General features: G+C 68.6%; 37 protein-coding genes and 5 pseudogenes. 22 read left to right on the top strand and 20 right to left on the bottom strand.

Features of this window, described 5'->3' with window-relative positions; all coding sequences use genetic code 11:
• Positions 1 to 162 precede the first annotated feature (162 nt).
• The 3 genes and pseudogenes from PV410_RS41030 to PV410_RS41020 form a co-directional block, all read left to right on the top strand.
• Positions 163 to 1,288, top strand: a pseudogene (locus PV410_RS41030) (IS256 family transposase); the annotation flags it as partial.
• A 380-nt stretch (positions 1,289 to 1,668) separates the two neighbouring features.
• Entirely contained in the window at positions 1,669 to 2,109 is a 441-nt protein-coding gene (locus PV410_RS41025) for a CBS domain-containing protein (RefSeq protein ID WP_500331695.1), read from the top strand.
• 103 nt (positions 2,110 to 2,212) lie between these two features.
• The gene (locus tag PV410_RS41020; protein WP_500331693.1) at positions 2,213 to 2,416 is read left to right on the top strand and encodes a hypothetical protein; all 204 of its coding nucleotides are present in this window, start codon (positions 2,213 to 2,215) and stop codon (positions 2,414 to 2,416) included.
• 60 nt (positions 2,417 to 2,476) lie between these two features.
• Here PV410_RS41020 and PV410_RS41015 read toward each other — a convergent pair whose 3' ends face one another.
• The 6 genes from PV410_RS41015 to PV410_RS40990 form a co-directional block, all read right to left on the bottom strand.
• Positions 2,477 to 2,704 carry a hypothetical protein gene (locus PV410_RS41015; protein WP_500331691.1) on the bottom strand — a complete coding sequence of 76 codons (228 nt, stop codon included), beginning with the start codon at positions 2,702 to 2,704 and terminating at the stop codon, positions 2,477 to 2,479.
• Between the two features lie 937 nt (positions 2,705 to 3,641).
• Entirely contained in the window at positions 3,642 to 3,857 is a 216-nt protein-coding gene (locus PV410_RS41010; protein ID WP_500331689.1) for a hypothetical protein, read from the bottom strand.
• Between the two features lie 666 nt (positions 3,858 to 4,523).
• The gene (locus PV410_RS41005) at positions 4,524 to 4,712 is read right to left on the bottom strand and encodes a CDGSH iron-sulfur domain-containing protein (RefSeq protein WP_500331687.1); all 189 of its coding nucleotides are present in this window, start codon (positions 4,710 to 4,712) and stop codon (positions 4,524 to 4,526) included.
• Positions 4,713 to 4,862: 150 nt separating this feature from the next.
• The gene (locus PV410_RS41000; RefSeq protein ID WP_500331685.1) at positions 4,863 to 5,357 is read right to left on the bottom strand and encodes a DUF6328 family protein; all 495 of its coding nucleotides are present in this window, start codon (positions 5,355 to 5,357) and stop codon (positions 4,863 to 4,865) included.
• Positions 5,358 to 5,934: 577 nt separating this feature from the next.
• The gene (locus PV410_RS40995) at positions 5,935 to 6,300 is read right to left on the bottom strand and encodes a hypothetical protein (RefSeq protein WP_500331683.1); all 366 of its coding nucleotides are present in this window, start codon (positions 6,298 to 6,300) and stop codon (positions 5,935 to 5,937) included.
• 153 nt (positions 6,301 to 6,453) lie between these two features.
• Positions 6,454 to 6,849 carry a DUF2267 domain-containing protein gene (locus tag PV410_RS40990; RefSeq protein WP_500331681.1) on the bottom strand — a complete coding sequence of 132 codons (396 nt, stop codon included), beginning with the start codon at positions 6,847 to 6,849 and terminating at the stop codon, positions 6,454 to 6,456.
• A 576-nt stretch (positions 6,850 to 7,425) separates the two neighbouring features.
• On the opposite strand from PV410_RS40990, the pseudogene PV410_RS40985 reads away from it, so the two are divergent.
• The 4 genes and pseudogenes from PV410_RS40985 (at position 7,426) to PV410_RS40970 (ending at position 11,265) form a co-directional block, all read left to right on the top strand.
• Positions 7,426 to 7,941: pseudogene (locus PV410_RS40985) on the top strand (cysteine hydrolase family protein).
• Positions 7,942 to 8,292: 351 nt separating this feature from the next.
• Positions 8,293 to 9,486, top strand: a complete 1,194-nt coding sequence (locus PV410_RS40980) for a PP2C family protein-serine/threonine phosphatase (RefSeq protein WP_500331679.1) — start codon at positions 8,293 to 8,295, stop codon at positions 9,484 to 9,486.
• Positions 9,487 to 9,695: 209 nt separating this feature from the next.
• Complete coding sequence (locus PV410_RS40975) at positions 9,696 to 10,769, top strand: GvpL/GvpF family gas vesicle protein (protein ID WP_500331698.1); 1,074 nt, start codon at positions 9,696 to 9,698, stop codon at positions 10,767 to 10,769.
• Positions 10,770 to 11,061: 292 nt separating this feature from the next.
• Positions 11,062 to 11,265: a hypothetical protein gene (locus PV410_RS40970; RefSeq protein WP_500331677.1), complete on the top strand. Its 204-nt coding sequence runs from the start codon at positions 11,062 to 11,064 to the stop codon at positions 11,263 to 11,265.
• Positions 11,266 to 11,974: 709 nt separating this feature from the next.
• On the opposite strand, the gene PV410_RS40965 is transcribed toward PV410_RS40970, so the two are convergent.
• Positions 11,975 to 12,415 (bottom strand): HEAT repeat domain-containing protein, encoded by a 441-nt coding sequence (locus PV410_RS40965; RefSeq protein ID WP_500331696.1) that lies wholly within the window; start codon positions 12,413 to 12,415, stop codon positions 11,975 to 11,977.
• Between the two features lie 5 nt (positions 12,416 to 12,420).
• A pseudogene (locus PV410_RS40960) lies at positions 12,421 to 13,608 on the bottom strand (IS256 family transposase).
• Positions 13,609 to 14,953: 1,345 nt separating this feature from the next.
• Between PV410_RS40960 and PV410_RS40955 the strand changes: the two are divergent.
• The 4 genes from PV410_RS40955 to PV410_RS40940 all read left to right on the top strand — a co-directional run bounded on the left by PV410_RS40955 (position 14,954) and on the right by PV410_RS40940 (position 17,154).
• Positions 14,954 to 15,148 (top strand): hypothetical protein, encoded by a 195-nt coding sequence (locus tag PV410_RS40955; RefSeq protein ID WP_500331675.1) that lies wholly within the window; start codon positions 14,954 to 14,956, stop codon positions 15,146 to 15,148.
• 162 nt (positions 15,149 to 15,310) lie between these two features.
• On the top strand, positions 15,311 to 15,532 hold the full coding sequence (locus PV410_RS40950; protein ID WP_500331674.1) for a hypothetical protein: 222 nt from the start codon (positions 15,311 to 15,313) through the stop codon (positions 15,530 to 15,532).
• Positions 15,533 to 15,779: 247 nt separating this feature from the next.
• Positions 15,780 to 16,367, top strand: coding sequence for a hemerythrin domain-containing protein (locus tag PV410_RS40945; protein ID WP_500331672.1), 588 nt, complete (start codon positions 15,780 to 15,782; stop codon positions 16,365 to 16,367).
• Between the two features lie 412 nt (positions 16,368 to 16,779).
• On the top strand, positions 16,780 to 17,154 hold the full coding sequence (locus PV410_RS40940; RefSeq protein WP_500331670.1) for a fic family toxin-antitoxin system, toxin component: 375 nt from the start codon (positions 16,780 to 16,782) through the stop codon (positions 17,152 to 17,154).
• A 249-nt stretch (positions 17,155 to 17,403) separates the two neighbouring features.
• On the opposite strand, the gene PV410_RS40935 is transcribed toward PV410_RS40940, so the two are convergent.
• Positions 17,404 to 18,291 carry a helix-turn-helix transcriptional regulator gene (locus tag PV410_RS40935; RefSeq protein WP_500331669.1) on the bottom strand — a complete coding sequence of 296 codons (888 nt, stop codon included), beginning with the start codon at positions 18,289 to 18,291 and terminating at the stop codon, positions 17,404 to 17,406.
• 132 nt (positions 18,292 to 18,423) lie between these two features.
• Here PV410_RS40935 and PV410_RS40930 point away from each other — a divergent pair, with 132 nt between their 5' ends.
• The 3 genes and pseudogenes from PV410_RS40930 to PV410_RS40920 all read left to right on the top strand — a co-directional run.
• Complete coding sequence (locus tag PV410_RS40930) at positions 18,424 to 19,347, top strand: SDR family NAD(P)-dependent oxidoreductase (protein ID WP_500331667.1); 924 nt, start codon at positions 18,424 to 18,426, stop codon at positions 19,345 to 19,347.
• Between the two features lie 54 nt (positions 19,348 to 19,401).
• Positions 19,402 to 20,274 (top strand): NAD(P)-dependent oxidoreductase, encoded by an 873-nt coding sequence (locus PV410_RS40925; protein ID WP_500331665.1) that lies wholly within the window; start codon positions 19,402 to 19,404, stop codon positions 20,272 to 20,274.
• A 527-nt stretch (positions 20,275 to 20,801) separates the two neighbouring features.
• Positions 20,802 to 21,012, top strand: a pseudogene (locus tag PV410_RS40920) (IS110 family transposase); the annotation flags it as partial.
• A gap of 130 nt (positions 21,013 to 21,142) precedes the next feature.
• Here PV410_RS40920 and PV410_RS40915 read toward each other — a convergent pair.
• The 3 genes from PV410_RS40915 to PV410_RS40905 all read right to left on the bottom strand — a co-directional run bounded on the left by PV410_RS40915 (position 21,143) and on the right by PV410_RS40905 (position 24,546).
• Positions 21,143 to 22,330 (bottom strand): serine/threonine-protein kinase, encoded by a 1,188-nt coding sequence (locus tag PV410_RS40915; protein ID WP_500331664.1) that lies wholly within the window; start codon positions 22,328 to 22,330, stop codon positions 21,143 to 21,145.
• A 454-nt stretch (positions 22,331 to 22,784) separates the two neighbouring features.
• Positions 22,785 to 23,231 (bottom strand): cupin domain-containing protein, encoded by a 447-nt coding sequence (locus tag PV410_RS40910; protein ID WP_500331662.1) that lies wholly within the window; start codon positions 23,229 to 23,231, stop codon positions 22,785 to 22,787.
• Between the two features lie 847 nt (positions 23,232 to 24,078).
• Positions 24,079 to 24,546, bottom strand: a complete 468-nt coding sequence (locus tag PV410_RS40905) for a peptidoglycan-binding domain-containing protein (protein WP_500331660.1) — start codon at positions 24,544 to 24,546, stop codon at positions 24,079 to 24,081.
• A gap of 189 nt (positions 24,547 to 24,735) precedes the next feature.
• Here PV410_RS40905 and PV410_RS40900 point away from each other — a divergent pair, with 189 nt between their 5' ends.
• Positions 24,736 to 25,704, top strand: a complete 969-nt coding sequence (locus PV410_RS40900) for an ArsR/SmtB family transcription factor (RefSeq protein ID WP_500331659.1) — start codon at positions 24,736 to 24,738, stop codon at positions 25,702 to 25,704.
• A gap of 352 nt (positions 25,705 to 26,056) precedes the next feature.
• Here PV410_RS40900 and PV410_RS40895 read toward each other — a convergent pair.
• The 3 genes and pseudogenes from PV410_RS40895 to PV410_RS40885 form a co-directional block, all read right to left on the bottom strand.
• Positions 26,057 to 26,149, bottom strand: a pseudogene (locus tag PV410_RS40895) (PAQR family membrane homeostasis protein TrhA); the annotation flags it as partial.
• A gap of 206 nt (positions 26,150 to 26,355) precedes the next feature.
• Positions 26,356 to 26,580, bottom strand: coding sequence for a hypothetical protein (locus tag PV410_RS40890; protein ID WP_500331657.1), 225 nt, complete (start codon positions 26,578 to 26,580; stop codon positions 26,356 to 26,358).
• A 102-nt stretch (positions 26,581 to 26,682) separates the two neighbouring features.
• Entirely contained in the window at positions 26,683 to 27,930 is a 1,248-nt protein-coding gene (locus tag PV410_RS40885; protein ID WP_500331655.1) for a YncE family protein, read from the bottom strand.
• A 258-nt stretch (positions 27,931 to 28,188) separates the two neighbouring features.
• On the opposite strand from PV410_RS40885, the gene PV410_RS40880 reads away from it, so the two are divergent.
• Complete coding sequence (locus PV410_RS40880) at positions 28,189 to 28,836, top strand: TetR/AcrR family transcriptional regulator (RefSeq protein ID WP_500331654.1); 648 nt, start codon at positions 28,189 to 28,191, stop codon at positions 28,834 to 28,836.
• A 630-nt stretch (positions 28,837 to 29,466) separates the two neighbouring features.
• Here PV410_RS40880 and PV410_RS40875 read toward each other — a convergent pair.
• Entirely contained in the window at positions 29,467 to 29,889 is a 423-nt protein-coding gene (locus tag PV410_RS40875; protein ID WP_500331652.1) for a TspO/MBR family protein, read from the bottom strand.
• A gap of 496 nt (positions 29,890 to 30,385) precedes the next feature.
• Between PV410_RS40875 and PV410_RS40870 the strand changes: the two genes are divergently transcribed.
• A complete protein-coding gene (locus tag PV410_RS40870) occupies positions 30,386 to 30,967 on the top strand; it encodes a dihydrofolate reductase family protein (protein WP_500331651.1) in 582 nt (193 codons plus the stop codon).
• 442 nt (positions 30,968 to 31,409) lie between these two features.
• Here the strand turns inward: PV410_RS40870 and PV410_RS40865 are convergent, their stop codons facing one another.
• A complete protein-coding gene (locus PV410_RS40865) occupies positions 31,410 to 31,961 on the bottom strand; it encodes a LuxR C-terminal-related transcriptional regulator (RefSeq protein ID WP_500331649.1) in 552 nt (183 codons plus the stop codon).
• A 289-nt stretch (positions 31,962 to 32,250) separates the two neighbouring features.
• Here PV410_RS40865 and PV410_RS40860 point away from each other — a divergent pair, with 289 nt between their 5' ends.
• The 5 genes from PV410_RS40860 (at position 32,251) to PV410_RS40840 (ending at position 40,497) form a co-directional block, all read left to right on the top strand.
• Complete coding sequence (locus PV410_RS40860; protein ID WP_500331647.1) at positions 32,251 to 34,293, top strand: ATP-binding SpoIIE family protein phosphatase; 2,043 nt, start codon at positions 32,251 to 32,253, stop codon at positions 34,291 to 34,293.
• A 613-nt stretch (positions 34,294 to 34,906) separates the two neighbouring features.
• Positions 34,907 to 35,590, top strand: coding sequence for a response regulator transcription factor (locus tag PV410_RS40855; RefSeq protein WP_500331645.1), 684 nt, complete (start codon positions 34,907 to 34,909; stop codon positions 35,588 to 35,590).
• Complete coding sequence (locus tag PV410_RS40850; RefSeq protein WP_499516475.1) at positions 35,583 to 36,710, top strand: sensor histidine kinase; 1,128 nt, start codon at positions 35,583 to 35,585, stop codon at positions 36,708 to 36,710. Before PV410_RS40855 ends, PV410_RS40850 begins: the two co-directional genes overlap by 8 nt.
• 8 nt (positions 36,711 to 36,718) lie before the next feature.
• On the top strand, positions 36,719 to 37,789 hold the full coding sequence (locus PV410_RS40845; protein ID WP_500331642.1) for an endonuclease/exonuclease/phosphatase family protein: 1,071 nt from the start codon (positions 36,719 to 36,721) through the stop codon (positions 37,787 to 37,789).
• Positions 37,790 to 38,028: 239 nt separating this feature from the next.
• Complete coding sequence (locus tag PV410_RS40840) at positions 38,029 to 40,497, top strand: SpoIIE family protein phosphatase (protein WP_500331640.1); 2,469 nt, start codon at positions 38,029 to 38,031, stop codon at positions 40,495 to 40,497.
• 176 nt (positions 40,498 to 40,673) lie between these two features.
• Here the strand turns inward: PV410_RS40840 and PV410_RS40835 are convergent, their stop codons facing one another.
• The 3 genes from PV410_RS40835 to PV410_RS40825 form a co-directional block, all read right to left on the bottom strand.
• The gene (locus PV410_RS40835; RefSeq protein ID WP_500331638.1) at positions 40,674 to 42,944 is read right to left on the bottom strand and encodes a hypothetical protein; all 2,271 of its coding nucleotides are present in this window, start codon (positions 42,942 to 42,944) and stop codon (positions 40,674 to 40,676) included.
• 861 nt (positions 42,945 to 43,805) lie between these two features.
• A complete protein-coding gene (locus PV410_RS40830; RefSeq protein ID WP_500331636.1) occupies positions 43,806 to 43,949 on the bottom strand; it encodes a hypothetical protein in 144 nt (47 codons plus the stop codon).
• Positions 43,950 to 44,034: 85 nt separating this feature from the next.
• Positions 44,035 to 44,271 carry a GlsB/YeaQ/YmgE family stress response membrane protein gene (locus tag PV410_RS40825; protein WP_500331634.1) on the bottom strand — a complete coding sequence of 79 codons (237 nt, stop codon included), beginning with the start codon at positions 44,269 to 44,271 and terminating at the stop codon, positions 44,035 to 44,037.
• Positions 44,272 to 44,668 lie beyond the last annotated feature (397 nt).

The following is a 44,668-nucleotide window of genomic DNA, read 5'->3' as shown; positions in this document are numbered from 1 at the left end:
AGCACCAACTCGGCCTTCGGCCGTCCCGTCCTCGCCATCCGCCCATCATGACGAACCACCACCGACTTACGCAGCGAAACAACGACTCAGGACACTAGCCGCCACGTCGAAGCTCCCCGAGTACGTGCTCCAAGCCGCCGAGCGGCTGGACTCCGAGGGCAGTTGAGCCCGGGAGCAGCCCGGCGATCGTTACCCTGCACAGCCGCCAGCTCAGGTTGGAAAAGGCCCAGTGACGAAGGCGTCAACCATCGCAACGGGTATCGCCCGCGCGAGTGGGACACCAGGGCCGGCACGGTGGAGCTGGCCATCCCCAAGCTCCGCAGCGGCAGTTACTTCCCGCACTGGCTTCTGGAACGACGTCGCCGGGCCGAGCAGGCCCTGATCTTGGTGGTGGCCACCGCCTACCTGCTCTGGGTCTCTACCCGCCGGGTCGAGAAGCTTGCCGAGTCCCTTGGCGTGACACAGCTGAGCAAGTCCCAGGTCAGCGCGATGTCCAAGCACCTGGACGAACAGGTCAGCGCCTTCCGTAACCGGCCCCTGGACGACGGACCGTATGCGTTCGTCTGGGTCGACGCACTGACCCAGAAGGTCCGCGAAGGTGGCCGCGTCCTGAACGTTCACGCGCTGATCGCGGTCGACGTCAATGCCGACGGACACCGCGAGATCCTCGGGCTGGACGTCGCCACCGCCGAGGACGGCGCCGGCCGGCTGGCCTTCCTGCGCTCGCTCATCGCCCCCGGCCTGACCGGTGTCCAGCTCGTCGTCTCCGACGCCCACGCCGGGCCAGTCGACGCCATCGGAGCCGTCCTGCCTGGGCTTCGTGGCAGCGCTGCCGCACGCACTACGCCCGCAATCTGCTCTCCCAGGTCTCGAAATCGGCTCAGCCATGGGTGGCGACGCTGCTGCGGACGTCTTCGAACAGCCCGACGCCGACGCCGACGCCGTCCAGGCCCAGATGCAGCAAGTCCTGGACACTCTGGAAACCAAGTTTCCCAAGGCGGCCGAGCACCTGGATGCCGCCCGCCACGACCTGCTGGCCGTCACCGCCTTCCCGCGGGAGACCTGGCGGCAGATCTGGTCCAACAACCCGCAGGAACGACTGAACAAAGAGATCCGCCGACGCACTGACGTGGTCGGCATCTTCCCCGACCGCACCGCCATGATCCGCCTGGTCGGTGCTGTCCTGGCCGATGAGAACGACGAGTGGACCGAGGCCCGCCGCTACATGGGCCGCGACCTCCTCGCCAAAGCCCGCATCCGCCCGATCGAGTCAGGAAACGACGACACCGTCCTGCCAACCGAACTCACCGCATGGCCTCAAAGAAGAGATCACCGAGTTGCCGTCGATACACCACTCCAGCGGACGTGCCCTCTCGGCGCAAGGGTCCGGAAGCGTTGTCATCGAGCCGCCGTCGCCCGCCAGGGTGCATCCGGTGCCGCTGACGGTCTCATCCCTGGCGATCTCCCTGCAGATGCGAGCCGTAGGGACGAAGCCGATCCTGGAGAGAAGGGTGCCTTCGTACAGCGCGCCTCCGTTGAACGGCAGGTCTAGCAGGGGCTTGGAGCCACGGCAGAGAGCCGGAAACGATCGACGCGATGGCTCTGACCAGCCTCACGAGCATCCGCTGTCAACCGGACCCGAAAGCCAGAATCGCAGGGGAGAAGAGGATGACGGGCAACAAGCAGCTCACGGCCAGGGACATCATGTCCGGCGGAGTCCAGTGCGTCGGCGCGCATCAATCGCTTCAGGAAGCGGCAAGGATGATGCGCGATTTGAACGTCGGATGCCTGCCCATCTGCGGGGACGACAACAGGCTCGCGGGCCTGATCACCGACCGCGACATCGTGGTCCAGTGCGACGCAGAGGGCATCGACCCCGCAACGGTTCAGGCGGGAACTCTAGCCGGTGATCTGCAGTGGATCGACGCGAGCGCCGGCGCCGATGAGGCATTGCAGTTGATGGAACAGCATCAGATCAAGCGCCTGCCAGTCATCGACACGGAGCAGGGTCACCGACTGGTCGGCATGATCAGCGAGGCCGACCTCGCGCGCAATCTGACGGACGCCCAGATCGCGGAATTCGTGACCCGGGTGTACGTCAACGCCTGATCCGGTGGCGGGCTGCAACGCCCGCCCGGTGCGCGCGTCGGGGAGGACAGGGCTGCACATGTAGGCTGCGCGCCCTCTCCTCCGGTGGAGGCAGCCTGAGCGTATGGAGCGGCATCGGGTGGTCGTGTACCCGCCGCCTTCTGAGGCTGGCGGTCGGCGTGTGCGCCTGGACTGCCAGGACCTCGGCATCGCCTACGACCTTCGGGACCTGATGGAGTTCCTGCGGCGTGCTGGCCTCGATCCCGACTCGATCTATCTGGACGACGAGCTGTTCGACTGGCATAGCGCAGGCCCGACAGTATGGTGAGTCCCCCGCCTGACCCGGTTGCTGGGATCACGGGGCCGGGCAGGGGACCCTAAGGGGTGGCTACCCCCGTTCCGGCGGCTCCACCGCCTCCGGCCAAAGCGGCAGCCGCGCCGCCAGGTCGATGAGCGACACCCACTCGATTGCGGGGACCGCCCGCTCCAACACGAACCATTCGTCGGGCCGACCGCCGTCGAAGCCGGTTGCCGTCAGCACGCCGGCGGCAGCACTCGGCAGCATCCTCCCGGCCCAGGCGTGCCACCGGTATGCCACTGGCTCGGACACCTCCACCGTGATCGGTACTGTGCAGTCGCGGAGGGAATCGGGGAGCGCAGCCGGGTCCGGGGATTGGCGGTGGTGGACGGTCCGCGGCAGCTCAGCCGGACCTAACGGCCAGGTCGGCCGGATCTCCGCGTCTGCCAGGATCAGCGGCCATGACCCCGGTCTGGTGAAGTGGGAAGCAGCATGGCGGGACGCTACTTCCAAGGGCGCAGAATGTGCGTTACACGGAGGTGACGAGGCCGATCAGCGCATCATGCCATCGTCGGCCTCGCATGAAGAGCCCTCGCAGGTGGGTCCGGCGGGGGCTTCCTCAGGCCCGAAAAGCTACCGGCGCAGGTCGAGCTCTCGGACGAACCGAACAGCATCACGCCCAGTCGCGTGATCTTCAAGCGGGACGACGCATCCGAGTGACGACCTCGGAGCGCACGAGCTTTGAGCCCGCCAGCCGCTGCACAGTGCCTCAGCCGTCCCGTTCACCATGCCACCGTTCACTGGCGGGCGTTTTCGTCGCCTGCGATGGCGAGCAGGGCCTCCCGGGATCACGGGCGCATCTGCTGGTGCTCGTTCGCCGCCCGGGGTGCTTGCCTTCGGCGCCGTCGCGTAATCGGCGGTCCGCCAAGAGACGCCACGATCATCCTGGCGGTCCGTTGAGGGGTGTCGCTGCCAGGCCTGGGCGACGCCGTGCAGGTTCGCGGCCATGGCGCGACCTGACTTGTGGGACCAGTCGTGGCCGCGTTCGTCGTCGAGGTAGTCGGGGCCGGCCCCGGGGCCGAGGTGCCCGTACGTCCAGGCCTGGCCTGGGATGGTGTGCCCAGGTCCGTCAGCGCCCCGGAGATCTCGCTGATGGCGTGGTGTGCGCCGTCCTCGTCGCCCGTCACCACCACACCGGCCACCCGGTTGTAGGCGACCGGGCGGCCACGGTCGTCCGTCTCGGACATCATGGCGTTCATGCGCTCCAGCCCGCGCTGGGCGATCGACGAGGGCCTACCCACCATGTGGGGGAGGCGACGATGAGGATCTCCGAGGACAACAGCTTGCCGTGGACCTCGGGCCACGCGTCTCCGTCGCCTTGGTCGCTGGTCGCTCCCGGCTTGATGTCGAGGTCCACGGCGCGGACGCAGTCGATGTCCACGGCGCAGGCGGCGAGCTGGTCCGCTGCCACCCTTGCAAGGGCGTAGATGCTGGACGGCTGCGGCGACCGTTGAGGGTGCAGTTGATGACGAGAGCTTTCATGCGGCTCTACCTACCTCTGGTGCACGGGTACGTACCGGAAAAGTGCTGGTGTTACCCGCCCGGTCAGAGCCGCGCGTGAGCCGAATCGGGCGCCTCCGCCGGAAGCAGGCATGGCACCACGATTGCGACGGCGTCCGGTACCGCTGCGGCGATGGGCTGGTGAGGTACCTGCTGTGTTGGATCACGCTGAGTCTCAAGCCGATTCACCCAGACGTAATCGGCTCCAAGCGACATCACCCGGTTGCCCTATCAAGACGAAGTCTTCGGCGCCGATATCGCGGTAGTGCGCTGAGGAACCCGCTCGACAGACTCCACGCGTCCCGCGACCACGGGATGCGTCGCCCGTAGAAGCCGCGCCGGCCCCAGACGCGGCGTGGGCGCGTGGCCTGGACCAGAGCAATGTGCTGCTCCTCGTCGTACAGGAACTGTGCGCCCGCAGGCTGCTCACGTTGCCGCCACTGCGCGTGGGCCGACCATCGGAACCATCCGCCGAGCAATTGGCCCCCGAAACGCGGATCTCGGCCGACCATCCCCGCTGAGGCCGGATTGACCGGACGTCCCCGGTCAAGGGCAGGGCAACCGCCGTTCCGGGGACCTAATCCGCGGGAGCCGGGGCAGGCCGGGTGCGGCGGCGGTGGCTGGTGTCGCACCACGGGTACGTGCGGCTGCGGCGGCAGGCGCAGATGGCCACGACGAAGCGGTCGGAACGCACGACACGGCCGTCGTCCAGGACCACCTCGACGGGGCCTTTGATCAGGGTCGGTCCTTCCCGGGTGATCGTCACGCGCGTCGGCGCTGGTTCACCGTTCACGTTCGGCACGGACCACCACCAGCTCTTCCTTAGGTCCTGGCGCGGGTACCCTCACGTGCGGCGTAAGGGCTGATGCCGAGGTTGGGGGTCCGGCAGCCGGCCGCCGCCATTGGATCCGTCCGCTCACTTATGCCGGTGACCTGCGAAGCGAACCCGTGCCCAGCAGGGCAGGACAAACCAGCACATGAGGTACCAGGCCAGGACCGCGCCGACCAGGTATGGGACGAAGGGGTCGTGCGTGGCCACGCGCAGCACCAGCAAGAGCGCCGCTGTCATCGTGGCGAGGAGCAGGATCAGACCCACGAAGGTCACGCGGGAGGCCCATTGCACTGTCTGCGGCTTGATGTGCAGCCCCGACACCAGGCGGTGGAAGGCCACCGGCCCGACCAGGGCGCCGGTGGCCGAGGCCCCCAGGGCGACGGTGACGATGTAAATGGCCTTGTCCGCGTGCTGCAGCTGCGTGTAGCGGGGAGTGAACACCACCGTCAGCAGGAAACCGAAGAGGATCTGCACGCCGGTCTGGGCGACGCGCACCTCCTGGATCAGTTCGCCCCATTTGCGATCCGCGCGCTCTTCCTCGGTCTCATGGCGTCCGGAGGCATGGGCGTCAGCGGCCATGGCGTCTCTCTCACAGGCGGCTCGGCGGCATTGTCACCTTGCTGTCTACCGCCCTCCCAACTGGTGGCAGCGTGGGCGCGACGCAAGCCCGTCCGATCGGGCGAGCCGGGTGCCCTGAACGGACGGATCGCCGCACCAGCCTGCCAGCACCACAGAGGTCACGCTGCTCCTGGTGTGGAAGGGGCAGGTTGGTTCGATATGAAACAAAACGTAGCCCAGGAACTACACCAGGAGCGGGCGACGTGCCTCCTCTGGCGCCACGCTGATGACGTGGTCTGAGATGGACCCGTTAGGAGCGGGTCCTCGGCCACTCCGGGCTCGTGACGACGGCGCCGATCTGCGGGTAGCGCGCCGTCCGGTCACCGCGTTGACCGACCTTCGCAGCCGCGGCTGGACCCGACCGCTGCTGTGGACCAGGCGCTCGCCTGCCGTAACGCGTCCACCTCATGGTCGCCCGCGCAGGCCGGCCACCTGCCTGCCCGCCTGTCGCAGCGCCAGGCGGGGTCCCGGCCCGATGGGGCAGTGAGTGCCCCGCCTGGCACAGCCAGCGCCTCTCAGGATCCGGCGTGTGAGTCCGTTAGGACGCGGCGGGCCCGATATCGCCCTTCTCTGCCAGTTCTGACAGGAACTCATGGCAGCGAGCGGCGCGCTCGGAGTCTTCGCGCATCACGTCCTCGAAGAAGTCCGCGATCTCGTTCTCTCCAGCGCTCTTCGCGTCCCGTACGTACTGACCGTAGTCGTGGCCAGCCTTAAGCGAGTGGTACTGGACCGACACCAGGTCGTACGCCACGTCCTTGAATCCTGTCTCACCTGTCGCCATCGTTCTCCTCCGTTCCGTCAGGACACCCCACGCCTGCCCGTACGAAAACGGCACAAACGGGGCCGCCGTCCTGTGCCGGACGGTCGGCGGGGAAGGACTGGGGTGAGTGCCGGTGCTGGCCACGCCGCCAAGGCTACGGACAGTTCCCCGGCGTGAGGCGGTCTGCGGTGCGGCCGACCAGCCCCGCACGATCGGGTGCGCCGCGACGGGACACAGTCCGTGTGGGTTGCGCGTCGAAGGGGTGAATTGATGGGCGAGAGCCGACCGCGGCCACCGCTATGCGGTCGGCGCCAATTCGGCCCGGCCGAAAAGCAAGGCGTACCCGGTTGGCAGTTGTGCGAGAACGCGGTTGATGAGGTCGTCCCCGGTCAGGCGACTGAGAATCGCGAAAACGGTCCCGGCGTCCCAGCGTGCGGTGGCGGGCGTGCCGCCGGTGCGGGTGGCCAGGTCGCTGACGAAGTCGAAGGCGGTGAGCGGTTCGGTGCGGGGGAGCCGGGCGGTGAGCTCGAGCGCGGCCTCGACCGGAAGCCGGGCGGCCAGGGCGACGCGTTCTTCGCCGATCAGCTGCCGACCGAGTCCGGCCAGCACATCACGGACGGCCTGCTCGGCCCGTTCGCGGGTTGGGTAGGCACCCTCGTAGCGTACGTGCTCGACCATCGCGTCGAACGTCATCGCCGGTGTACGGAGGTCCGCTGGGGGCTGCGGGGACATCGGTGTGCCTTTCAGATAGCTGCGCGCGTGGACGCTCTCATTCGGCACGCCGACCAGCTGCGCCAGGACAGCAACGACCAGCGACGCGACGCTTGACCCAGCGGAAGGAATCGCAGCGGCCCGGCGTCCACCGGGCAGGCCCGAACGGTGGAACGGCGGTCGATGCGAACCGGCGGCGCGGCGCGCCGCCTGTCACCAAAGATCAGGTCCGCCGCCCCGCCATTCGACCAGCTCCCCTTCCAGAGGTCTCTGACCCGGGGCCTGAGCCCAGCCCGCCGCAGCAAGACGAGAATCTCCCTGGGCCCATGGGCCAGGGTGAGGATGCGCTCATCCAGCCGGACCCGGCGCCCGCCGCATTCCGAAGGCGGGATACACGATCACTCGGCATTCCACCCCTCCGGGCTGCGACGCAGTCTTGATGGCCGCATGCTGGAACAACGACCCTGTCCGGAGCTTTCTGCACTTCCCCCGCGTACGAGCCCAGCACGCCGCCGGGGAGTGACCGCCTGACACGGCAACCATCGAGGTCCGCAACGAATGCACGACAAGGAAACGACCGCGCTCGTCGTGATCGACATGATCAATACGTACGAACACGACACGCGCGCGCGACATCGGTGTGGACGTCATCTACGTCAACGACAATTTCGGACGCTGGCGCTCCCGCACGACGAGATCCTGGACATGGCGCTCGCCGGTCCGCACGCCGACCTGGTTGAACCGGTCAAGCCCGACGCCGACTCGCTGTTCGTCCTCAAGGCCCGGCATTCGATCTTCTTCCGAACTCCGCTGGTGTACCTCCTGGACCGGCAGAACGTCGGCCACCTCGTGCTGTGCGGGCAGGTCACCGAGCAGTGCGTGCTGTACTCGGCACTCGACGCGCACATCCGTGACCTTCCGACGATTGTCGCGAGTGACGCTGTCGCCCACATCCACCGCGACCTGGCGGACGCGGCGCTGCGCATGATGGAGCGCAACATGGGCACCCACCTCTGCGCGGCGGACGAGGTCCGGATGGGCGTCGAGACCGGTTCAGGGCTCCCGCTGCCCTGACCGGCCGCTCTTTCACGAACCCGAGGGCCTCTAGCGAGCAAACCCTCGCGGAGGCAGGAAGACCCGGACACCGCCTGGGCCGAACCTGATGCTGGGGGCTCCATCAGCTGCCCCCATCGAGGGCAGCGGGCGGGGCAGCTTCGCCCAGCCGTCGTGTTTGCTTTGGCGAAGCGGCCGCCGTGGGCCCTTCACACGACCAGGCGGGTGGACCGTTTGCACGGTACGCCGGCTCTCAGGGACCCTCCTCACCACTGGCGACGCGGCGAGCCAGGCGGATGGCAATGCGTCTGCTCTTCGGTCCTGAGGCGCACGATGGTGGGGGACGGATCGGCGAGCAAGGGTGGCGACTGGATGGCGCGGTCCGATGACGTGCTTCGGATGTTGGGTGGCCTGTTGCAGGCCGGTCACCTGGCGAGCATCGAGCAACTTCCCGGGCTGGTGGCCGAGCACGCGGCGAAGGCGGAGCTGGAGGATGCCCGCGTTTATGTGTCGGACCTGCGACAGGAGGTGCTCCGAGAGCTGACGGGCGTCGGGCTCGATGCCGGCCGGGACGGTGAGGAGCTGTGCATCGAAACGACGCTGCCGGGGCGTGCCTTCCGCCACACCCGCATCATGACCGCTCCGGGTGCCGGACCGGGTCGGCAGCGCCACTGGGTGCCGATCCTTGACGGCACGCATCGTCTGGGCGTCCTGCGGGTCGACGTAGCCCTCGGGGTGGGCCTTGATGCGGCCGAGTATCTCGCTTCTCTGGTGGGACTGCAGCTCGTCAGTAAACGGCTTTCGAGCGACTCGCATGCGCGTCTGGTGCGCGTCGAGTCCATGAACATCGCCGCCGAGATGCAGTGGGCGCTCATGCCCCCGCGGGCGTTTGCCGACGGCCGGGTGGTGGTCTGCGCCGAGATGGAGCCGGCCTACCGGGTCGGCGGGGACGCATTCGACTACGCACTGGCGGGCGACGTACTCCATCTGGCGGTCTTCGACGCCATGGGCCACGACAACGCCGCCGGGCTGACGTCACAACTCGCGATGGCCGCCTGCCGTAATCAGCGCCGTCACGGCGTCGGCCTTGCGGCGGCCAGTGCCGCCATCGAGGAGGTGCTCATCGAGCAGTTTGCGCATCAGCGGTACATCACGGGCGTGCTGGCCGACCTGGACCTTTCCACCGGCCGTTTCACGTGGGTCAACCGAGGTCACCCGCCGCCGGTGCTGATCCGTGGCGGACGCTGGGTGCACGTCCTTGACTGCCCGCCCTCGCACCCGATGGGCAGCGACCTGGGCCTGCCCGTCCAGACGTGCCACGAACATCTCCAACGCGGCGACCGCGTCCTGCTCTACACCGACGGCGTCACAGAAGCCCGCGACGCGCAAGGCAACGAATTCGGCCGGGGCCGGTTCACCGACTTCATCATCCGCCAGCAGGCCGATGGCATGCCGGCCCCGGAAACGTTGCGCCGACTCATGCACGCAGTCGTCGAGCACCATCGTGGAAGGCTCAAAGACGACGCCACCGTCCTCATCTGCGAATGGATCGGAGCTGCCCCGTAGCGGCACACGCTGGTTCAGCATGGCGAACTCTCACCCCCTGCACACATGGCCAGCGCCTGAAGAGCGCGAGCGACCCCGGCCGCTTTCAAAGGGTGCCATGAGGGGCTCGGCGTCCAAGCGAAAGTCAGGTGGCGGCCTGGAACTGAGGTGACGTGCGAGCCGACCCTTACTCGGTCAGGCAAGGCGGCTTGCTGGTCCGCGAGGCGCTGATGGGCGTCCAGCAGACCGCGGTAACGCGGCGGGCAACCAACTCGGCGTCGCCGGGCACCAGCGGGGGACTCGCGCAGTGCACGCACCCGTCCCCGGGTAGACGCCACCGTGGGTGGCCCGTCGGCAACGCGTTCGGATTATCACGGACCTTCCCGGCGAGCCGTCGTGCGGCCCCAGATACCTCACACCCAGCGGACGGCTCAATCGCCCAGACCAAGCCTTACCCGAGGGGAGTACGGACCGTTGAGTACCGCCCTGTTGCCCTTCACCGGACAGGACAAGGCCCTGAGGCACCTACGTGGGATTGCAGGCCGCCGCGTTCGGATCATCTACACCGCGGACCTGGCCGTAGCCGTCAGCAAAGTGCCGCGCATCGAATACACCCGCAAGGCACTCAGATGGCATCTGGAAACTTTTCCTGGCTGGGAGCTGCTCGCATACATCGCAGCACCGTAGACGCCCTGGCTCAGCACACCAGCGTGCTGCCGCTGAAGTTGGCCACCGTGCACCGGGACCAGGAACTATTGGCGGCGATGGTGGCAGCGCACCATCAGCACTTCACCGACGTGCTGACCTCGCTGGCTGGCCAGCAGGAGTGGGAGGTGACCGTCTACGCTCTGCCCGTCGAAGAGCCCCCCATACCGCCCTTGCCTCAGGCAACGCGCTCCGATCAAGCCTTCCTGCCAGTGCACGACCAGTCGTACGATGCTGGTCACCATCAGCGCGAGGCGCTGGCGGCAGCCGACCGGCTCCATAGGAAACTCACGGGACTGGCCACCGCCTGCCGCCGGCACCCCCAGTCCAGGGCACGCCTTACCGACGAACCCGGAACCACCATCAGCAGCACCGCCTACCTCGTACGCCGCGATCAAGCAGAAGCCCTTCACCCGCCTGGTCAAACACCAGGGACGACCTCGGCCTCGACGACGAGCGTGCGACTTCTCTTGCTTCGGCGGCGTGGCAGCGGCAGCGGGTCGGGGCTCCCTCTCCTCGGCCTCGCGGATCTTCGCGTCGACCGCGTCGATCTGCAGCTGCAGGTGGATTACCCGCAGCCGCTCAGCATCAGGTGGTAAGTCGCTCACATGTTCGACTGTGCGGTTGGTCAGCGTGTCGAGCCAGCGGGGTCAGCTCTCGGTGGCCGTCTCGTCAAGGAACGAATCATGCGGCGTGACGGAGCGGCCCCGCCGAAGGCCCCGGAGGAAGCGACGGGACCGCGCCTTCGTGCCCACCCGGCCAGCCGCGTGGACCACTCGCATGGCCAGGCAGACGTTTGGGCGACCCCGCCACGAGGGCTGCGTCCCCTCCGCATGGGCAGGGCCACACTTCCAGGATGCACCCGCGTTCCGCGCGAGACACGCTGGATATTTGCCCGTCAAGGAGCCGTCCGTCATCGTCCTTCCGCCCATGGACGGCCGCGGGGTAACGATCAACGGGGTCTACTTCGGAACTGCCCGCGACATGACAGAACTGGAGCAGTTCCTTTGGCTCGCTGGCTTCGATTTTGCATGGTTCGACATCGCCGACCCCGACGTGATCGAGTGGCGCGGTGGCGGCCCAGACGTGTGGTGACTGGCCCGCCCGGCCTTAATCGGCCCCCGTAGGGCCTAATCCGGCCGGACGGACAAGTTCAGACTACGACGGCAGCCGGCGCCTGCCACAAGCGCCAGCCCCCTGCTCGCTGTACCGTTCGCGCACTGCAGGCATCATGTGGCGTCGCGGGCACATGGTCCGTGCCCTGCGACTGTCGGCGCAGCGCGCGCCACACTGCGGTGATCAAGAAATGCGATGCCTGCAGCGTGAGTTGGCCCACAGGTCTGCGAGTTGCCGGTCGGGGGGCACCCGGCCTTCAGGCTAAGGATCGTTGCGGTCTCGGCAGCGAGGCGGTTCCAGTCGGTGAGGAACGGCCCGGGCCGGTCGGTTGGAGGCCAGGACGTCGGTCCGCCGACCGAGGACGTATGCCGGCACTGCAGTGGGGCAGGCCTGCACGGATCCGCCGCGGGCTGGTGGTAGCGCGGCGAGTGGCGGAGGAGCGGCACAGCCAAGCCGGCGCCGCTCCTTCGAGTGGCCACCGCTCCGGGCCGCCGCACCAGCCCAGACCGAACTGTTGACACGCTATGAGCACAGTCGAGAACGACCTCTTCCCGCCACCCGACCACGACGCCGTCGACATCGTCCTCACCGGCCCCGTCGACCAGGTCGCCTACGTCCGCGCATGGATTCAGGCTCGCGCCACCGACGGAAGCAGCATGCTGCTCTACCTGCCCGAGGAGAGCAATAGTCAAGAGTTGTGGTTGCGGCGTTCTGTGGTGGATGCGGTGATCTCGGCTGCCGCGCGTTCGGCTTCCTCTCGCACGTCCGTGTCGGGGTGGTTGAGGAAGGGCTCGATCAGTGGGCGAGCCTGCGGGTCGTGCGTTGCGCCGAAAATGTAGAGCGCATGAGGGAGGAGCTCGGGCTCCATCGTCGGCATGTCGGCGGCCAGCGGTTGGACGATGCCCAGCGGCAGGCTGTGGTGGTTGAAAGCTTCGCTGATCGAGTTGAGGGCAGACTCGCGGACCATGGCTACCGGTTCGTTGACCGCTAGGCTGACCAGGCGTCCGACGATCAGACGAGTCGAATCCGCGTCGAGTGCGGTGCCGCGCAGGAGGTCCCCCAGGACCGAGGCGGCGACGTCCCGCCGGTTCGGATCGCGGTCGGTCAGCGCTTCAAGTGCCGCAAACATGTCCTTCACGCGGCCACCTCGCACCGCTCCACCAGGATGCCGTTCTCGAAGCGCGCGCCGGCACGGACCAGGGGCACCAGGTGCGCGCCGGTGATCGCGCGCCATCGCGCTTGAGCGGACTCGACGAGTTTGAACACCATGGAGAGCGCCGCTGCCGGGCTGCCGGCACCGCGGGTGACCTTGGTGCGGAGCTTGACGGTGGAGAAGGTGGACTCGATGGGGTTGGTGGTCCGCGGGTGGATCCAGTGCTCGGCCGGGAAGTCGTAAAACGCCAGCAGCTCGTCCCGGTCGTCGGTGATCTTCGCGACGGCCTTGGGCCACTTGGCTCCGTAGGTGCGGGCGAACGCTTCGATCGCCCGCTCGGTGTGGGCGCGGTCCTCAGCGTTGTAGATCTCCTGTGAACCCAGCACCTTTGATGCCGTGCTGCTGGGAAAACCTCGGCCAATGCCCTCCACAGACCCATCGCGCCGTCGCCGACCACCAGCTCCGGGTCGCGCATGCCGCGTCGGCGGCAGTCGCGCAGCAGGTCGGCCCACGACTCCGTGGACTCCCGCAGCCCTTCGGCCAGTGCGATCAGCTCCTTCGTGCCGTCCAGGCGAACGCCGAGTAGGACCAGCACGCACGAGTGCGCCTGGCCGAGCCGGACCTTGGGGCGCACTCCGTCGGCCCACACGTAGACGAAGTCCCGGTCCGACAGGTCCCGCTGCTGGAAGGCGGCGTGGTCGTCGCTCCACTGCTTGGTCAGCCGGGTCACGGTCGCCGGCGAAAGGCCGGCTGTGCTGCCAAGAAGCTCCTCCAGGGCCGGGACGAAGTCTCCGGACGACAGGCGGTGCAGATAGAGCAGCGGCAGCACCTCGGAGATCTTCGGCGACTTGCGGCACCACGGCGGAAGAATCTTGGAGGAGAACCGCTTGCGCCCGCCGGTCTGCTCGTCGACACGCCGGTCGTTGATCCGCGGGGGCCCTCACCTCAGCCGGTCCGGCCGCGGTGACCACGGTCCGGGGCCGGTGGTGACCGTTGCGGACAACCAAGCGGCGGCCAGCCTCGTCGGTCTCGGCCGCCAACTCGGCAATGTACTGGTTGACTTCGGCTTCCAGTGCGGCGGCAAGCATCCGGCGTGCGCCCTGGCGGACGACCTCGTCGATCAAGGAGCCGGATTGGGTGGAGCCGTCCTCGGTGACTACGCTGAGCACGGGCGTGCCTTCCCGACCCGCGCTGCAACGCGGGCCTACTCGGAGACCTTCAAAGGATCATTCGGGAAGGTACGCCCTTCACGTGCCCTCCCGGAACCGATCCACAAGTCCTGAGCATTGCTCGCCCGAGGACGGCCTGGTCCGCTGTCGCATGCGGATCACCGCCCCGCAGGAGCTATAGGAGCTTCCCGGTCCCTGAGGTTTCGGTGATGCGTGCAAGGTAAGGCGTTAGGCCGACGCGCCGTAGGGACACCGGAGGGCCACTCCCAAAGCCCCTTCGCGCGCGCCGGCCATCGCTCGTTGGCGGCGGTAGGACGACACCCGACTCGCCCTGTCCCGCGTGCTCCCACCGGGTATGCTGCGCATCCTGGGCTGCGACCCGCCCTCTGACTCCGTCGCGCACACCGGGCGGGGTCGCGCTCCGACCCAACTCCGCCCCCAGAATGGCCTTCCCCGGTCCGGGAGCGCACGAGCGCGACCAGGTCTCGCGGAGCGTATGCGAGGCCAAGGACTTTCCCGTCGTAACGCACACGGCGTCCCCCGCTACCCGTCGGCGGGTACACGATCACACGGCAGTTCATGCGGCTAGCGTGACCCCAGCCACGAGCAGTCGCATGCTGGTAGCGCAGCCCCGTCCACGCGGGAGACGTCACAGGGAGGGGCCGCCCCTCACTCGGCTGCGGCGACTAGCTTGCGGCCCCCTGCAGGCCCGCGGAGGCTAGATGCAGCGCCGAGGGTTTGTCCACCTCACCCAAGACGTCCTTCGGCCGAGGGCCAGGCCCCTGCCGTGCGAGAGGCGGGGCCTGGCCTACATCTTCAGCGCTCGGCAACGAGCCTTTGCGGGCATTCTGGAAAAGCGAGCCTGCCCGACGTGCCTCCACACGCCCGCAAGACCGACCGGGAAGAAGGGGCCCCCACCGCCGCGGCTGCGCGGTGAGGGCCTCGCAATATCCCGGGAGCGGGCGCACCATTTAAGTGCGGCCTCGTCGCCGTCCTTCCCTGACTAGAGGCGGGGCCGCCCGCAAGTGTCCGCCCGACTGGTCGTGTGAACCATCCACGAGGCCCGGGCCCCAGCCGGGCGGGCTCAGCACTCGATAGAACCTCCAGCCTGCGGACCGCCCACCCACCTCCTACGAGCCCAGCCGACTCCATGGATCTTCGCGCTGCCCTCGGAAACCCCTACTTCGAGGGTTTCAGCCGGGCGATGCGAGGTAAGGCGATCTGCCGGAGCCGCCCGTTTCGCCCCCCGACCGGGCGGTTCCCCGAGGGCTCCCCTCTCTCGGCGGTCAGCGCCTTGCAGGCCGGGGTCTGCTCCACTCGGGCCCCGGTCGGTGAGGAGGACGTGATGGACGAGAACACCCGCGTGCATCTCCCCGGAAAGAAGGTCCCGGTGAGCGGCATCTATGAATGCACCTGGGGCCAAGGCCACCGCTTCGTCAGCACGGATGTGGAGGGCCACACCTTCCCATCGGTCCCGAAGGACTGCTCCGGCATCGGCTGGAATCTGCTAATCCCCGCCCACGCGGAGCGAAGCCCCTAGGTCCCCCAAGCAGCCCGCCCGGTTACGTGGTGAGGGCCGGGCGGGCGCCCTGCGCGGCCCCGTCGAACATGGACCCGTCTGACGCGTCGGCACTCATCCCCGGATGCAGAGCGGCTCATTGGGCCGGCGCTTCATTAGACGGAGGGGTTCGACAGCGATGCCATGATCCGGATCGACAGGTTTTGCGGGGGCCGGGCGCACCCGACCACCTACCGGATGAGTCTGTTCGTGCCGGACCCCGCGTGTGACCTGGCTACGATCGCCTTGATCATTGACCTTGTGGTGGGCCTCGCCTTAGGTCACTTGTCGCCCGGCCGCCATTCCGTGCTGAACCAGTCGATCGACTCCGCCATCGCTGCGAATTCGGGATACCGTTCGCGCTGATTCCGCTGGTGACGCCGACCAGTCGCAGCCGTGTCATGGGCCCGTTCGTCAACCGCCGCCTGCGACTGCGGCCGGGGGCACTGATCGCAGGACTGATCAGCAGGCTGAACGTGCTCCTGCTTATTCAGCCTGATCTCGGCAGAGGCCCGACGAGTGGGCGTTTCGTTTGGGGCAGCTCGTTGCGGTCAGGTGCTCCGTTGGGAGGCTCGAGAAGTGCACCAATGCTACGTGAGCGGGGTGGAGAGCCATGGGCGACGCGAAAAGCGAACGTCAACGAGCAGACGACCTGCCGGGTGGCAATGTCGTACGCATCCTATTGCAGCAGCACGCTCACATCCGGGACCTGTTCTCGAACGTGAAGAAAACGCGGGGCGATGAGAGGCAGCAGTGGTTCGACAAGCTCCGTGCCACACTCGCCGTCCACGAGACCGCCGAGGAGATGATCCTGCGGCCGGTTGCCAAACGCGCCGCCGGCGAGGCAGAGGTCGAGGCACGCAACCTCGAGGAAAAGTTCGCCAGCGAGACACTGGCCGAACTCGAGACGATGGATGTCGACAGCGACGAGTTCGACAAGAAGTTCGCCTACTTCGAACGAGCCGTCATCACGCATGCCGAACGGGAGGAACAGCAGGAGTTCCCCGCCGTGCTCGCCGGTTGTGACCGAGATCAATTGAGGACCATGGGCTACCACCTGCAGTCGGTCCTTTCCATGGCGCCCACACACCCGCATCCCAGGGTCGCCGGATCAACGACAGCGCAATGGGTGATGGGCCCGTTCGCCTCACTTTTGGACCGGGTCAAGGACGCGGTCGAAGCCGCCCGCAGCCGTCACTGAGGGCAGGGTCCGAGGTCCTGGCCGGAGGAGCGGGCCGGCTCGCCGTGGTGAGGTCGGCGGCCCGGGCTCCGACGCGCTGTGACCGCTCTGCCTCACTTGGTGAGAAGGTGGTGGGAAGGCAGTGAGTGATTTCCCCGGCTCCTTGCCCCGGACGCCTATGATCGGCGCGCCGCGTCCCTGCTTCGGCACCCCACCTGTTGGAGCCCGTGGCTGCGCTGCACAGGGCTTCGCTTGTGGACCATCTGAGTTCCGACTGGAGCGCCGCGGCCTGACTGTGGATGGGGCGGGCATAGCGGTCAACGCCAGGGATCATTGTCACCCAGGGTAATGCTCATTTCGCGGACGCCTGGGGCGATACCTTCGCCGAGCAATTCGGGCACCCCCGGGCCGATGGCAGCGCGGGGGCCGCTGCGTGATCGTCCACATTGACCGGGCGTGGCTGCTGGACCTCGCACATCGCAACATGCCCGGTGACCCCGAGATCACCGACTTCGGGTCGATGGCGGCCGCTGTGGCGCGCCACGCGGACAAGGTGATGGGCACCCCCGTCTACACGGAGGTGCACCACCGAGCAGCCGCGTTGATGCACCAGCTCATCCGGATACCGGCGCTGGAGTACGCCAACGAGTTGTTCGGGGCGGTGGTGGCGGCGGCCTACCTGACGGCGAGCGGGGCCATCGTGACCGTGGGCGCGAAGGAAGCGGCGGAACTCGCGACGCGGATCGACCGGGACGCGTTGGACGTGCGGGCGGTCGCAGAGGCCATCCGGGGATGGGTGGCGGCGTAGGCGGTCGTGCGCTCAGGCGTCGGAGACCCCGGCTCTGTGTGGGCCGGGTGCCGGTGGTGACGTCGTATGGACGCCCCGGGCACCCGACCTTTCCCGGAACGCCGCTGCGCCCCTGCCGCCCTCTCGCGGCCGAGGAGCTGGGTCGGCCCGCTGCGCTACCGGCCTACGGGCGGATGGCGGCGACGGTAGCCGCCGCGCACGTTCTTGGACCCGGCTCGGGCGACGGGGCTGCCGGACGCCTGCGGGAGCCTACGGCGCGGTGCGTCCGGGAGCGGGCTGGTCGGCGACGGCGCCTGTGCCTCCTACATGGTCCGGAGCGATCATGCTTGCGAGGAGGCGCAGGCGTTCCTCGGAAGTGCTGCCTGGCTGCGCGTGGTAGGTGATCAGCGTCTGACCGGCGCTCGGTATGAGCAGCTTTTCGTAGCGCAGTTCCAGCGGTCCGGCCTGGGGGTGGCGGAACAAGGTGGTGCCGCTGGTCTTGTATTTGACGTCCTGGCGGGCCCAGAGCGTGCGGAAGCGTTCGCTGCTCAGGGTGAGCTCGCCGACGATCTCGACGAGTCGCGGGTCGTGCATGTCGGCGCCGACGATGGAACGCAGGTAGGGGACGACGCGGGCGGTCATGTCGTCCCAGTCCTGATGGAGCTCTCGCATCTCGGGTTCCAGGAACGCGGCGAGGATGCCGTTGTGGCCGGGGGCGTTGAATGGCGAGAGCGCGATGGCGAGGTCGTTGGCGGAGAGTACGTCCATGTACATGCCGTGGACGTACGCCGGAGTGAGCGGCCAGGAGCGGATGAGGGTGCACAGGCCCTCGCTGACCTTCTCGGGCCTGCGGGGCCGTTTGCGCTGCGGGTTCTTCCGCGCGGCGATCTGCAGCAGGTACGCCGTGGCCTCCTCGTCCAGCCGCAGAGCGCGGGCGATGCTGCGCAGGACCTGCTCGGAGGGATTCTTGTCGCGGCCCTGTTCCAGACGGTTGTAGTAGTCGGAGCTGATTCCCGCGAGGAAGGCGACCTCCTCGCGGCGCAGCCCCGGGACGCGCCGGTTGCCTTGATCGGGAACGCCGGCCTCGTCGGGTGAGATGAGCTCCCTGCGGGCGCGCAGGTACCGGCCCAGTGCGTTGGCGTCTTCGATGGCTGGCATGTTTCCAGCGTACGAAGGCATTCCGATTTCCTGGGTGGCCCTGCCGGTCCCAGTCTCAGCCCGTCCTGGTCCGCCTGCCGGCGTTCGGTGCAGCCTGGCGGCACAGTCCGCGAACCAGGAGGAACGCATCACATGTCCCAGCTCTTCACCACCGAGTTCAACCGCGACAGCACCGCCTCTGAGGTGATCGAGGGCGTCGACCTGTCCGGCAGGCGGGTGGTCGTCACTGGTGCCAACTCGGGCATCGGGGTCGAGACCGCCCGCGCTCTGGCGGCCGCCGGTGCCGAGGTCACGCTCGCCGTGCGCCGTCCCGAGGCCGGCGAGCAGGCCGCGGCGGACCTGCGCCAGGTCACCGGGAACGACGCGATCCACGTCGCCCGCCTCGATGTGTCCGACCTGGAGTCGGTACGCGCGTTCACCGCCGCCTGGCAGGGGCCGCTGCATGTTCTGATCAACAACGCCGGAATCATGATGCCGCCGGAACTCGAGCGCGGCATCGCCGGCCACGAGCAGCAGTTCGCCACCAACTACCTGGGGCACTTCGCCCTGACCCTGGGGCTGCACGGCGCCCTCGCCGACGCGGAGGGTGCGCGCCTGGTCTCGGTGTCCTCCGGCGGCCACCTGTTCTCTCCCGTCGTCTTCGATGACGTCGACTTCCGCTTCCGCCCGTACGACGCGCTCACCGCCTACGGGCAGTCCAAGACGGCCGAGGTCCTGCTGGCCGTCGAGGCCCAGCGCCGCTGGGCCGGCGATGGCATCACGGCCAACGCCCTGCACCCCGGTGCGATCGCCACCAATCTGCAGCGCCACACCGGTGGCCTGCGGACACCCGAGCCGTACCGCAAGACGGTCGAGCAGGGCGCCGCGACCACCGTGTTCCTCGCCGCGTCGCCCCTGGTCGAAGGGGTCGGCGGCCGCTACTTCGAAGACGTCAACGAGGCGCCGGTGGTCGACGGCCGTCCCACGCAGCTCGGTGTTCCCGGCGTGGCCCGCTACGCGCTGGACCCGGCCAACGCCGAGCGCCTGTGGGAGCTGGCCGGCGACATCGTCCGCTGAGGGCAGGCGGTCCGGTCTCCGCTTCCTGACCCGCACCAACGAAGGATCACTGCAATGACGGCAATCTCGAAAGTCGGTTTCATCGGTCTAGGCGACCAGGGCGGCCCCATGGCGGAAGCCATCGGCGAGCACGGCTTCGAACTGCATGTATGGGCCCGGCGCCCCGCCTCCCTGTCCGCGGTGGAGAATGTCCCCCACACCGTTCACGGCACCGTGCCTGGGATCGGCGCGTCCGTCCAGATGATCGGGTTGTGCCTGCGCGATGACGCCGATCTCTGGGACGTTCTGGACGGCCAGGGCCTCCTGGCCGCTGTCGCTCCCGGGACGATCATCGTCAACCACGGCACCGGTGACCCCACTGAGGCCGTACGCATCGCCGAACACGTCGCCCGGGCCGGAGGGATCTACCTCGACGCACCCGTCAGCGGCGGCAGCCCGGGCGCCCGCGCCCGCGCCTTGACCACCTTCACCGGCGGGTCGCGGGGCGCCTTCGAGGCGGCCCGGCCGGTGTTCGCCACGTTCAGCGACACGGTCAAGCTGATGGGACCGGCCGGCGCGGGCCAGTTCACCAAGCTGTTCAACAACGCGCTGACCATCACCAACATGAAGAACGCCGAGGACGTCCTCGGCCTGGCCGCACAGGTCGGTCTGGACGTTCCGGCCCTCATCGAGGTGGTTTCCGCCAGTAGTGGCGGAAGTGCGGCGCTCCGCGCCCTCGGGGGCGACATCACGCCGGAACTGGCCGAACACGTACACACTCTCATGCACAAAGACATGCACCACTTCGCCGACGCCGTGCGCGCAGGTGGCGGTGACCCCTCCGAGGTGCTGGTACGCGGCCTCGCCGGCGCCGCGGGCCTGGTCGAAACGGCCCGCATGGTGGCACTTACCCGGAAGAACGCCCCAGCGGAGCGGGGTGACGCGTGATGCCAGGATCCCGGCGACAGCCGCGCCGCCGTCTTGACCACCCACGGCGAGCCCCGGAACCCTGCTCGATGTCGAGATCCCCTCGGTCGTCGAGCGGGACGCGCTTTTGGTTCGCATGACCGCAGCGACGCTGTGCGGCACCGATGCGCACGTCGTGAACGGCACCGCGGGTGACACGGGCGGCGCTCTCCCCCTCCTGTCCTCGGGCATGAGCTGGTCGGCCGAGTCGTCACCTTGGGTTACGGTCCGCGACCTGCCGTCGAAGTAGGTTTGGTGTGGTGGGGTTGAGGTCGCGCGGGGTGTCGCGGGGGTAGTGGGCGGGGTCCCGGTCCGGAACGGTGAGGTCGGCGAGGCGGCCGGTGGCAAGAGTGCCGCGCAGGTGCTCCTCGCCAAGCATCCGGGCGTTGTCGGGTAGCAGCGGGCGCCGAGCGTCTTCTCCCGTTGTCCTCTCCGCAGTCCTGCCAGCGGGCCGCCGGCCTTCCGGCCCGGCGTGACCGTTCCCTGCCGGAATGAGGCAGGGGGTGTCACCGGGCCCGGCGGATGCCGGTGATGCCGCCGTCATCGGGATTTCGCACGCGTCATGGCGCACACGCACCCGGCGCTCGCTGGGGCACTGACCGACACGGTCACGGCCGAACTGACCGTCCTGGCCGGCTTCGACCAGGCCCTGGTGGTCGACGCGACCCGCGCACCTCCCACCGTATCCGTGGCCTGCTCACCCGCTTTCACCCGTCCGTTGTACCGGCCCGGCACCCCGGGCGGCTTCACGCCCGGCACCGCCCTGACCCTCGACGCCCAACGTCACTCTGCCAAGCCGAAGCATCAGTACACCGTGCCAAAGGCACGTGCGGGAGTGGCGTCGTGCCCGTCAGTCGTCGTGACCGTGCTTCTTGTGGTCCTTGCCTTTGTGCTCCTCACCCTTGCCGCGAGGGCCGGGCGGAGTCCGGGAGGTTGGCGACGTGCCGCCGGCTGGCGGTGAGACTTCGGCAGAGGGTACGGGGGGCACAGTGGCAGCAGGGGAAGGAGACGACGTCGGCCCGGGTGACGAGGCGCCGTCGCCGTCGGAGCTCCAGGCCGCACCGACGGCTGCCGCAGCCCCGAACACGGCAAGCCCGGCGACACCGACCAGGATGCGAGTGCGCCGCGGCTGCGCGGCACCTCGCCCGTACAGGCGGGACGCGGCCGCGTCGGGCAGGGTCGCCGTGGGTGTCGGCTCGATGCCTGCCGGCGTCGCTGACCGCCGCTCGGGGTGCTGGCCTGCCGAGGCGGCAAGCCAGTCGGCGATCTGGTCGGCGGTGGGACGCCGGCCCGGGTCCTTGGCCAGTAGGGACAGGATGTAGTCCGCCAGCGCGCCCGACACCGCCGGGTTGAGCTGCCTGACGGGTACCGGCGCCGCGTCGACGTGCTGGTGGATCACCGCCAGCGGGGTCTCGCCGACGAACGGGGGCCGGCCGGTTGCCAGCTCGTACAGGACGCAGCCGAGGGCATAGACGTCCGAGGCGGGTTCGGCCGGGCGACCCAGCGCCCGCTCGGGGGCCAGGTAGCCGCTCGAGCCCATCACCCGGCCGGTGGCGGTGAGCGCCCGGGACGCCTCGTCGGCGAATCGGGCGATCCCGAAGTCGGCGATCTTCACGGTGCCCTCAACGGTCACCATCACATTGGCCGGTTTGATGTCGCGGTGGATGACGGCCTGCCGGTGCGCCGCAGCCAGCCCCGCCGCAGCCTGAGCACCGATGTCCGACGCCCGCACGGAGTCCACCGGGCTGTGCGCAGCGAGTTCCTGAGCGAGGCTGCGCCCGTTGACGAGCTCCATCACGAGGTACAACTGGCCGTCATGCGAGCCGAAGTCGTACACGCTGACGACGTGGGGATGGTTGAGACGGGCCGCTGTCCTGGCCTCCAGGCGGAACCGGCCGGCGGCCTCGGCATCAGCGTCGCCGAGCATCAGTTTCACCGCCACCGCTCTTCCGAGCACCTGATCGGCGGCCCGCCATACCTCTCCCATGCCCCCACGCCCCAGTGGCTCCTCCAGCCGATACCGCTCCGCCACCAGCACGCCCGCACCGCTCCTTGACCCACGACAACGTCTCGCACCACATCTACCCGTGAGTAGCATGTGCGGCGCGGCGCCATCCAGCGTACAAACCTGGCGCGAGTCCGCCGACCGCCCTGCCTGCCACGCAGAGGCGCCCGCACGGCGGTGCAGGCATGCGCTGACGGATGCGGCCGCCACACGCACGCGGAGAACCCCCGCATCTGCGCCGAACCGTTTCCACGCCGACGATCCGCAGGCGAGGCCGGCCCGACCGACACAATCGACCACCGGTCGAGTCGCTGGCGTCAGGCTCCTGAGTGCGTGATCCCGACAGAAGGGGGCGCCGGTGAGTGGCGTGGCGGCACTCCGCTGCCCCGCCGCCAGGCACGGTGACCCGACCGGCGTCCGCCGGGTGACCGAAGCGGCCGCCACGCACCACTTCGCGGTGGCGCCTTGAAATTCGTCGACTCGCGTGTCAGCCCGCGGAAGGGCGTGGAGCCCGTAGGTGTGCCCGTCCCTTCAGCTCCTCTTCGTCGACCAACGTGAGCATCGGCTGACCCGGCGCGCACACCATGATCACTACGAACTTGGTCGGCGCGTCCGTCAAGGCGTTACCGTCCTGGTAGTGGATCACATCACCACCTGGCTCCCAGAACGTCCCGCCGGCCTTGATCACACGCTCCGGCTCACCCTCGAGTTCGAACCGGATCGCGCCCTCCATCACGTAGCCGAATGACGGCCCCGAGTGGCGGTGCGGAGGGAGCCCGGGGTGACCGGGAGGCCATTCGACGAGGATGGTCATTCCCGAACCGCCTTCGGGGAAGAAGGGCGGAGTGACTTCCTGGAGCATCTTGACTTCGGGCGGCAGCGAGACCTCGTGGCTCTCGGCAGCGGGCGTGTGTACCGGGTTCTCCTCTGACATGTACGTCACCTCCGTAAGCCCGCCCGGAGTGGACGATCTTGCGTCGGCCACCGCCTTCCGGGCCGGTGCACTACTGGGCCACCCGTTCGGCGGCGAGCGACCTCGCCGGGTTCCGGGCTCACACATCGTGCTTTCACGATGAGGACGGGCTTCAGCCGCATCCGTGAGACGCCGTGCGCCTGTCCCGAGACCACCCTGCCTCCTGGGGGCGGCCGCCACAATCCGGGCGATGGCGGCATCAGACCCATCGCACCGTGTCACCGATGGGAACCTGACGGTGACGGCGGGTGTTGTCGTCGTCGCTCGTGCTGCTCTGCTGGTGGGCCCTGCCCAACGCCGTCCCCGCCATCCTGGGCCGGTCCGATCGCCGTCCGTCACCGCCGTCATCGCCGTCAAGAAGCGCAGAGACGCCCGGCAACGGGAGGAGACCGCCTGACGACGGACGAGAGCTACCACGCACGGCCGATCGTGGCCGCCCACCGGCGGTGCTGTGACGAGCTCGCCCCTCTGGGCGCGGCGCCGGCCCCGGTGTCGACCGGAGCCCTTCACCGTGCACGAGCCCGAAGGCCGCAGACTCCTGCGCACCACATCTCGGTGGTGCCGTCAACGAGTACCGCTGGCGCGGGTCCGCCCTCCGTTCGGCGACCTCGTGGTCGTCATCGGTGGGCATGCTGCCGCCGGACCGAAGCGCATACGGCGCGACCCTGAGTCCGCTGTCGTGGCGCCCCCGCACCCGCCGTCGCTGCTTCGGATGAGAGGGAGGAGCCCGCCTCGCTTCCTCAGGCGGGCCCCGGCATCGCCAGGCACGGGCCGGCGGTCGATCCCGCCGGCCCGCGGGAGGTTCAGTTCAGCAGAACGTCTGCTGCGCGTTGGCGAAGGTCTTGAACGCGGCCTGGGTTCCTGATCCCGCGACGCCGTCGATGGCACCGGTGTAGCCGTAGTGGGCCTTCAGCATCCGCTGCAGGGCGCTCACGGTGCCACTGCCGACGACTCCGTCGATGGCGCCGGAGTAGCCGTAGGCAGGCTTGAGGTAGCGCTGGAAGGCCTTCCAGCTCTCGGTGCCCAACTGGCCGTCGAGCGCACCGGTGTAGCCGTAGTTCCCGTACTTCAGCCAGCACTGCACGTACCTCGCTTGCGTGGTGCTCAGGCCGAGGTTGACCACTGCCAGCGGGGATACGCTGCGCGGGCTCGCGGCTGCCGGCGAGGCCGGTACGGGGGCGGCGATGCTGGGTCCAGCCCCGGCAAGCCCCCCGGCTGCGATTCCCGCCACAGCAGTGACGCTGAGGAGCGTCCTGGTCAAAACCTTCGATCGCATTCGTTCCCCTTCACGTTGTCGGTGATGCGGCGCAGCTGACGGCCGGTCAGGGCGCCACGCTTGAGCTCTCACTGCAACAGTCCGTCGTGCCGGAGGCTGCCGGGAACGAGTCTGTTGTGCAGGCAGATCCAGCCGCCACGCCATTCACGCCTGGCCAAAAGGGTCCCGGGCAGATCAGGATCGGTCAGCATGATGCGCTTGCAGTTCACCGCCGCCGATCTGCGCAACATCACTCTCATGACGCCCGCAGCGCTGGAAGGAGTCACATCCAGCGTGCGCCTGCTGCGCACCGGACTTGCCAGAGGGCAGGGAAAGCGGCCAGGCGTCGTCCAGTGGCACCGGGAGCACAGAGCCACAGCAGCCGCCCGGGCGGGGATCCTGCACGACTTGGTTCCCCGGCAGGGCAACTTTCCCGACTTTCTGCTGCACCTGTCTGACGACCTCGGATCGAGCGTCGCGCTGGCCGCCCTGACGCCTGCCGACCAGCTGGCAGCTGACATCGAGCAACTGCCGGCCTCCGCCGGCACCCAGCGCCGTCTGAGAGCACTGGCTGACGGTGCGCCGAGCGCACGTCAGAACCTGGCCAGGGACCTGCACAGGTACTTTGACACCTGCCTGTCCGATTGGTGGCCAAAGATCCAAGCTCAGGCTGCCGCCGACCGTGCGCTGAGGGCCGAGACGCTGCTGCGCGGCGGAACCGATGGGCTGCTGGCCACACTTGGCTCCTGTTGGCGCTGGGAAGCCCCCACGCTGCACATCCCCTGGGCGGGTTCGAGCGACATCGAGGTGCCCCTCTGCGGCCGGGGACTGGTTCTGGTCCCCTCCTACTTCGGCGGTCCGGCACTGATGTACCGACCCAAGGCCTCCACCGTTCTGGTGTATCCCATGCATGCGGGGGAACCTGCCATCGGCAGCGCGGACGCACTTGGCCCGCTGCTCGGCCGGACCCGCGCGGCTGTTCTGGCCGCCACCCGTCACCCGGCCAACACCACCACGATTGCCGAGCGGGTAGGCGTCTCGCTGCCGTCCGCGAGCCAGCACGCCGCGGTTCTGCGCAACGCCGGCCTGATCACCACCACACGCACCGGCAGCGCGGTCCTGCATACCCTCAGCCCTCTTGGGCAGGCACTGCTGCGCGGTGACAGCACCAGGCGTTGACTCCGTCGGTGCACGGTCGCGGACGACGCTGTTGCCGGACCGAGTGCCGGTGCTGAGTGTGCCTGCTGACCACACCGCCGACGCAGACCGCTGTGGATCGGGATCGACACAGTGCACAGCCCTTCACCACCGCCTGTCCGATATCAGCTGATCCGTCAGCGATCGGACGGCGCCCGCCGGAGGCCGAGCCCGGCCCGGCCCCGGACCGCGTGCCACCGGTTGGCCCCGACTCGGCCGCGCCCGGCCCGCCGGAACGGCGCCACGCTGCGTCGCGTCCCCACCGCGATGCTCACGGCCCGCGTGCAGGTGCACGACCTCCGCGCCGTGCTCATCGTGTGTCAGGCAGTGGTTTCAGCGGCGTGTAGGTGCCCGCAATAATCGCAAAGATGTTCGCGTGGTCCAGCCGCCATAGCACAGCCTCCCCGGGAGGGCCCCAGGTGCCGCGGCGGCCCCGCCCGCGGCAGGAGGGGAGTCCAGGGGGCGGGCGCGGTCGCCACCCTGACAACGACCGGCCCGTTCGCCTAGGAGTCCAGCCCCTGTGACCCCTATTCCGGGCGCCCGAATGAGCGACTGGGCCGAATCGAGCGATGGCCGCTCCTTGCGGGTGTTCAGGACGCGGAGATGCCGTCCTGAACGCGTCACGGGCGCGGCTCAGGAGTGGGCGAGCGCCCAGTTGAGGGCGTAGTCGGCGATCTCCTGCCAGCCTTCCTGGACGGCCATTACGTGGGAGCGGCCGGGGAATACCTTGACCTCGGTGGTGGTGCCCTCCGCCTTGTAGTGCCCGGCGTTGGACAGTTGCACCTTGGGGGGCATCAGGTGGTCGTACTCGCCGGAGAGGAAGAGCAGGGGCGCTCGGTCGGCGTTGCGGAAGTCCACGTACGTGTCGGTGTGCCCGGGGTGAAGGTTGGCCAGCGAGGCGCTCCATACGATGTTGCCCGGCCTTCGCGGGAGTGGACGCTCCCCGCCCCGCCGTCGAGGTCAGCCGGTCAGGCCGGTCCAGCCGGCGCGTATGTGGGCCAGTCTCACGCGCTGGGGATGGTCACCGACCGGGACCGAGACGATCTTCTGGCCGGTGGCGAAACCGATGGCGGTGACCTGGTCCGCGTCGCTTTCGGAGATGACGCAGGAGTTGCCGTCGCCGCTGACGGTGGCCCAGTAGGGCTTGGCTGCGGGGACGAGCGGGCCCTCGGCTAGAGTGGCGCGGTCGACGACGGTGGCGTAGTCGTCCATGGTTCCGGCGACGCATAGCTTGGTCCCGTCCGGGCTCATGGACAGGCCGTGGTGGCGGGAGTCGTTGACAAAGGTGGTGCGGTCGTCACTGGTGTCCGGGTTTTTGGGCAGGGCCTTGACCCGGGTGATCTTGTCGGTGGCGACATCGTACTCGGCGAGGCCGTTGAAGAACGAGACCTGGAAGTAGAGCTTGGAATCGTCCGGGGTGAGGGCGGCCGGGCGGACGGCGTCCGACAGATCGCTGCGGCCGGCGGCGTCGAGGCGGGTACGCATGTCGATCGTTTTGACGACCTGGAAGGTGGACGTGTCCGCGATCGTGATCTTCCGGTCGCCCTTGAGGAAGTCCTGCCAAGGGGCGTCGAAGTCGTTGTTGACCTCGCCGATCGACATGTTCCAGAGGTATCTGCCGTCCCTGCTGAAGATGTTCTCGTGCGGCTTGTCGCCGGTGGTGAACTTCCCGAGTTCCCGTCCGGTGTTGATGTCGAGGACGTGGACGGTGTTGGACGTGGACGCTGACACGGCCACACGGGTGCCGTCGGGGGAGACGGCCATGTGGTCCGAGCGGTAGCCCGATACCGGGAAGCGCCACTTGACGTCGCCGGTCGCGAGGTCGATGGAGACGACGTCGGCGAAGCTGGGGCGGGAGGCGACCAGGGCTGTGCCGTCGGGGGTGGCGTACATGTCGTCGACGAACTGGTCGTGGCCCTCGCCCACGGTCTCGCGGATGCCGAGGAAGTAGATCAATTTGATAGGGTTGAGATAGATCTCGGCCAGCCGCCGGTCCTTGTCGGGGATGACGTTGATGCGGCCGATCCTGGCGAAGTCGCCGCGGGCCTTGATGACGGTTGCGGTGCCGTCCCAGTTGTTGCCGACGAACATCACCTCCTGCAGGGCCGGGGTCGCCTGCGCGGAGACGGGGGCGGAGATGCAGGCCGCGGTGACGGCACCGACCGCGAGCAGGGCTCTTAGCCTGACGGGGCGGGACATGGGGTGCATGTGGGGGCTCCAGGGGGTTGGTTGCTGGTGGGAACTGAGGAGTTGAGCCCACCGGGCCGCCGACACCCGCGCGAGGAGGGCGGCGCACAGTGTTCGAGCCGGTTTTCCGGGGCGTGGCCGGGCGATGCGCCGCGCGGCAGCGCTGGTTTGAACTTCGAAACCGCCCAAGTTCAGAGTGCGTTACCGGATGGTAGGTAGCGATGAGTCCCGTTCACAACCCCGCGTGGGGGAAAATCTCCTCATCGCCGATCGGAGGGCATGGTGGCGGGCAGATTCACCCCGGCGGGAGGCCGGTACGGGGGCAAGGACGCGGCGCAGCGGCAGGCGGAGCGTCGCGCCCGTTTCCTGGAGGCGGGCCTGGAGATGTTCGGCGGCGAGCCGGGCTACCGGGGGACGCGGCTGGCCGCGCTGTGCAAGGAGGCGGGCCTGTCGAGCCGCCAGTTCTACGAGGAGTTCCAGAGCGTCGAGGACCTGCTCGCCGAACTACACCTGATCGTCAACGACGCCGCCCAAGAAGCCGTCTTCGGCGTCCTGCCCACGATTCAGCACCTCCCGCTGGCCCAGCGGATTACCCGGATGCTCCACGCCTACGTCAAGTGCGCGGCCTCCGACCGGCGGTACGCCAGGATCGCCTACGTGGAAGTCGTGGGTGTGAGCCCGCGCATCGACCTCCAGCGACTGGAGCGCCGCGCCCGCTGGATCGACCTCTTCCGCGCCATCACCGACGACGCCGTCGCCCGCGGCGAGATCCGCCCCCACGACTACGGCATCGCCGCCGCAGCTTTCATCGGCGCCGTCAACGGGCTTATGCACGACTGGGTCGTCGGCTGGGTCGACACCTCCCTGGAGGGCATCGCCGACGAACTCCTCCAACTCCTTCTGGGCCGCTACCAGATCGCCACCTGAGCGGCAGGCCCGCAACCCGGTAGGGGCGGCGGGTGCGCGGTGCCGTCCGGCGGGGACTCCGCCGGTGTCGGCTCCGGCCTGAGGTGATCGCGCACCCCGACACACCATGCGACCGCGCGGGACCACACCGCGCCTCGGGGCGCGCGGCGGCGCGCTGTGCCCCCGGTCGGATGATCACAGGTATTTCACCGCCTCCGAGGCGGCCACGCGGCTGGAGCGGAGGAAGTGGCCATCAGCCAGCCGAGCCTGCCTGCTCCAGCACGTGGCCTCGGCGCGACGATCAGCAACCTGTGGCGGACGACGCACATCCCGGAACCCATCGAGCCGACGACCGCGGCCTCACGCGAGCCCGGTAGGCGCCTGGTCTGCACTGTCGGTGGGCGACGTCGATGCGAAGTGCGCGGAACTCGGCGCGGCCGCGGCGAACTCGTCAACGGGCCGATGGACCGGCGCCGGGATACGCATACCGCTGGCTGCCGAGACCTTGACGGCTACCTGTGGGAGATCGCCCAGGTCCAGTGCGCCGCCGACGGACCACGGCTGACCCGTCGCGCGATCCACTACGTCGGTCGGTCCTGGCCAGAACGTGAATGGCGGCCGCGCAAGTGCCGTGAGTCGGCACTGCGGCCATCAGGAGCAGTGATTGAGCTGCGTGATCTTGGCGTTCAGGGCGGTGGCGAACCAGCGCCATGCGGCGTAAGGCAAGAGCGCCGTGGCCGCGCCCCGGTCGGTACGGGATGTGGTTCGAATGAGGTGCAGGGTGCTGACGTCCAGCAGCAGGGTGCCGACCAATCCGGCCCGGGGACTGCGGGCGGCAAAAAAGAGCCAACTCCAAGCCGCGCTCGACCCGGCGCTGAAGACCTCGACTGGATCGCCGCCCTGCGGCCCTGCTCCGGGCGAGCCGCCAGGAGAGCCGCTTGTCCTGCGCCTGTTTCTGGCAGTAAGCGTCAGGTTGCCGAGGGTAGGTGTGCTCGAGGCTAGAGTTGGTGAAGCCAGGCGTTGACCAGCAGCACTGCCAGTACCCCGAGTGCCCCGGCCGGCGGTATCGGCCACGACGGACCGCGTTCACCGGAAACGCCCCTGATGCGAGCGCGGTCGGCGATTGTGACAGTACGTAGTGCTCCGAGCGCGACCAGTACAAACGGTATCGCGAGAAGAGCGTGCACGGCCCAACCCCCCAGCAACGGGGGACCACCCCACGAGTGCCCGTGCCCCGGCGCGGTGCCCGACCACAGTGTGGCGGGTTCCGGCGCAGGGTGTGGTGAACGCGCCGACCGTTCGGAGCCGTCCTGTCACGGCTCCGCATCCGGGAGACCGCCCGCCCCCGTCGGCCTCCAGCATGGACGGCCAGGACCCGCAGACGGGGCATGCGGCGTGAAGTGGCAGGTTCGCCCATTCCGGCCGAAGCGCTCACGGGCCAAGTCCTGTGCTCTAGAGTGCAGTTGGATCGCGCGGCCGCCGTCTGCGATGGGCAGCACTCATTGCGGCCAGCGCACGACACCACCGGAGAACAAGGACACCCACCCGGACCACGGACAGGAGATCGAAGATGCGCCCGCTGATTTACACCGCGTTCGTCTCGCTGGACGGCGTCGTCGATTCTCCCGGCGGCGGCACTGCCGCAGAAGCGCACCGCAGTGGCGGCTGGACCTACAAGGACATCGAGTTTCTGCCGGAGGCATACGAACTCAAGGGGCGGGAAACCCAAGAGGCCACCGCGCTGATGTTCGGCCGGGCGAGCTACGAGGCGTTCGCGCCGGTGTGGCCGGGCATGGAGGACTTCGCCGCCCTCAAAGATCTGCCGAAGTACGTCGTCTCCACCACTCTCGGCCAGGACACCCTCGTCGACAACTGGGGCGACATCACCATTCTCCGCTCCCTCGAGGACGTCGCGAAGGTGAAGGAGACCGACGGCGGCCCCATCGTCGTGCACGGCAGTGCCACCCTGGCCCGCAATCTCTCCGACGCCGGCCTCATCGACCGCTATCACCTGCTTGTCTTCCCCGTGCTGCTGGGAGCCGGCAAGCGGATGTTCAGCGACACCGACAAGGACAAGCAGATGTTGAAGGTGCTCGAGTCCGAGACATACGCCAACGGCATCACGAAGATCGTCTATGACGTCGTTCACTGAGGTGTCCGTCAGTGCCCGCGAATCTCGGGGTCGGGTGATTGCCCGGGGTCGTCCAGAACGCGCAAGTCGATCTCGTGATCACGCTTGCGGATCACCGTCGTTCCCGGAGCCATGAGCTGGGATAGAACCACGCGGTGCCTGATGTGCAGAGACAGGCTGCCTGGTTGGGGTGCCCGTGCGGAAGTTCCATACCCACGTGTCCGAACGAGATCGCGGGACGCCGGCGCGCGAGCCGGTGTCCACCACCGGATCACAGCCCCTACTTCACGCCGCCGGCGGTCAGTCCGGCGATGATGCGCCACTGGAAGACGAGTACGGCCATGACAAGGGGGGCCGTGACCAGGACACCGGCCGCTGCCTTCATGCACGACCGCACCGCGATCAGCCGATCGGGATCCCTGTTCCACCAGACAAGCCCGTTGATCGGTAAGCGGATGGCTTCTCAGGAGCTGGGTGGGACCATCAGGCCGGATTCGTAGGCACGCACCACGAGCTGGGCACGATCGCCGCAGTGGAGCTTGGTCATGGCCCGGCTGAGACGGGACTTCGCGGTCATGGGACTGATCACCATGCGGTCGGCGATCTGGTCGCTGGACAGGCCCTGCGCGACCAGGGCCACGGCCTCGCGTTCGCGGTTGGTCAGCTCCTCCAGCCCCGCCCGGGTGCCGGTGCTGAGCGGCTGGGCGACGTAGCTGTCGATCAGCTTGCGGGTGATCGAGGGTGCGAGCAGGGCGTCACCGCGCGCGGCGACGCGTACGGCGTGGAGGAATTCCTCCGGCACGATGTCCTTGACGTCGAATCTGGCCGCGCCGGCGCGCAACGCGTCGAAGACGTACTCGTCCAAGCCGTAGTTGGTCAGGATGACGACGTGCACCCCAGCCAGCGTCGGGTCCGCGGCGATGCACCTGGTCGCCTCGATGCCGTCGAGTACCGGCATCCGGATGTCGACGAGGGCGATACCGGGGAGGTGTCGCCTGACCAGGGCCAGCCCCACTCATTTCTGCTGCGATCTGGAACAAAAGATCGTACAGAGTGCATGCGCAGGACAGTATCGCGAAGACGTCCTTGGCAACGCCGCACCGTGTCGATCACCGAACTGGCTGGCCTGGGCTTCGTCGACTTCCCCGCCTGAGGCGCTGTGTGTGCGATGGATGGCGTGTGTCCCGGCACGGCAGTCGTTCACCAATAGAACAATTCTCGCAAAGGGTAAATTGTTACCTGCAGGGGCAACGTCAGACGGGGACGTCGCAAGGTCCCGCTCCCGGCATGGGGAGGTGTAGGGCGTGCATCCCGTTCCACTGAGCAAAAGCTTCGTCTTCCTGCTGCTCAGCGTTGTGCTGATCTCGGGCCTGCGATTGGCGCTGGCTGCCGCCGAGGTGCACGTCATGGGTATCGCGGAGTACGCCGTCCTGATCCCGGTCGTGGCCAGTGCCCTGCTGCCGGTACGGCAGACCATGATCGTCGGACTCTTCAACCTGGCCGCCGCCATCGCGCTGTACGGGGTTCTCCTGCGGGACATGGGGCCCGCCAACCAAATCACGATCATCACGGCGCTGGCGGTGGGCCTGGTCATCAGCGTGGCCGTCTGCCGAATCCGTGTCGCGGGGGAGAGACGCTTCAGACGGCTCATGATCGCTCGCGAGCGGCTCGCGCTGCTCAGCGAGGCCAGCAGCCGGGTCGGAAGCACTCTCGACGCGGTGCGTACCGCCGAGGAACTGGCGGAGGTCGCGGTGCACCGCTTCGCGGACCACGCCACGGTGGACCTCTTCGCCAGTGTCCTCCAAGGCGAGGAACCCGTCCTGCGGCCCGGTACGGGCGACATCACCCTGTGCCGCACCGCGGCATCGGGATCGCCCGCGCCCCCGGGAGACCTGGGGCCGGGCGAGACCGTCACCTACCGGGAGCGGGCGGAAGCGACCCTCGGGCTGTTCACGGGCGAGCCCATGATGCTGGAGCTCACCGATACCGCCGGTGGCGCCTCCGTGCCTGCCGATCCCGGCGACGCGGGCACGAACGGGCCGCACTCCGCGCTGGCGATCCCCCTGCGCGCTCGGGGAGCGACCCTCGGCGCGGCGCTGTTCACACGCTCCCCGGGCCGGGCCCCCTTCGACGCCGACGACCTGCTCCTGGCACAGGAGATCGGGGCACGGGCCGCGGTATGCGTGGACAACGCCCGCCGCTACACCGGGGAGCACAACACCTCCCTGGCGCTGCAGCGGAGCCTCCTGCCCCCGGTGGTATCGAGGCAGCCGGCAGTGGAGGCGGCCACGCGCTATTTGCCCGCGGGTCTGTTCGCGGGAGTGGGCGGCGACTGGTATGACGTCATCCCGCTCTCGGGGGCCCGGGTCGCCTTGGTGGTGGGCGATGTGGTCGGGCACGGCGTTCACGCCTCCGCGAGTATGGGGCGGCTGCGTGCCGCCGTACGAACCCTTGCCGACATCGACCTGCCGCCCGACGAACTGCTCACCCACCTCGACGACGTCGTCACCCGGCACCGAGAAGTCGGCGGCGCGGGAGCGGTCGTCGGTGAGATCGTGGCGACCTGCCTCTACATGATTTACGACCCGGTCTCGCGCCGCTGCACGGCCGCCCGGGCCGGCCATCCACCGCCCGCCGTCTTGCGTCCCGGATCGGACGTCGAGTACCTCGACATCCCCGCCGGTCCTCCGCTGGGTGTGGGCGGACTTCCCTTCGAGACGGCCGAACTGGAGCTGCCCACAGGCACCCGGCTCGCCCTGTACACCGACGGCCTCATCGAATCCCCGGAACACAGCCTCGACCAGGGACTCGAACATCTCCAGAAAGCCTTGTCCGAGCCGATTGCCTCGCTGGAGGACCTGTGCGACCACGTCCTGCACACGGTGGCCGCAGAACAGTCCCGAGACGACGTCGCCCTGGTCATCGCCCGTACCCGCGAGCTCGACAGCACCCATGCTGCCGCATGGGACCTCACGGATGATCTCGCCGAGGTGGCCCACGCCCGGGACCTCGCCTCGTCCCGACTGGAGGGCTGGGAGCTGGGAGAGCTGGCATTCACCACGGAACTGATCATCAGCGAGCTGGTCACCAACGCCATCCGCTACGGCTCGGCTCCGGTCCAACTGCGGCTCATCCGCGAGGACACCTTGATCTGCGAGGTGTCCGACGCCTGCAACACCGCCCCCCACCTGCGCCGTGCCCGGATTTTCGACGAGGGCGGACGGGGGCTCTTCATCGTGGCGCAGCTCGCCGAGCGCTGGGGTACCCGGCAACGGCACGACGGCAAGACCATCTGGGCCGAAATTGCACTCCCGGACGGGCTCCACCGGACCCACGGTTGCGTCTAGAGTGCTGTGACCGCATTGGACCAGGTGAACACAGCCATGGTGGCTGTGCGGTTGCCCCTGGTCCATGAAGCGGGCTTACCCCAGTGTCCTTTGTCTTGCATGCACCGACCCCGTGAAGGTGCGTGCTGACCACACGATGCGCCCGGACGGACACCGCGGCGTGTTCCTTGTTCCTTGTGCCGAGGCGCCGGTGCGGCGGTACTTGAAAGGCGATCGCGTCGATCACCTGCCGCTGATCCGGCCATCGCCCGCCCGCTTCGGCGCCCGGTCTGGAGGCAACGGCTCGATCCGCACCCACTGCGCGTCAGTCAACGACACATCCGGACCAATGACCGGCTGATCCAAACGAAACTGCCTAGGCGTTTCTGTCGAACTTCTGGGGTCGGCCGCCGTGGGAGCCGCGCTTGTGGCGGTTGGCGATCCGGTCAGCCGGCGACCGCACCGAGCGTCGCGCCGGTGACGGCAAGGGCGGCGATCCTTCGAGTACGGCAGGACGTGCGGGCCGACGGGCCGTATACGAGCGGTGACGGGTTCACGGCCCGCGCCCTGGGGCGCGGGTACGACCGCGGTTTTCGATATGCCCACGATATGCGGCGGCTCGTAGCCTCGAACCATGCGGGTGCTGATCGTCGAGGACGAGCCGTATATGGCGGAGGCCATCCGTGATGGGCTGCGCCTCGCAGCGATCGCGGCGGATATCGCGGGCGACGGCGACACCGCCATGGGGCTGCTGAGCGTCAACGCGTACGACATCGCCGTCCTGGACCGGGACATCCCCGGACCCAGCGGGGACGAGGTCGCCAAGAGCATCGTGGCCTCCGGCAGTGGGATGCCGATCCTGATGCTCACCGCCGCCGATCGGCTCGACGACAAGGCCAGCGGGTTCGGACTCGGCGCCGACGACTATCTGACGAAGCCGTTCGACCTGCAGGAGCTCGTGCTCAGGCTCAGGGCGCTCGACCGGCGGCGGGCGCACCACAGGCCGCCGGTACGGGAGATCGCGGGCCTTCGGCTTGATCCGTTCCGTCGCGAGGTCTACCGCGACGGCCTGCATGTCGCGCTGACCAGGAAACAGTTCGCGGTGCTCGAAGTCCTCGCCGCCGCCGAGGGTGGGATCGTCAGCGCCGAGGAGCTGTTGGAACGGGCGTGGGATGAGAACGCCGACCCGTTCACCAATGCCGTACGCATCACGGTCTCGGCGCTGCGCAAGCGGCTCGGCGAGCCCTGGTTGATCACCACGGTGCCCGGTGCCGGGTACCGCATCGACACCCAGCCAGGAGGAGGCGACTGTGGATAGGCAGCCCGGGTTCAGCGTCCGGATCAAGCTCACACTCAGCTATGCGGGCTTCCTCATGGTGGCGGGCACTCTGCTGCTCGCGGCGGTCTGGATGTTCCTCCTGGCGTACGTCCCCGATCGTGCGATGCTCACGAACCAGGACCCCGACTCCCTCAACGGTGTCTTCCCGATCCGATCCCGGCTCCTGCACGAATTCGCTCCCAAGGCGGCATCGGTCATGGCGTTCCTGCTGATCTTCGGCCTCGTCGGAGGCTGGCTGCTCGCCGGCCGGATGCTCGCCCCCCTGACCCGCATCACGGACGCCACCCGCCTGGCCACGAAGGGCTCGCTGTCCCACCGGATCAGGCTGCCGGGACGCAAGGACGAGTTCCGTGAACTTGCCGACGCCTTCGACACGATGCTCGGCCAGCTCGAGGCGCACCTCGACGAGCAGCGGAGATTCGCGGCCAACGCCTCCCACGAACTGCGTACGCCGCTGGCCATCTCCCAGGCGCTCCTCGACGTGGCACGCAACGATCCGACGCAGGATCTCAGCGAGCTACTCGACCGGCTGCACACCGTCAACGCCCGGGCCATCGACCTCACAGAGGCGCTCCTCGTGCTCAGCCGGGCCGAACAGCGGTCCTTCACTCGGAAGCCGGTCGATCTGTCGCTGCTCGTGGACGAGGCCGCCGAGACACTGCTTCCGCTCGCCGAGAAGCGCGGTGTCGCCTTGGAGACCTCCGGTGACATCGCCACGGGCTTCGGTTCGCCGGCGCTGCTGCTGCAGCTGACGACGAACCTCGTGCACAACGCGATCGTCCACAACCTGCCCGAGAAGGGCTCCGTGGAGGTCGCGACCAGCGTGGGCCCCGAGAGCGTGCTGCTCACGGTCGAGAACACCGGCGAGAAGCTCTCCCCGCAGGTGGTCGCGACGCTCACCGAACCGTTCCAGCGCGCCACCGAGCGCACGCACAGCGATCACTCGGGGGTCGGCCTCGGGCTCGCCATCGTCAAGCGGATCACCGAGGTGCACGACGGCACCCTCACCATCACCCCGCGCCAGGACGGCGGGCTCCGCATCGCCGTCGAACTGCCCGCAGCATCGGCACATTTCAGCGACAGGACGTCTGATCAGTGAGTCAAGCAGTGCGAGAAGTCACCGACGCACCCCAGCAGCGCGGCGCGGGCCATGAGGACAACGGTCTGCATCCGCGGATCCGCAGGGCTGTCCGCACCCTCGCCGGTCCGGGCCCATGGAAGCGCGGCATCCTGCTCGCGACGCTTGCGGTGTTCCTCGGCCTGCTCATGGCGCTGCACTCCAAGATCACGGACTTCGGTGGCCTCGGCTCACTGGTGGAGACCTTCCTGCCATGGTGCGGCGTGTTCGTCCCGGTGCTGCTCGCCGCCGCGCTGTGGCGACGGTCCGCCACGGCCGTGGTGGCGCTGCTCCTTCCGGTCGTGGTGTGGGTGAGCCTCTTCGGCGGGGTGCTCACCGACAAGTCCCAGGCGGGCGCCGACCTCACCGTGGTCAGTCACAACGTCGGCGCCGAGAACCCCGACCCGGCCGGGACCGCACGCGCCCTCGCCGCCTCCGGTGCGGAACTGCTGGCGCTCGAGGAACTGACCGGCCAGGCCCGCGACACGTACGAGAAGGAGCTCGCGAAGACGTATCCGCACCACGCGGTCGAGGGCACGGTCGGACTGTGGAGCAAGCTGCCGCTGTCGGACATCCGGGCGGTCGACGTGCTGCGCGGCAATGTCGGACCGCTGGCGCGACAGCGACGGCCCGAGGACGTGCCCGTCGACCCGCCCCGTGCGCTGCGCGCCACGGTGGCCACGGACCAAGGGCCGCTCGCGGTGTACGTGGTGCACCTTGGGTCGGTGCGTGTGATGCCCAGGGGCGGCTTCTGGACGGACTCACGGGACGACGGCGTGGCGAAGCTCACCAAGGCCGTCGCCGCTGAGCGCAGCGAGCGGATGGTGGTGCTCGGCGACATGAACGGCACCTCGGACGACCGCACGTTCGCCGGCCTCACCTCGCAGCTGCGCTCGGCCCAGGAGGAGGCCGGAGACGGCTTCGGCTTCAGCTGGCCGGCGTCGTTCCCGATGGCGCGGATTGACCAGATCCTGGTCAGGGGTGTGGAGCCGAAGAGCTCCTGGGTGCTTCCGGAGACCGGCAGCGATCATCTTCCGGTGGCGGCCGGGATCAGCTGGTGAACTCACCCGCGGGCGCCGCCTGGCTACCACCTGGGTTGTTCGTGGCCGTCGGGGGGAAGCTGCTGCCGTTCCCCGTCTGTGGCGTCACGCCTCGGGGGAGGCCCTCGCCCCGGTCGGCTGACCTGTGGGCCGGCGGCTGCCCGGAGCGTTGGTCAGTGTGCGGGCCGGATGTACTGGCCCAACCTGCGGTATGTCGTGACCGGGGCCCGCGGAGCGGCAACCCTGCGCACACTGTGTATATGGGTGTTGTGACCGTCAGTGCGGAGCGTGAGGATCTGCTGGCAGCGGCCGTCGTCAAGGCCGTCCAGGGGACGAACGCGTACGCGGGGAGCGTCTTCCTCCGTTCTGGGGATCGCCGCTCGCTCGTGCTCGCCGCGACCTGCGGGGTGCCTCCGTCCCTGCTGGGCGGCTGGCGTCTGATCCCGGTGAACAGCCCCATCCCGGTTGCCGCGGCCTACCGCTGCGGGCGCACGATCCACCTGGCTGATGCCGACGAGACGGCGCGTAGGTATCCCCAGCTCGCGGTGGCCTTGCCGCACGCCTTCGGCTCCTGCTCGGTGCCGGTCAGGGCAGGCGGGGAGACCTTCGGGGCATTGGCGGTCGTCTGGGCCGCGCTGCCTGGCTGTGAAGGGCTGCCCAAGACGCAGCGTCGCCATCTGCGGACCGTCGCCAACCGGCTCGGTGCTGCCCTGGGCGCCCTCCACTGCCGTACCGGCGATCCCGTCGACTGCGGCCCACAGACGGTCCCTGCCCAGATCCCGGCTCCCTGCGCACCGGCTGTGCGGGTGGGGTTGTTCGACTGGGATCTCCTGACCGGCGCCTTTACCGGGGACGACGAGCTCTGTGCGATCGTCGGTGTGGACCCCTGCACCTTCGACGGACGGGCGGACACCTTCGCTGGCCGGCTCCATCCCGGCGACCTTGCCGCCTTCCGCGCCGCGGCCCGCGCGGCCGCCAGCGAGGGCAGGATCACGGCACGGCGTCTGCGCGTACGAGAGGCCCAGAGCGGCGCGCACAGCGGCGAGAGGTATCGCACGGTCGAGCTATGGGGCCGCATGCCGGAAACCGGCGACGAGCAGGCGGGCACCCACCTGGTTGGCGCGGTTCTCGACGCACAGATCGGCGGTGCGGCTGTCGCTGCGGTCGAGCGACTGCGGGACGGGCTGTTCTCCCTTGGCCCGAACGGCCGGGTCACCTACGCGAACACCAGCCTGGAGCGGCTGCTGGGCGTACGGCGCGAGGCGCTGCTCGGGCGGTGCCTGTGGGACGTGCTGCCGTGGCTGTCCGATCCCGATGTCGAGTACCGGCACCGGTCCGTGGTGATCTCGCAGATGCCAGCCTCTTTCATAGCCTGCCGGCCCCCGGACCAGTGGCTGTCCTTCTCCCTCCACCCGGATGCCGGCGGCGTGACCGGCACAGCCGCGCCGGTGGCACGGCCCGCCTCAGCCGAGCCGGCGCCCGCCACGCCGACCACCAAGGGACCTGGCGGCGGCGCACCGGCGCGTCTGGGCGTGATGTACCACGTCCTGCAGCTCGGGAGCGCGCTGACCGAAGCGGTCACCGCGCGTGAGGTGTGCGACGTCGTCGCCGACCAGCTCCTGCCGGCCTTCGGGGGCCAGCAGCTGGCGATCTACGTGGTCAGTGAGGGAACCATGCACCTGCTCTTCCACACCGGCCACCACGAGGACTTCCTGGACTGGCTGGAAGGCACGCCGCTGCACGCCCACCTACCCGCCACGGAGGTCCTCACCTCCGGCGTTCCTCTGTTCATCGGTTCGCAGCAGGACCTGTCGAGGGACTACCCGGGCATCCCCGTGGGAGAGGTGAGTTCCTGGGGATATCTGCCGCTGATCGCCTCCAACCACCCCGTCGGCACCTGCGTGCTGGGCTTCGACGAGACCCACCCGTTCACCACCAAGGACCGCAGCGTCCTGACCGCGCTCGCCGGCCTGATCGCCCAGGCCCTGGAACGGGCACGGCTGTACGACGCGGAGTTCGCCCTGGCCCGCGGCCTGCAGCAGGCGCTACTGCCGCACCGACTACCGGAACTCCCCGACCTGCACACCACCGTCCGCTACCTGCCCGGCACCAGCGGCATGGACATCGGCGGCGACTGGTACGACGTCATCCCTACCAGCAACGGAGTATCCCTGGTGATCGGGGACGTCGAAGGACACAGCATCGCCGCGGCGGCCACCATGGCCCAACTGCGCAGCGCTGTCCGGGCCTTCACAACGGTAGGTCACACACCAGGCGACATCTTGGCGGGCACCAACCGCACACTCATCGACCTCGACCCGGGGCAGCTCGCCAGCTGCTGCTACATCCGCCTCGAGCACGGCCACCGCCTGCAGGCCGCCCGCGCCGGCCACCCCCCGCCCCTGCTGCGCCGCCCCGACGGAACGACCGACGTGCTGGACCTGGAGGGCGGTCCCCTCCTCGGGGTGGACCACACCAGCGTCTACCCGCAAACCGTCATCGACTTCCCACCGGGCTCCATCCTCGCCCTCTACACCGACGGCCTGGTCGAGGAACGCGGCACTGATATCGATGTGGGGATCGACCGGCTGCGGACATGCCTGGCCCACGCCCCTGCGGCCTCCCTGGACGAACTTGCCGACCGGCTGCTCCATCACGCCACGCGTTCCCCCTATCGCGCCGACGACATCGCCCTACTCCTCACCGAATACAGCCCCAAGCTTGCTTGACAGTCGAATCAAGGTCATCTGTGTTGGTGAGGCCACCGCGAGTAGCTTGCGATGGCGACGTCTGGGCGATACCGGTGGCGCTGGCCATCGACGTCACGCCATGCTGCTTTCCACATTGTGCTTGTACCGGCGGTGGAGTCGCCGGCATCTGGCGAGTCATGCCATGGCCGGTTCGATCATGACGTGAGTGTGGCGAAGACGCCTGGGATCAACGCCGCGTTGGGGTGGCTCAAAGGTACGGTCAGAACCGGCTTGTCGACGCCCTTCTGGTAGATGCAGATCATGCCGTTCCTCAGCTGCGGAGCATTGATCGACTCCCAGGGCAGGGAGAGTCGCGGCTTGGCACACGCGATGCCGTTCGGGCTGACCTTCACGCTGCCGCCGATGGTGATGGTCTGACCACGGCGAACCTGGGCGACCAGTTCGGTGAGCAACCGGGGCTCCAGGTACTGCCTGGCCAGGTTCATCAGGAACGTCCACTCCTCGGGCTGGTCGGCTCGGCGGCCCGCCCTGGAGAAGTGCACGGCGACCTTCGGCCCGCCGTGGTACGGGTACCGCCCCACCTGGAAGTCCCACTTGTTCTCGTAGAACGTGGGGAACATGAAGCGTTTCTCGGCGATCTGGGTCGCCGAATAGCTGATCCACTCCACCTGGTCGAGCGCGATCGATTTCTTGCCGTAGGTGATCACCTGGGGGTCGGCGTGGAGGCTTGTCCAGCCGATTTTGGTGTCGAGGACCGGCGTCCGGCCGGGCTGCGCCACCCCTGCGGAGGGCGTCGGGCCCTGCGGCGGTGTCGGCGCGTCGTACGGGTTCCGCGGGCCAGGGGCCACCGCGTCGGGTTGTGGGGCCGGCGCCCGTCGCGGTGGTGGCGCGGGCCTGTCTTGCCGCGGGTCGGGCGGCCGGGTGGTCGCACCGGCGGCCTGCGGTGCCGGGCGAGTCGGGGCGCCGGGCGCGTCGGCGCTGCTGACGTATGCGGTCAGCCATGTCGGTGTGTGGGCGCGCGGGTAGGCGGCCAGGTCGTCGCGGTAGTTCTCGGGGGCCAGTAGATCGTCGTCGGGGATGGGCTGGTCGCCGTAGTCGTAGTCCGTGGCGACCTGGGCGTTCGTTCCGGCGCTGTGGCTGACGGTGAGCAGCAGGCGCCACCACGGCCCGGCCGGCATTCGCGCGGCGAGGTGCCGCTGCCGGCGGACCAGCAGGGCTATCTGCTCGGGTACCCGCGCTTCGGTGCTGTGTTTCCCGGACCAAAATCGCAGCTGGGCGACCTCGCTGGAGACCGTGAAGGAGAAGACCGCCGCAAGGCGGTCCCACCCTGGTGGGCCGAGCTCGGCCAACTGCTGTGCTATCGGCCCGATCAGCCCGGATGCCCTGGACGCGACGGCCTCCTCGGCGGGGGCGTCTATGGTGAAGGAGCTGATGCCCGCGGAGCCTTCCGAGGCGGAGTCCAGCCGCAGGGCTTCGTCCCTGAGGTCGGTCATGAACCGTTCCTCGGCGGGCCTGCGGCGAACGTACGCCTCTTCGGCGGTGAACATCTCCTCCGCCTGCTGTGGGGGGATCGAGCTCGATATCTCCTTGACCCGTCCGACGTCGCTCACCAGGAACACCGAGCGGCCCACCGGCATGTTCAGGAAGGCCATCGGGTCGCTCTCGTCGACGTCGACCGGCGCGTACACGCTCCAGCCCGCTTCGAAGCGATCCGCTGCCAGTCCCTGAGTGGGGTAGTCCAGGTGGCGTGCCCGGATCCGCTCAACGGCCAGCGAGATCGCCTGCGCTGCGGGCATCCGCCCGCCCTCGGGTGCCGAGACGTGGTCGAGAGGGTGCCCGGCATGGCCGCTGGGGTGTGTGCCGGCCGAGGTCCGGCCCCGGTAATGCTGCATGAGGTCGAACCACAGGCACACCTCCTCGGCGGTCTCGGCATCGACGTCGGCCGTGATCACCGACCAAGAGCCGCCGGCGTCCCGCCCGTAGAGCGTGACCGCATCGCCGTCGCCCCGGCCCGCTATCACGTAGTCCGTTTCATGAAGATCGCCGAGCTCGGCGGCCTCGGCGAGCGTCGCCGCCGAGCTGCTCACCCGCTCGCCGTACGGTTCGCCGTTCACGTCGATGGCGGTCGACACGTAACCCTCCTCGAGGGGAGGGTCGTAGGCGAAGGGGTCGCCGACGTGAGGGTCGCGGTCCCAGGCCGGCTCCGGCCGGCACAGGGCATCGTGCTGGCGGCGTATCTCCACGACGACGGCGGCGGGGGCATCGGCGACGAGGACCGACCAGGTGCCGGTGGCGTCTTTCCCATAGAGGGTGATGTCGTCCTGGCCATGGCGAACCGACACGTAGTTCGTCCGATAATCGTCGCCGAATTCGGCGGCTTCACCGAGAGCGGGCGCCTTGGAGACGGTACGTTCCGCGAGCCGCTCGCCACCGGCGTCGGTGGCAGCCATCACGTGGCCGGTCATCAGTCCTGCTCCTGTCGCTACCGAGGATGGGGGTGCAGGTCACCCGCCACACTAGTGGCTGACGATGTCACCTTGCCGTAGTGGGGGAGCGCCAGTTGCGTCGGCGTAAAACCGTTCCCCACGGGACGAGTTGGCCGTAACGCCGTACCAGGGCGCAGCCGGCGAATGCAGGCGCCTGGTCACCGCGAGAGACTGAAAATGTGGGAATTTGGGTGTACGTCGCGTTCCACGACACGGGCATCTCTGCGGGGCAAGCTGAAACTGATGTAAGCGAGGCGGCACGGGACCTGCTGGCTGCAGTGGACCGCCTACACCGCTTCTATGATTCGGTCACTTGCTGGCAGGTCATGAAAGAGTCGGCAAGCGCGCTCGCCGAACGCATGCTCGCTGAGGCCCCGGCCGCCATGCAGCGTGAGCAAACGTGGACGGCCAGCGTTGGCGACATTGAGGTATGGCTCTATCCCAGAGTGGACCGATCGGCCAAGCACGCACCGCGTCCCCGTATGGCGTTCAGTAGGACCGCGCCGTAACCGTCGGTGGGACGACGCGGATCCGAGCGGGTGCCGTCACCCGTTCTTCCATGCCGCCGCGTCCCGGCTCGCGGGACGGACACCTGACTAGACTTGCAGCAGCAAGCGCTTTCGAGGTGATGCGCCTGCGCTGCGGGCGCCTTGGCGACTGGGCGGCATCATCGAGGCCGCGCCACCGGGGACGCGCTTCTCCGGCGTGGGGGTGTGGTTGCTGGTGGGTGGCCAAGCCGGTGCGAGGTGGTGACACGTTCCCCCTCTGGCGCGGCAGCCGCTGGGGAAGAGAAGGAAGAAGCTGGTGCGCGGGCGTGACTGCCTCAAGGGGTCAGCTCGTTCACTCCGGGGCGGGTTCTGCGATGGCCTGGTCCTCGTCCGTGGACGGAGGTGGCGGGGCCCGGAATATGCGGTCCTCGAGCACGTCGAGGACGAGCATGAGCACCATCATCAGGACCGGGGTCAGCAGGGCTGTCAAGACCACGGTTGCCTCCCGAGGGAGAAGCGAACTGTGCGGCCAGAACGCCACAAAGCACCCATGCGGTGACAGTGGCCACCGCGCCAGTCAGTTACAGGAAATGCCGGTCCCAGTCGATGCCCGGCTCGTCCCCGATGCCGAACCGTTCGGCCGCCGTGTTGCCGGCGAGAACACCCAGCGTTCCAAGAGCGGTGGGCCGCCTCAGCGGGATCCGCCGTTTCCACGGCGGGACCGATCTCACCATCAGGCCCAGGGCGAGGCCCAGGAGCACGGCCCACAGCCAGTCCATGACCAGCCAGAACGCCGAAAGCCAGTGAACAACCGCCATAGCTGTCTCCTTGCGTCGACAACCTGACCGGCCCAGTGTTACGCCGAACGGGAGTACGACGCATACCCAAGCGGCCCGCAACGGCGGCAGCCGGGGCCGTCCCGCTGCGTGGAATCAACGTAGCGCCACCGGTCGCACCGATAGGCCATTCAGGTGGCCGTGTCCGCGCCGCTCCCGCCGGAAGTCATGCTGCAGGTGGGGACCGGGATTCACCGCCTGGATGGCGGCAGGGTGCGGTGGCCGGGGGTCGTGGACCGGGCCGCCGGGGCCGGCGCCTCGCATCCTGTCCACGTCGCTGTCGCAGCCGATTACCTCAGTGTCGAACACGCAGAAATCTGTGTTGGCTGGAGTAGACATTGGACGGTGGTGTGGTTATGGTTTCTCTCGTAGCCCAGAG

Origin of the sequence: Streptomyces sp. PA03-5A, from assembly GCF_033792725.1 — a bacterium.
Lineage (GTDB): Bacteria > Actinomycetota > Actinomycetes > Streptomycetales > Streptomycetaceae > Actinacidiphila.
The sequence above is the reverse complement of the archived record's forward strand: the minus strand, read 5'-3'. Positions and strand labels throughout refer to the sequence as shown.

Bases quoted from the DNA above. Each gene is read 5' to 3' on its own strand.
- PV410_RS41025 (WP_500331695.1), top strand. From the start codon at position 1,669: ATGACGGGCAACAAGCAGCTCACGGCCAGGGACATCATGTCCGGCGGA.
- PV410_RS41020 (WP_500331693.1), top strand. From the start codon at position 2,213: ATGGAGCGGCATCGGGTGGTCGTGTACCCGCCGCCTTCTGAGGCTGGC.
- PV410_RS41000 (WP_500331685.1), bottom strand. From the start codon at position 5,357: ATGGCCGCTGACGCCCATGCCTCCGGACGCCATGAGACCGAGGAAGAG.
- PV410_RS40990 (WP_500331681.1), bottom strand. From the start codon at position 6,849: ATGACGTTCGACGCGATGGTCGAGCACGTACGCTACGAGGGTGCCTAC.
- PV410_RS40980 (WP_500331679.1), top strand. From the start codon at position 8,293: ATGGCGCGGTCCGATGACGTGCTTCGGATGTTGGGTGGCCTGTTGCAG.
- PV410_RS40975 (WP_500331698.1), top strand. From the start codon at position 9,696: ATGGGCGTCCAGCAGACCGCGGTAACGCGGCGGGCAACCAACTCGGCG.
- PV410_RS40965 (WP_500331696.1), bottom strand. From the start codon at position 12,415: ATGTTTGCGGCACTTGAAGCGCTGACCGACCGCGATCCGAACCGGCGG.
- PV410_RS40955 (WP_500331675.1), top strand. From the start codon at position 14,954: ATGGACGAGAACACCCGCGTGCATCTCCCCGGAAAGAAGGTCCCGGTG.
- PV410_RS40950 (WP_500331674.1), top strand. From the start codon at position 15,311: ATGATCCGGATCGACAGGTTTTGCGGGGGCCGGGCGCACCCGACCACC.
- PV410_RS40945 (WP_500331672.1), top strand. From the start codon at position 15,780: ATGGGCGACGCGAAAAGCGAACGTCAACGAGCAGACGACCTGCCGGGT.
- PV410_RS40935 (WP_500331669.1), bottom strand. From the start codon at position 18,291: ATGCCAGCCATCGAAGACGCCAACGCACTGGGCCGGTACCTGCGCGCC.
- PV410_RS40930 (WP_500331667.1), top strand. From the start codon at position 18,424: ATGTCCCAGCTCTTCACCACCGAGTTCAACCGCGACAGCACCGCCTCT.
- PV410_RS40925 (WP_500331665.1), top strand. From the start codon at position 19,402: ATGACGGCAATCTCGAAAGTCGGTTTCATCGGTCTAGGCGACCAGGGC.
- PV410_RS40910 (WP_500331662.1), bottom strand. From the start codon at position 23,231: ATGTCAGAGGAGAACCCGGTACACACGCCCGCTGCCGAGAGCCACGAG.
- PV410_RS40905 (WP_500331660.1), bottom strand. From the start codon at position 24,546: ATGCGATCGAAGGTTTTGACCAGGACGCTCCTCAGCGTCACTGCTGTG.
- PV410_RS40900 (WP_500331659.1), top strand. From the start codon at position 24,736: ATGATGCGCTTGCAGTTCACCGCCGCCGATCTGCGCAACATCACTCTC.
- PV410_RS40885 (WP_500331655.1), bottom strand. From the start codon at position 27,930: ATGCACCCCATGTCCCGCCCCGTCAGGCTAAGAGCCCTGCTCGCGGTC.
- PV410_RS40880 (WP_500331654.1), top strand. From the start codon at position 28,189: ATGGTGGCGGGCAGATTCACCCCGGCGGGAGGCCGGTACGGGGGCAAG.
- PV410_RS40870 (WP_500331651.1), top strand. From the start codon at position 30,386: ATGCGCCCGCTGATTTACACCGCGTTCGTCTCGCTGGACGGCGTCGTC.
- PV410_RS40855 (WP_500331645.1), top strand. From the start codon at position 34,907: ATGCGGGTGCTGATCGTCGAGGACGAGCCGTATATGGCGGAGGCCATC.
- PV410_RS40840 (WP_500331640.1), top strand. From the start codon at position 38,029: ATGGGTGTTGTGACCGTCAGTGCGGAGCGTGAGGATCTGCTGGCAGCG.
- PV410_RS40835 (WP_500331638.1), bottom strand. From the start codon at position 42,944: ATGACCGGCCACGTGATGGCTGCCACCGACGCCGGTGGCGAGCGGCTC.
- PV410_RS40825 (WP_500331634.1), bottom strand. From the start codon at position 44,271: ATGGCGGTTGTTCACTGGCTTTCGGCGTTCTGGCTGGTCATGGACTGG.